This is a genomic window from Candidatus Omnitrophota bacterium, assembly GCA_023227985.1.
Lineage (GTDB): Bacteria > Omnitrophota > Gorgyraeia > Gygaellales > Profunditerraquicolaceae > JALOCB01.
On sequence record JALOCB010000001.1, the window covers coordinates 57,672 to 109,564 of the forward strand.

A 51,893-nucleotide genomic window follows, 5' to 3' on the forward strand; every position below is an offset into this window, starting at 1 on the left:
GTGATGGCAGCCATGCGGGCCTCGGTATAACGCATAGCCGCGGCGCCATCCCCGTCGACCGAACCGAAATTCCCCTGGCCTTCAACCAAAGGATAACGCAGGGAAAAATCCTGCGCCATTCTGACCAGCGTATCATAAACCGCGGTATCCCCGTGAGGGTGGTATTTACCCAGGACCTCCCCGACGATACGGGCGCATTTTTTATACGTCTTGGAGTGATCGAGATTCAACTCCTGCATCGCGAAAAGCACCCTGCGATGCACCGGCTTCAAACCGTCTCGCACATCGGGAAGCGCGCGGCCGACAATAACGCTCATTGAATAATTTAAATACGCGTCCTTTACTTCGGACTCGATAGAAACAGGATTTACTTTTTCATTGCGTGTATACATTTTATATATCCAGGTTTTTTACCAGATGAGCGTTGTCTTCGATAAATTTCCGGCGTGGCTCCACCTGGTCCCCCATTAAAACCGTAAACATCTCATCGGCCTCCACGGCGTCTTCCAGGGTAACTTTTAACATGGTTCTTTTCTCGGGATCCATAGTGGTTTCCCAAAGCTGGATGGGGTTCATTTCACCCAAACCCTTGTACCTCTGGATATGCATACCTTTGGTGGCGTTGTTCTTGATAAATCCCAAGACTTCCCTAAGAGACGAAAAATCATGCTGCTCCTTCTCGTGCTTCACCCGGTAAACAGCTTTGGCTTTCTTGGCCACTTCCGTACTCGCGCCCTCTTTAACCTGATGCGGAGCCTCGGTAAGCAAAGTCGTAATGTCCAGCCCGATCTTCTCAATTTTTAGCAAAAGCGCTTCAATATCCGGGGATTCAAAAAGTTCCAAGACGTCAGATTCAATTTCCTTACCTTCTTTTTCCACCAATTTCGCTAATTCCTCATCCGAATAGACAAATTGGTCCTTACCATCCACTTTTACCCTGTAAATAGGCAGTTTTTTGGTCTTTTGGTGTCTAAAATTGAGATATTTTGCAAAGTCCACTCCCTTTTTGCCAAGATTTTTCCCCAGTTTTTCAAGTTCTACCAATAAACCCAGAAGTTCGCAAAACTGGCGATCAGTAAAAACCTGCTTGTCCTTCAGCCGCTCAAAAATCGCGTCTTCCCTGCCCAAGTCCAGCAATAAATCATTCATGTGTTGTTCGGTCGGAATGTACTCTTCGCGGGTACCTCGCTTAATTTTAAACAAAGGCGGCTGAGCGATATAAATATGGCCGTCTTCCAGAAGCTTAGGGAAATAACGGTATATTAAAGTCAGCAGCAAGGTGCGGATATGAGAACCATCCACATCGGCGTCAGCCATTAAAACTAATTTATGGTAACGCAGTTTAGCGATATCAAATTCCTCGCCTACCCCGGTCCCCAGCGCGGTAATGATCGTTCGGATCTCTTCGTTTGACAGAATTTTGTCCAGCCGGGCTTTTTCCACGTTTAATATTTTACCTTTGATCGGCAGGATCGCCTGGAATCTGCGGTCGCGCCCCTGCTTGGCGGATCCGCCGGCTGAGTCGCCTTCCACAATATAAAGCTCGCACAAAGCCGGGTCTTTTTCCGAGCAATCCGCCAGTTTCCCCGGTAAGCCCCCGGAATCCAGTGCTCCCTTTCTGCGCGTCAATTCCCTGGCCTTGCGCGCGGCCTCGCGGGCGCGGGAAGCCAAAAGGACCTTTTCCACTATTTTATTCGCAACCGGGGGGTTTTCTTCGAAGAAGCCGGTAAGGGCGTCGAACACCGTTGAAGCGGTCAAGCCTTCTACTTCGGAATTACCTAATTTGGTCTTAGTCTGCCCTTCGTACTGCGGATTGGGTATCTTTACCGATATTACCGCGGTCAGGCCTTCGCGCGTATCGTCCCCGGAAATAGAGATATCGTCTTTTAAAAGGTTTTTGCTTTTGGCGTACTGGTTGACCGCCCGGGTCAAAGCCGACTTAAAACCGGAAAGATGCGTTCCTCCCTCGATGGTATTGATATTATTGGCAAAGGAATAAAGGCTTTCGGAATAACCGTCGTTATACTGCAGGGCGGCCTCAAGGTAGATCCCCTCTTTTTCTTTCTCGAAATAAACCACCTTATTGTGCAAAGGGGCTTTATTTTTATTAAGGTGCTCCACGAAAGAAACGATCCCCCCGGAAAATTTAAATACCGTTTCTTTTTCCTGGCGCTCGTCTTTTAAATTTATCTCCAGCCCTTTATTCAAAAAGGCCAACTCGCGCAAACGGGTAGCCAGGATGTCGTAAGAGAAATCTATGGACTTGAATATCTCCTTGTCCGGCTTAAAAGTAACCTTTGTCCCGGTATTCTTGGATTTCCCGATAACCGTCAGCTTGGATACGGTATTGCCGCGTTCATAGCGCTGATGGTATATCTTTTCGTCGCGTTTTACCTCCACCTCCAGCCATTCAGAAAGGGCGTTAACCACGCTTACGCCCACCCCGTGCAATCCGCCGGATACTTTATACGACTGGTGATCGAATTTACCGCCGGCGTGCAGCACGGTAAGGGCGACTTCTACCGCCGGCTTCTTTTCCGTTCTATGCATATCCACCGGGATCCCCCGGCCGTTATCCGCGATGCTGACGCTATTGTCGGCGCGGATCATAACATCGATCTTGGAACAATGCCCTCCCAGCGCTTCGTCGACCGAGTTATCCACTACTTCATAAACCATATGATGCAGCCCGCGGGTATAGGTATCCCCGATGTACATAGCCGGCCTTTTTCTTACCGCTTCCAGCCCTTCCAACACCTGGATTGCGCCGGCGTCATAGGTCTTCATCTTACCCGCTGCTTTTGGTTCGCTCATAGGTTTTTTTGTCTTTTTCTCTTTGTCTTTCATATTAAGCCTTTTGAAAATTAAGTAATTGTATCACTAATACTGTTTATTGCAATAAATTTTTAACTCCCTTCGCCGACATCGCCTATTTTAAACCGGACATCCTTTATCCCGGACGGCCCTGCCGCCAACCGGGTTAATATCCTTTTTTTCTGCATATTCAGATAATATGCCCAAACCGGGGAATCCACGGTTATATACAGGATCCCGTTTTTAACCGAACCGAATTTGATATGCTTGAGTTCTTTTTTAGCGAAGCCTCTCTTTAGCAGACCGTCGGGATAAAGAAAACCGGACCCCTGTTTTTTGGCCTTTAAATCCGACAGCAAGGATAAAACAGAGTTTTTTATCGGTTCCATAAAATTATTTTAACTCAACCGCATCGGCAAGACGATATAAACATACCCCTCGCTGCGGACAACCCCCGGTTTTTCGCTTCCTAATATTTCGAAGTCGATTTTTTCGCCGATCAGGTTTTTCAGCACATCAATCAGGTACACGGGATTAAACCCGATCACGATCTCTTTGCCCTGGTATTCTATAGGCACTTCCTCCCTGGATTCGCCCACATCCGGGGTGGACTTTGAAATCACCAATTTTTCCTTGAACACCTCGAATTTAACCGCCTGATAATCCGGCGTGGCCAAAAGCGACGCCCGGCGGATAGCCAATAAAAACTGTTCCCTATTGATCTTTATCTTGTTCTCGCAAGCCGGCGGGATCACCTGCTGATAATCCGGGAATTCCCCTTCAATCAACCTGGAGATGATTACCGCGTCTTTAAAATCAAAAAGAATCTGGTTCGGCCCGATCAAAAGCGACACGTCCCCCATCTCCTTAAGGTTCCTTTGTAATTCCTGTATGGTTTTTAACGGAACAATTATACTCACCTCTTTATTTACCGGCTGGGTAAGCTTACTCTTACTGATTGCCAGGCGTTTCCCATCTGTTGCCACCAAAGTTAGCTGATCTTTGGATATTTTAAAAAGTATCCCATTTAAAATATACCTTGTTTCATCCAAAGAAACCGCGAATCCGGTCTGATTGAGCATATGTTTTAAAAGCGCTTGTTCTATTTTTATCGCTTCCTTATCTTTAAATTCCGGCAGTTTTGGAAATTCCTCTGCCGGCAGTCCAATTATTTTAAATTGACAGGTTTTACTCTCAATAATCACTATATTGTTTTTTTTGGTATTAACCTCTACTTCATTATCAGATAATTCCTTTATAATACTGCTAAATCTCCTGGCAGGAATAGTTATCACCCCCTGTTCCTGGATATCCACAGGGATTACACAGCTTATTCCTATATTAAGATCTGTGGCGGTTAACCTTAAAGTATCTTTCTGCGCTTCCAGTAAAAAGTTTGATAATATAGGTAAGGTTGCTTTTGCGCTGATTATATTTTGTATAGTATCAATCCCTCTGGACAGAACATCCTTACTCACTTTAAACCGCATTCGTGCCTCCTATTATTATTATTATATTAAATTTAAATATCGTATTATCAGTAATAAGGTTTCGTTTCTGTTAAAATCTATTTATCTTATTAACCCAATTAAACTTAACTAAAAATTTACCTCTTAATAACCGGTTAATTTATTGTTGGATAACCTGTATAATCTTATCTACTTTAGTTTTTAATGCGGCATTAAGCTTTAATTCCTCTTTTATTTTGTTATATGAATGTAAAACAGTAGTATGATCCTTCCCCCCAAAATTAACCCCTATTTCCGGAAAAGACAAATCAGTAAGCTCTCTGCTTAAAAACATTGCAATCTGCCGAGGCAGGACGATCATTTTATTCCGGCGTTTTAATTTCAGGTCCTGGATAGTTACCCCGCACTCTTCAGCCACACAGCGTTGGATAAAATCCACTGTGGTTAGTTTTTTGGGTTCTTTTATCAAGTCTTTAAGCACTTCTTTGGCCAATTCAAGGGTAATGTTTTTTTCTTCCAGCAGTGAATATGCGATAATCCTGATCAAAGCCCCTTCTAACTCGCGGATATTGGTTTTAATCAGTTGGGCGATGAAAAAAATAACATCATCCGGGACAGTAACCGGTTCGCGCTCAATTTTCTTTTTTAAAATAGCTACGCGGGTTTCCAGGTCCGGTGGCTGGATATCAGTGGTCAATCCCCAGCTAAAACGCGAAACCAGCCTTTCCTGCAGGTTGGCGATTTCCTTTGGCGGCCGGTCGGAAGAGATAATGATCTGTTTATGCGCGTCGTACAAGGAATTAAAGGTGTGGAAAAATTCTTCTTGCGTGGATTCTTTACCGGCGATGAAATGGATATCGTCCAGAACCAGGATGTCGGTGTTCCGGTATTTTTGTCGGAAGGCCGGCGTGGAATGGTGCTGAATAGCGTCTATTAATTCATTGGTGAATTTTTCCGAAGGCATATAACATATCTTTAAATTCGGGAAAGCGTTTTTAAGGTGATGACAGATGGCCTGCATAAGATGGGTTTTCCCCAGCCCCACCCCGCCGTAAATGAACAAAGGGTTGTAATTTTTCCCGGGCATTTCGGCGACCGCTTTTGAATACGCGTGAGAATGGCGGTTGGACGGGCCGAGAATAAAATTGTCGAATGTATACCGCGGATTTAAATTCAGGTTCGCGTCCGGTTCCAACATCTTTGCTTTTGGCTGCTCCTGGTGGTGCTTGACTGTCCTGTCTTTTGCTTGAGCTCCCGCAGCGACATCTAAAACTAATTCGACAGGCCCTTTGAAAACATTTTCCACCGCCTCAAGGAGCAACGACCGGTAGTGCTTTTCCACCCAATCGCGGAAAAAGGTATCCGGCGCCTCCAGGACAAAAGTCCCATTCCGGCCTTCTTTCGGCTTCAAAGGCATAACCCAGGTCTGGAAAACCGTATCTCCGACCTTAGCCTTTAAATAACCGCTTATCTTCTCCCAGCTTGTTTTTAGGTCTGGCATGTTTAATTAACCCTATCCACAGTTTATTAACAGATTGGATAACTTTGTGGAAAATCTCTTCCGGCGGTTAAAACGCTCGAAGATCACAAAAACCCTTATGTATTATACAATATTTTTTTTCGCAGTCAATATAAATAACGTTTCAGGCGATGAAGAATTCCTTGACCGGTAAAATGTTTCGTGATAAAATCCCCCTTCGTTCAAAACACTAAGTGTTGACTTGGGTTTTATTTGTGTTATAATTAAAAACACTCTAACAAAAGGACAGTGAGAAATGAAAAAACACATCAAGACGCGATCCAATATAGTGGCGAAACGCAGCCAGGGTTTTCTTAGCAAAGCGGCTACAAAGGCCGGAAGAAAGGTCCTGGCTCGTCGGAGACGAAAAGGAAGAAAAGTGCTTTGTCTTTAATCTTGCGAAGACTGGTAATAGCCCTTCTGAATTTTTATCAACAATATATAAGCCGTATGCTGCCTTTATCCTGCCGCTATTGGCCGACCTGCTCGGAATACGCAAAACAGGCTGTGGGCAAATACGGTTTACTACGGGGTGGGTTAAAGGCCGCGGCCAGGTTATTGCGCTGCCATCCTTTATCGGGTAAATCCGGTTTTGATCCGCTTAACTAAATTATGGAAAAACGATTGATTTTAGCGTTAGCGTTGTCTTTTGTGGTATTATTCGGCTGGTCTGCCTTTGTGGGTAAACCCAGCCAAAAAGCCGGGATTTCACCTGTTGTCCGGATCGCTGGTCAAAATAACGAACCCTCCCTTGTGTCCCCGGAAAATCCACCTCCAGCTCTGAAAGAGGAAAATATTGAATTTGGACAATTTGAATATCAAAATAACAACAGTAAAGTGATTTTTAGCGAACCATCTGCAACAATTAAAGAAATTACCTTTAACAAATATAATAACTATAAATTATCCTTGAAAGCCGGGTTATCAATAGGTGATCCTAAATGGGAATTTATTAGACAAAGCGTTGGGAATAATGAAGTTACATATGCATATTCCGATAAAGAAAAAACAATTGTTAAACGCTTTATTTTTGATAACACTAAGTATTCCACAACATTAGAGATTAATGTCCAAAATAAAACCAAGGCGAATTTAAGTATTCAAATCCCCATAACCTTGGGAGTGCTAAATATCGCGGCCAACGCACAACTTAATCCGCAGGATGTTATTGTCAGCACGAAAGAAAAAAACTTTTATCCTAATATAAAACGCGCTAAAACATTTAACAATTTAAAATTCATAGGGTTACGTGAAAAATACTTTTGCGCGATAATTCAACCGCTGGATATGGATTACAGCGGAGGCCTTGTTAAAATTAATCCCAATGAGACCGAAGTTAGGGTATTATCATCAGTATACCAAATTGCTTCAGGACAGACTATTGATTTAAAATTTAACGCATTTTTGGGGCCGCAAGATCTAAAGATCATTGGAAGTAATAATAAAGACTGGCAGGCTATCATTTATTACGGCACATTTGATGTCATTGCGCAAGTAATGCTTAAAATGTTGGAATTCTTGTTTGGTCTGGTCCATAATTGGGGATGGGCTATAATTATTTTGAGCTTTATAATTTATATCATATTGTATCCATTGACCTTGCAACAGATGCGCTCAATGAAGGTAATGCAGGCAATCCAGCCGCAGATGGAAGAATTAAAAAAGCAATATAAGGATAATCCGCAGAGATTAAACAAGGAAATGATAGAATTGTATCGTACGAATAAAGTTAATCCTTTAGGCGGATGTTTGCCGCTTATTCTGCAGATACCGATTTTCTTTGCTTTGTACCAGGTTTTAACACGGTCAATTGCTTTAAAGGGGGCGCATTTTTTGTGGATCCGGGATCTGGCGGCACCAGATAGATTATTTATATTACCTAATTCTTTGCCACTTTTGGGGAATGAGATTAATATCTTGCCTTTATTGATGGCTGGAATAATGTTTTTCCAACAAAAATCATCAATGTCCAAAATGGGAGGAGCTGGAGCAGAACAACAAAAGATATTATTGATAATTATGCCGGTAATGTTCGGGTTTTTGTTTTATCGTATGCCATCAGGGTTAGTTCTGTATTGGTCGATCAATAGCGTTTTTACCCTGATCTACCAGTTAAAAACGGTTAAAGCAAAATGAATAAAGTAACCAAGCTGGAAATAGAGGGCAAGACGGTTGAAGGGGCGGTTAAAGCGGGCCTAAAGGAATTAAACGCAAGCCGGGATCAGGTTAAGATTGAGATTCTTTGCGAAGAAGAAAAAGGGCTTTTTGGCATGCCCGGAGCAAAAATGGCTAAAATCCGAGTTACCTTGGTAAATAATAATCCTTGACAAGAAAAAGAAAATTCGGATAATATTGTTATAAGGGAAATGGATATAGAAAGAGCACATAGTTACGCGTGAAACGTCGCCTAAACCATTAAAACACAATGGGAAAAGTAATAGCGGTATGTAATCAGAAAGGTGGAACTGCTAAAACCACCACCGCGATCAATATTTCTACTTATCTGGCATTATTAGGCAAAAAAGTCTTAGTTATAGACCTTGATCCACAGGCTAATTGCACCAGCGGTTTGGGGGTTGATCGTCACGGCATAAAAAAAAGCACCTACCATGTTCTTTTGGAAGAAGCAGGGGTCCAGGAGATATTACAGAAGACAATGGTAGAGAATTTATTTCTGGCGCCATCCAGTCTGGATCTTACTGGCGCGGAAGTAGAGCTAGTTGGCGCCATGGGTAGGGAATATCGCCTAAAAAGGGGCTTGGTAGAAGAGAGAAATAATTTTGATTTCGTGATCATTGATTCACCGCCATCCTTGGGGCTGTTAACCATAAACGCCCTGTCTGCAGCTGATTCTGTACTGATTCCCGTTCAATGCGAATATTATGCGCTTGAAGGTTTAGCGCAATTAATGAATACTATTACCTTGGTCAAGAATAATCTGAACCAGAATTTGGTAGTAGAAGGAATCGTCTTGACAATGGCGGATTTCCGCACGAATCTTAGCCGGGAAGTTATCCGGGAAGTAAAGAATAGTTTCAAAGAAAAAGTTTATGAATCGATTATTCCCCGCAGTATCCGGTTGAGCGAGGCCCCGAGCTATGGCAAGCCAATCGCCCTCTATGATAAAAATAATCTGGGAGCTGTGAAATACGAAGAGTTGGCGAAGGAAATAGCCGGAATTAAAATAATCTCTAACATCGAAGAAACGCCACAGGATATTAATACAACCCCATCCATTTAAAGGAGCGGTTTAATGGAAAGAAAAGCCTTGGGTAAAGGGATAAGCGCGTTAATCCCGGCAACAGAGGAAGTTCAGAGCAAGAAGATTGCGTTCTTGGATTTGGCAAAAGTAAAACCGAATCCATTGCAGCCCAGAGAAGATTTTGATCCGGAAAGCATGGCTGAACTGGTCCAGTCAATCAAAGAAAAAGGATTGTTGCAACCGATCCTGGTCCGGCCCAAAGGTGACAATTATGAACTAATAGCTGGCGAACGCAGGCTTCGTGCTGCTAACCTATTGAATTTAAAAGAGATACCGGCGATAATCAAAGATGTTGAAGACAGGGATTCGTTGGAATTAGCGCTGATAGAAAATATTCAAAGACAGGAACTCAATCCTATTGAAGAGGCGCGCGCTTATCAGTATTTAATTGAAAAGTTCCGGCTTACGCAAGAAGAGGTCGGGGACGTTTTAGGTAAATCCCGGGTGACCATTACCAATTCTTTGCGGTTATTGAAATTGCCGGGAGAGATCCAGGAAGAAGTAAGGAGCGGCCGGATCTCATATGCTCATGGCCGGGCGCTGTTGGAAATAGAAGACGCAAATATGCAGAGAAAACTAGTTAGGGATATAATATCTAAGTCCCTGTCCGTCAGAGAGTTAGAGAGCATAATCAAGACTCGACGCCCTTTGGCTGGACGAGTCAGGATTGGCGCAAGAAGTAAAAATATCGACCCGCAAGTAGTGATAATGGAAGAGCAATTACAGCAGGCGTTGGCTACAAAGGTAAGGGTCGTAAAAAATAAGAAACGGGGACATATCGTGGTTGAATTTTATTCGCAGGAAGACTTGGAGAGGATCGTTAGCAAGATGAGAGGAGAAACTAAGCTATGAACCAGGCGGTTTTAATTTTGATCAAACCCGACGGCCTTAAAAAATCTTTGACCGGCAATATCCTGACCCGGCTTTCCGAAACAAAGCTGGAGATAGTTGCCGCAAAAATGGTCAGGGTCTCCCGGGGTTTGGCTGAGGAGCATTACAGGCATCTTAAGGACAAGCCTTTTTTCGACGAACTGATCAAGTATCTGCGCGGCGAGCTGCACGACCGGAAAAAGGTCATGGCGCTTGTTTATTGGGGCAAGGACGCAATACAAAAATGCCGGGAATTGGCCGGGGCGACGAATCCCGAACAAGCTGACCCAACCTCGATCCGCGGAGCCTACGGCCGAATATTGACCTCCGGGCTTTTTGAAAACGTGATTCATGTTTCTTCCGACTCGGACGAGGCGTCGCGGGAGATTAAACTGTGGTTCCTCCCGGAGGAAGTGATCGTCGATCTTTACCCGACCAGGGATACGGTTATAAAAGATTTCAAACAAGCGATCTGGGCTTGAAGAAAGAGGCAGCGATGCTTAAAAGCATGACCGGTTTCGGCGCCGCAGAAATCGCGGTTCCGGGTTTTGGAACGATAAATGTGGAGTTGCGCAGCACCAACCATAAGTTTTTCGAAATGGTCTTTCATTCCCCCGACGGGTTCATCTGTTTCGAGGACAAGATAAAGAAAGAGATAGAAACCAGGATCAAGCGCGGCAGGGTTATCTGCGTATTAAGCGTTTTCGGCAAGGCCAGCCCGCGCGTTTCGATGAATAAAGAGCTTTTGCGCAGGTACGTTGCGGCGATAAAGGATATTTCCAAGCTTTACCGGATCTCTGACGGGATGAATATAAATACACTGGTTGGCTTGCCGGGAGTTTTATCGCTGACCGAGGAGAAGATCCCGGTGGCAAGGTTTTGGCCGCATTTAGGTAAAGCCGTGGCGATGGCCTTATCCGAACTTAGCGCCACGCGCAGCAAAGAAGGCCGGGCGCTGTTCGGGCATCTTGACGCTAACTCCAAAGGCTTGTCCGCTAATTTAAAATTTATCCGGTCCAGGTTCGCCAAGATAATCCTGGAAAAAAGCCGGAAGATCAAGATAGACGCGGAGCGCGCCGCTTTTCTGAAAGACGCGGATATTGCCGAGGAAATCGACCGGCTGGATTTTCATATAAAGAGCTTTAAGGGTAAGCTAAATCTTTCCTGCGCAATAGGTAAAGAACTCGATTTTATCTGTCAGGAGATGCAGCGCGAGGCTAATACCATGGGAGCGAAAGCCTGTGACATGCAGATCTCCGGCAGGGTGGTTCAGATGAAAAGCCAGATCGAAAAACTGCGCGAACAGGCGCAGAATATAGAATGAAAGCCGGGTTAAAAAAAGAGGCAAAGGGCGCAAGGGTATTTGTTATCTCCGGGCCTTCAGGGTCGGGGAAGACCACGCTGGCCCGGAGGATACTGGCGGACAAAAGATTCAAAAATAAGCTGGCGAGGTCGGTTTCATTCACTACCCGGCCTAAAAGATCCGGCGAGGTTAACGGCAAGGATTATTTTTTCATCAGCGCGGAAGAATTCAAAAAAAACCTGCGGCAGAAAAAAATCCTTGAATGGACCAGATATTTAGGGTATTATTACGGAACAGCCAGACGGGCTGTGGATGATCAGATCGGCCGGGGAAAAGGGGTTGTGCTTTGCCTGGATCTTAAAGGCGCGGCAAGGGTTAAAAAGCTTTATCCGGGGCAAGCAGTGACTATATTTGTCATGCCGCCTTCTATGGAAGAGCTGGCCGGCAGGATACATAAAAGATGCAGCCAGACCCAAGAAGAGGAGATCCGCAAGAGGTTAAGCCGGGCAAAAGAAGAAATAAGGGCCTTTCGCCGGTATGATTATTCGCTGGTAAACCGGGATCTAACTAAAGCGGTCAAGCAGCTCAAGGGCATTATTATTAAAAATTTTAACAGCGTTATCAGGAGGCCGAATTAATGGAATATGTTGCCTTGGAAAAATTATTGGACAAGAGCGGAGGGTCTTTATATAAATTAGTTGTCCTGGCGTCCAAAAGGGCGCTGGATCTTGCCGAAGGAAAACCGCGGCTTGTGGAAAATGTAAGCCCGAATACCAAACCGTCGATAATCGCCTTGCAGGAGATCTCCGACGGCATGGTCAAGGTTAAGGGTTAGTCCGGTATGCCCAATGGTTAAAAAGAAAGAGGTCATTTTAGGGGTTACCGCCAGCGTCGCCATCTACAAGGCTTGTGAGATCACCCGGCGTTTAAGGGATCAAGGATTTTCGGTCAGCGTGGTAATGACCAAAGAGGCCCGGGATTTCATAAGCCCTTTATTATTTGCGAGCCTTTCAGCGAATAAGGTATACGGCGATATGGGGTATGATCCGCAGGCCTGGGAGATAGAACATGTTTCCCTGGCGGATAAGGCGGACCTGGTATTGGTCGCCCCGGCTACCGCGAATATTATCGCTAAGGCCGCCTGCGGAATATGTGACGACCTTTTGACCTGTTTGATATCGGCGACAAAAGCGCCGGTTCTCTTTTGCCCGGCGATGAACGAGGGAATGTTTTTGAATAAGATAACCCAGGCTAATATCAAGAAGCTGGAATCCCTGGGGTATGGATTTGTGCAGCCGCGAAAAGGCGGTCTTGCTTGCGGCAAGGTGGGCGTCGGCTGCCTGGCTGAGGTTGAGACGATTGTTAAAGAGGCAGTGAAGATTTTATAGATCCGGCGACGTAGCCAAGTGGCAAGGCAACTGTCTGCAAAACAGTTATTCAGCGGTTCGAATCCGCTCGTCGCCTTAATTCTCGAGAAGAGTGTAGCTGTAATCGTTCCGGATGCGAACGACGGGCAAGTGGTGGAATGGCATACACGACAGACTTAAAATCTGTTGGCCGTAAGGTCGTGAGGGTTCAACTCCCTCCTTGCCCACTTTGCCTGGGAAGATATTTCGGGCTCATAGCTCAGCCCCGAAACGCAGCGTAAAAATCTATTAGCGCTTCGGGATTGCGGATGTGGAGACAGAAAAGGAAGTCATCCGCCATTGGTTTATAAGGTGTTCGCTATGAGCGAACGCTATTAAAAAATTTCGGGCTCATAGCTCAGTTGGTTAGAGCGTTGCGTTGACATCGCAAAGGTCTGAGGTTCAAGTCCTCATGGGCCCATTTTTAATTTTTATTAAAGAATATGGATCTGAACATATTACGGCATTCCTGCTCGCACGTGATGGCTGAGGCGGTAAAGGAGCTTTGGCCGGAAACGAAGCTGACTATCGGTCCGGCTATCGAAGACGGGTTTTACTACGACTTCGATAAAAAAGAGCCTTTTACCGACGATGATCTGGCCAGGATCGAAACGAAGATGGCCGAGATCGTCAAGCGGGATGAGAAATTCACCCGTCAGGAGTTAAGCAAGGTCGAAGCTGCGGAGGTATTTAAAAAGCCGGGTGAAAGCTATAAACTGGAATTGATCCGGGATATAGCCGATGAAAAGGTCTCTATCTATAGAACCGGGGAGGATTTCGTCGATCTTTGCCGCGGCCCGCATATAGATTCCACCGGACAGATCAAGGCGTTCAAATTATTGTCCGTTGCCGGGGCGTACTGGCACGGCATTGAGACAAATCCCATGCTCCAGAGGATATACGGGACTTGTTTCGAGAGCAAAAAAGAATTAGACGCGTATTTGAAGGATCTTGAGGAAAGAAAACTGCGCGACCACCGCAAGGTCGGCCCCGCATTAGAGCTCTTTGATATTTATCAGGAAGAAGCGGGGCCCGGCCTGGTGTTTTATCATCCCAAGGGCGCGCTTTTAAGAAAGATCATCGAGGATTTTGAGAAGGACGCGCACTTGAAGCGCGGTTACCAGCTGGTGGTCACTCCGCATATAATGCAGGCGGAATTATGGAAAACCTCCGGGCATTATGATTACTACAAAGAGAACATGTACACCTTTAAGATCGAAGAGAAGGAATTCGTCTTGAAGCCGATGAACTGCCCGGGGCATATACTGATCTATAAATCCAAAACCCGCAGTTATAGGGATCTGCCGATAAGGCTGTTTGAGTTGGGAACGGTTTACCGCCATGAAAAGGCCGGGGTGATGCATGGTTTGCTCAGGGTGCGTGGTTTCACCCAGGACGACGCGCATATATTCTGTCTGCCTACGCAATTAAAAGCAGAGATAAAAGACGTTGTGGAGTTTGTATTTAGCACAATGAAGCTTTTCGGGTTTAACAACCTGGGTATTGAGCTTAGCACCAGGCCGGCTAAGTCCATCGGTTCGGATGGAGACTGGGAATTAGCTACCGATGCCCTGGAGAATTCCCTGAAAGATCTGGGCTTGGCTTACGAGATCAACGAAGGAGACGGCGCATTCTACGGCCCGAAGATAGATATAAAATTAAAAGACGCATTAAAACGTTCATGGCAGTGCGCGACAGTGCAATGCGATTTCGCCCTGCCCAAAAGATTTGATCTGGCTTATGTTGACACCGACGGTTCATTAAAGCAGCCGATCATGCTCCACCGTGTTCTTTTAGGAAGCCTGGAGAGGTTTACCGCCTGCCTCACCGAGCAATATATGGGGGATTTCCCGTTGTGGCTGGCTCCGGTCCAGGTAGGGATAATACCGGTGCGCGAAGAATCCAACGCCTATGGCTTAAAAGTCAAAAAAACCCTGGAAGACGCCGGGATACGGGTAGAAATGGATAACCGCAGCGAGACCCTGAATAAGAGGATCCGGCAGGCGGAGATCGATAAGATCCCTTATGTCCTGGTCCTCGGTGAACGTGAAGAAAAAGCGGGGGCTGTTAATGTGCGCAAAAGGCATGTTAAAGAACAGGCCGGAATGGGGCTCGAAGAATTTGTCGAAAAGTTAAAGAACGAGATCAGGGAAAAAGTAGTATAATATAAACGGGGCAACCGGAGCTACGGTCATTACCGGCAATCCGGCTAAACCCCAAAAATGAGGAGGTGGTAGAGATAAAAAAATATATCCGTATCAACGAGAAGATCCGCGTCCCCGAAGTCCGTTTAGTCGGTCCGGAAAGCAATCAGTTGGGAGTGGTTTCTACGGATAAGGCCCGGGAGCTATCCGCTCAATATGAATTAGACCTGGTAGAGGTGGCGCCGCAGGCGAATCCGCCTGTATGCCGGATCATGGATTTCAGTAAATTCAAGTACGACCAGGAAAAGAAGGAGCGCGAGGCCAAGAAGCACCAGAAACAGAGCCGCATAAAAGAGATCCGTCTTCACCCTAATATCGACGAACATGACTATCTGGTAAAAATGAGGCAGGCCCAAAGTTTCCTGAAGAAAAAAGACAGGGTTAAGATCGACCTTTTCTTTAAAGGCAGGCAGATAGAGCATTCGGATTTAGGCAGAAAGATTTTAGATAGATTTATAATCGACACCCAGGCCGAGGGGCTGGTAGAGAAAGAGCCGACCCTGGAAGGCAAAATACTGTCGCTGGTCCTGGCGCCGAAAAAGGGCAAGGAATAAAAACAACCCGGTAAGAAAATAAAAAAGAGGATAAAATGCCAAAGTTAAAAACAAAAAAAGGCGTGGCCAAAAGGTTTAGGACCACCAAAAAAGGAAAGATCAAATTCAATGCCGGCGGCAAGAGCCACCTGCAGACAAATAAAAGCGCCAAGCGCGTGCGCAATCTGCGCAAGTCGAGGAAAGTGGTGAATAAGAAAGAGCTCAAGTATCTTAAGAAGATGCTGCCCTACGGATAAATCCCCGCAGGGTTAAGATGTTGTATTTGAAAAGGAGAAAGTGAAATGGCAAAAGCAAAACACAGCGCAGCTACCAAGAAAAGGAAGAAAAGGGTATTAAAACAAACTAAGGGGTTCTGGGGCGATAGGAGCAAGCAGTTCCAGCAGGCCCGCAGGGCGCTTATGCACGCCTTGGTTTACAGCTATAGGGACCGTAAAGCGCGTAAAAGGGATTTCCGCAAGCTTTGGATCGCCCGGATCAACGCGGCATGCAGGGCTGAAGGCATCACTTACAATAGATTCATCAACGGCCTTAAGAAATCCAATATCGAGTTGGACCGTAAGATCCTGGCTGAACTGGCGGTTACAGAGAACAAGGCCTTTAAGAAGCTGATCGAAAAAACCAAAGGTTAATCCCGGTTTGATGTTAGAGGAAGGCGGATATGTACGTTATAATAATCGGTTGCGGCAGGGTTGGGGCGGAATTGGCCAAACTCCTGGCGAACGAAGGCCATAACGTAGTTATAATCGACAAAAGCTCAAAGTCTTTTGACCGGCTGGGCAATACCTTTAACGGCCTGTCCCTGGTCGGCAATGGTTTTGACCTGGCGCTCTTAAGACAGGCAGGGGTTGAGAAAGCCGACGCCTTCTGTTGCGTGACCAATGGGGATAATACCAACCTTATCTCCGCCCAGGTGGCGAAAAAGATATTCAAGGTGCCCAAGGTCATTGCCCGGATATATGACCCGCGCCGGGCGAACATATTCAAGGCGCTGGGGTTGGATATATTGGGCGGGACAACTCTTTTCGCTTCGATGATCCGCGACAAGATCGTGGAAAGCCGGTTTTCCAGCTATCTGATCGAGACCAAAGATCTGGGGGTCCTGGAGCTTGAGGTCAAAAAAGAACTTGCCGGCAAAACCGTGCTGGATGTGAACGTCCCTCAGGAGCTTATGGTGGTGGCGTTGAAGCGGTTGGATGCGACCATCATTCCCGAATCAAAAACAGTATTAAAGGCTAAAGATATAATAATGGCTGTGGTTAAGGTGTCCAGCCTGAAAAAGATAAAAGCGCATTTTGGTATATAAGCTCGGGTAAAAGGCCATGTATATAATAATCGTAGGCGCAGGCAAGGTCGGGTATTTCTTGGGGAAAAGGCTTTGCGCCAGCAAACATACGGTCAGTATTGTTGATAAGGACAAGGATATCTGCGAGCATGTCGCTAAAGAGTTGAATGCGCTGGTGGTAAACGGCGACGGCTGTGATCCTGATATACTGGAAGAGGCCGGGGCGAAGCGTGCGGATGTGGTGGCTGCGGTGACCGGCGAAGACGAAGATAACCTTATAATATGCCAGCTGGCAAAAGAGCTGTTCAAGGCCAAACGCACTGTCGGCCGGGTGAATAACCCGGATAACGAACGGGTGTTTTCCGAGTTGGAGATCGACGTACCGGTGGATTCGACCATGATCATCGGCAAGATCATTGAAGAGGAGGTTTCTTTCTCCGACGTGGTCAAGCTGATGAGTTTTGCCAGAGGGAAGCTGGCGATCGTCCGGGTAGACCTGTCCAAAGATTCCCCGGTGATCAATAAGCCGCTTAAAGAAGTGCTTCTGCCCAAGGATTCGGTCCTGGTTTCTATTTTGCGCGGCGAAGAGGTGATTGTCCCCCGAGGCGACACTGTTTTTTCTGAAGGCGATGATATTATCGCCATGACCCTGGTCGGCGGCGAGTCGCAGTTGATAAATCTATTGCTGGGCAAGCTATAAAAAAATGAAAGCAAGGAATATCCGGAACATGATTGTAGGCGTTGCCACGGAGATATCCTATGCCTTAGGTATTATTCTCGCCGGTTTTTTTGTCTCTTTAATCCTCTCGTTCAAGATATGATCCCCAGGCCGGACATAGAAGATGTCAAAGCGATAGGCTATTATCTCGGCAAGATAATTCTTTCTTTGTCCGCGACAATGGTTGTGCCGTTATTATTGGGTATCTTGCTGGGGGAATTCAGCCCGGCGATGGATTTTATGGTCGGTATAGAAGCATCCCTTATTCTAGGACTTTTTCTGACCAAAATATGTTTCACCGAAAATGACCTTAATTGGATGCAGGGGATGATCGTGGTGTCGCTCTCCTGGGTGGTGGCAATGGTCCTGGCGGCGATCCCGTTGTATCTGAGCGGCCACTGGTTGTCTTTTATGGACGCCTGCTTTGATACTATGTCCGGCCTGACTACCACCGGGCTGGCCCTGGTTCAGGATATGGACCATCTTTCATACAGCCATAATTTGTGGCGGCATTTGATTATGTTCATCGGCGGACAGGGGATCGTTATTGTAGCGGTTTCTTTATTCGTCAAAGGATTTTCCGGCGCCCTTAAGATGTATGTAGGCGAAGCCCGCGATGAAAAGATACTGCCTAATGTCATTCATGGCAGCAGGTTCATTTGGCTGGTCAGCGTTGTTTTCCTTGTCTTAGGAACTATCGCTTTGGGGGTGACCGGCATAGTGAACGGGCTGAAGCCGTTCAACGCGTTTTTTCACGGCGCCTGCATTTTTATGACCGCTTTTGATACCGGTGGTTTTGCCCCGCAGTCGCAAAGCGTTCTTTATTACCATAGCCTCGCGTATGAAATGATCACGGTTATCATCATTGTCCTGGGGGCGCTCAATTTCAAATTGCATTATCACGTTTGGAATGGTAATTTTAAGGAGATGGTTAAGAACATTGAAAGCCGGACTTTTTTTGTATCCATCTTGATAACGTTCTCGATCACTGCTGTCGGCCTGCATCAGACGGGTATTTATCCCCAAGCCCTGGTATTATTCCGAAAAGGGTTTTACCAGCTTATCTCCGGGCATGCCGGCACGGGGTTCCAGACCATATATGCCCAGCAGTTCCTGTCCGATTGGAATAACCTGGCATTGGCGGGGATGATTTGCGCCATGGCTTTGGGAGGCGCCGCCTGTTCCACTACCGGAGCGATCAAGATGATCCGGGTGGGTATAATCTATAAAGCTTTACGCCAGGATATTAAAAGGATAATCCTGCCTGAACGGGTGGTGATAGTCCAGAAATTCCATCATATCCGCGAGAGGTTCCTGAATGATAAGATGGTCAGGGCGGCTTTGATGATCACTTTGGCCTATCTGGCGCTTTATGCGGCAGGAGCGATCATCGGGATGTTATGCGGCTTTTCTTTTCTGGAGTCTTTGTTCGAATCCACATCCGCAGCGGCCAATGTCGGTCTTTCCTGCGGGATAACTCAGGCGGGTATGCCGGCGGCGCTGAAAGTGACATACATGATGCAGATGTGGGCGGGCAGGCTGGAATTCATGTCTGTTTTGACCCTGGCCGGATTTATCGTGGCTGCGGTGAGAGGGAAATAATGCCGGGATCGAAAAAGAAAGTATTTTTTTTGATTTTCGTTTTAGGGGCGTTAATTTTTTATAAAAGCGCGTATGCCCAAGTCGTTTCCAGCGCGGACTTGATCCGCCGGGCCAAGGAATACGACGGTAAATCCGTAGTTTATCAAGGCGAGGTGATAGGCGATAAAATGTCCCGCGGTAAATTTGTCTGGATAAACGTGCACGACGGCGATAATGCGCTTGGCGTGTGGGCCTCGGAGGAATTGGCCGGGAATATCCGGGTGACCGGGGCGTATAAACATAGAGGGGATATTATCCGGGTTTCCGGTATATTCAACCGCAGTTGCCAGAAGCACGGCGGCGACCTGGATATACACGCGCAAGCGATAGATAAAGTCTCTGACGGGATCAAGGTAAAAGAAAAAATAAGCGTTGTTAAAGCCAGGCTGGTCCTTATCCTGGCGGGGCTATCGGGGTTGATATGGATATTGATTCGGTTAAAACAGCGTTAGAACAGGATATAGGCTCGGCGGGTTCGGCTGAGGCGTTGGAGGAACTGCGGTTGAAGTACCTGGGCAGGAAAGGTCTCATCCCGCAGTTGACCTCAACTATTCCGGGTTTGCCTGTTCAGGAGCGCGGTTCTTTCGGCAAACAGGTGAATGAGTTGAAAAACCGGATAATGGCGCTTCTGGAAGAAAAGCAAATATCCTTGGGGCAACCGGCCGGCCAGGCGCAAACATCCGGCGTGGATATAAGCCTGCCGGGGATCTGCCAGGGCCTGGGCCGCCGGCATCCGTTGACCTTGATCGTTACCGAGATCTGCGATATGTTCAAAAAGATGGGCTTTGCCGTGGTCGAAGGCCCGGAGATCGAGAGCGAGTATAATAATTTCACCGGATTGAATATACCGATGGAACATCCTTCGCGCGAGGCCTTTGATACTTTTTATCTGAGTGTCCCGGCGGGCAGTGAAGGAAAATACCTTTTGCGCAGCCAGACCTCCACGGTTCAGGTGAGGGCTATGAAAGGCAGCAAGCCGCCGCTGGCGATTATCGCCCCGGGCAGGGTCTTCCGTCCGGACGCGGTTGACGCGTCACATTCCTTTATGTTCAACCAGATCGAGGGCCTTATGGTCGATGAGGGCATTACCTTCGCCGACCTGAAAGGGGCGCTGGAGTTTTTCGCCAAAGGCATTTTCGGGCAGGGTATAAAGATGCGCTTCCGGCCTCATTTCTTCCCGTTTACCGAACCTTCGGCGGAGGTGGATATTTCCTGCATTATCTGTAAAGGCAAGGGATGCTCTGTCTGCGGAAGAAAGGGGTGGTTGGAGATACTGGGTTCGGGCATGGTCCATCCCAATGTATTTAAGAATGTGGGGTATGACCCGGATAAGTACACTGGTTTTGCTTTCGGCATGGGCGTGGAGCGCATAGCCATGCTTAAATACGGGATAAACGATATCAGGCTGTTTTTTGAGAACGATCTTCGTTTTCTTAAACAATTCTAAATATGAAAGTAACGTATAACTGGTTAAAAGAATTCGTAGATATAAAGATGCCGGCGCAGGAATTGGCGGATAGGCTGACCATGTCCGGGCTTGAGGTTAAGTCCGTCGAGGAAAAAGCCGGCGATTTTGTTTTCGAGATTGAGATCACCTCTAACCGTCCGGATTGGCTCAGCGTTATCGGCGTGGCCAGGGAAGTTGCGGCTTTAACCGGGAAAAAGACAAAGACCGGGCAAATGAAATCCGTTAAGATCGAAACCGGATGCGCTGATAAATTCGGGATCGAAATAGAGGATAGGAACGATTGCCCGTTTTATACCGCCAGGGTCATCCGCAACGTAAAAGCCGGGCCTTCTCCTGAGTGGCTCAGGGCCCGCTTGGAATCCTTGGGGGTGCGCAGCGTGAACAACGTTGTGGACATCACTAATTATGTTTTATTCGAGACAGGCGAGCCCCTGCACGCGTTCGATCTGGATAAATTGAGCGGCCGGGAGATCGTGGTTCGCCGAGCATCTAAGGGAGAAAAGCTGGTCACCATCGACGGCCAGGAAAGGGAATTAAGCCCGGATATACTGGTGATCGCCGATAAGAAAAAAACCGTAGCTATTGCCGGTGTTATGGGAGGCAAGGATACAGAGGTGACCGAAAATACCCGGAATGTATTATTAGAGGCTGCGATATTCGAACCTGTTTTGATCAGGCGCGGCAGGCAGAAATTAGGAATGACCAGCGACGCGGCATACAGGTTTGAACGCGGCATTGACCCTGCCGGACCGGCGGCGGCTTCGTTAAGGGCCGCGAAACTGATCGGGGAACTTTGCGCAGGCGATCTGTCTTGCGCAGCAAGTTCAGGCGTCAGCCGCATGAACGTGGCTAAAGTGTGTTTGACCGCGGCCGGCATAAAGAGGAGCCTCGGCGTCGAGATCCCCCAGGCGAGAGTAAATAATATCCTGGCTGGCCTGGGGTTTGAGATAAAAGGCAAGAAAAAAGGCTGTCTGCAAGTCAAGGTCCCTTCGTGGCGGTTGGATGTCAAAGAGGAAGTCGATCTGATCGAGGAGATTTCCCGGATCTACGGTTTTGAGAACATCCCGTCGACATTGGCCAAGGTGGGTTTGAAAAATCAGGAAACAGCCGCACAGGACCATATCAGCCAAAGCAAAGATATACTTTCCGGGCTGGGGCTGAATGAAGTAGTAACTTACAGCCTGATCGACAGAAAGAGCCTGGATGGTTTTTGGGAAGGCGATGATTCTTTGATAGCGGTTTGCAACCCCTTGAGCATCGAGCAGGAGGTAATGCGGCCTGTGCTTATGCCCAGCCTTGTCCGCTGCGTTTCGCATAACCTTAAGCAGAAACAGGAATACGTGAATATATTCGAGATTGCCCGGGTCTACCGTCTGGATGGGAAACGGATACAGGAGGAGTACCGTTTGGGGATCTGTTTGTGCGGGTCAAAGCTGGTTTGGTTCGATAAAGGCAGGGTCCAGGATGAAGCCGGATTCTTGCATTTAAAAGGGGCGGTTGAAACCCTGCTCAAACGCCTGAATGTGCTTGGGCAGGATCTCAGGTTTATTGCCCGGGGCGCATACGCGTTCCGGGTCTTTGCCGGGGATGTCGATATAGGAAGCCTTTGCAGGTTGGATAGAAAGCGTCTTGACCGAATGGAAATAAAGAACAAAGAGGTGTTCGGCGCCGAGATCGACCTGCCCAAGGTTTTTTCTTTGATCAGCCCGGCTAAGAAATTCAGCGCTTTGCCGAAATTCCCGTTCGCGGTCAGGGATATAAGCATGATCCTGGCCGAAGCGCTGCCGGCGGAAAAAATAATAAAAGCTATACTTGCCCAAGGGCGGGATCTTATCAAAGAGGCGGAGGTTGTAGACCGCTACAAAGGTAAGCCCATCGATCCCGGGTATAAAGGCCTAACCATATCCTGCCGGTATGCTTCAGATGACCGGACCCTGACTGAGGCAGAGATTGCCCCGGTACACGAAGCCGTAATATCCCGTCTTAAAGAAGAGTTTGGCGCCCGCCTGCGCTGAACTTGACGTATCCGCGGTTGTGTGTTATACTTTTCTCGTCAGGAAAAGATCTTTTATATCCCTGCCGTGTACGTTGAAGACTTGATGATTGGTGAACCAACACCAAGATACCGGGAGCTTATGCTTCTTGACGCTAAGGCGTAAAAGAGAGGGTTCCCACCTGTACCTAAAAGGTTCAGCCCATCATATTCAACGGCACAGCGCGGGGATATTTTTTTAGGGACGGTTCTCAAGGACAGGCAAAAGTGCCCCCTAAGGGGGGCATTTCTAAGCGTCAAAGAGAATCGTCCCTTTCTTTTTCTTTTCCCTTGAGCCGGCAATCAAACCGTGATAAAATTTAACTAAATCCGGCGTTTCTTTCAGGGTGATGAACAGCCGGTTCTTATTTGAGAACCACCGGGGGGGCTATGATCATATCAGAGTTAAAACCTTTTGCGGAAATAGAAGATAGCTTAAAAGCCCATAAGAAAATATTTATTGTCGGATGCGGCGATTGCGCCACTGCCTGTGCCTCAGGCGGCGAAGCTCAATGCAAGCAGATCAAAGAACAATTAGAGGCTAAAGGTAAGAGCGTTTTGGGTTTTTGCCTGCCTGAATCCGCCTGTGTTGCCGCCAAATTGAAAAGTGAACTGGCCAGGAATATGCAGGTTTTACGCCAGGCTGACGCTGTGCTGGTTTTGGCTTGCGGCCTAGGCGCGCAGTCGGTCAAGGATAACGACAGGCTGGAACTGGCGGTATTGCCGGGATGTAATACTTTATTCGGCGCGGTTATGGACAGCCAGGGTAATTTCAGCGAGAAATGTTCGATGTGCGGCGCTTGCGTTCTGGGGCTGACCGAAGGGATCTGCCCGGTGACGCTCTGCGCAAAAGGCCTGCTTAACGGACCCTGCGGCGGGATGAATAAAGGCAAATGCGAATTAGACCCCCAGCGGGATTGTGCCTGGGTCCTGATCTGGCGCCAGATGGGGAAAAAGCAGAATTTAGGGCAGATGAAGAAGATCGCCCCCCCGCGGGACTGTTCAAAATCCACTAAGCCCCGCAGGCTGGCGATGAATACCCCGGTTTAAGAAGATGGCCGACTTAAGATTGACAAAGGACAGTATTCGTAATAAAATCTTACTTAGGATAAAAAGAGAGAAGGAGGAAAACCGGAACAAAAAAAGCGAGATCATAAAAGAAAAGCTTTTTCGAACCCGAGTTTTTAAAGAGGCAAAGATCGTGATGTTCTATATGTCATTAGGTGGAGAAGTCAATACGGCGGATATGATAAGAGAGGCGCAAGGGCTGGGCAAGACGGTCGCGGTTCCCGTTTGCGGGAAAAATAGAATGATGAAGCCTTGTTTATTAAAAGAAAAGGGCGGGTTGCTGAAAGGCCCTTACGGTATATTGGAGCCGGTCCGGAAAGAGCCGGTCCCTTTGAAGAAGATAGACCTTGTTATTGTGCCGGGGCTGGCCTTTGATAAAAAGGGAAAGCGGCTTGGCCGGGGCAAGGCATACTACGACCGTTTCTTGAGAAGGCTTCCATCAAGGGCTCCGTCCATAGGCCTGGCGTTCGATTTCCAAGTTCTTCCCTTTATCCCCACCACCACCACCGACGTAGACGTCAAAAAACTTATCTTCGCCTGAAAAACAGGAAAAACGCGTAAAATAACAACAGGGGCAGTTTGTCTTGCAAGGCACAACTGTTTCAACTCCCGGTTCTGCGCCGGGTATAGTCGGAGGGAGATAGATGCTTAATCTAATTATTTTCATCGCGGTAGCCTTGATCTCCACCATTATCGGTTATTCGATGCGCCGATATATGGCGGAAAAGAAGATCCAGGACGCCGAGGCAAAGGCAAAGTTCATTGAAGAACAGGCGAAAAAAGAGGCGGAAGACCGCCGACGTTCGGCGGAATTAGAGGCGAAAGACCTGCTTTACAAGATGCGGCAGGATTTCGAGCAGCAGACCAAGGACCGCAGGCAGGAGATCGTTAATCTGGAGAAAAGGCTTACCCAGAAGGAAGAGAATATCGACCGCAGGCTTGACCTTTTGGAAAAGAAAGAAAAAGATATTGAGCTTCGCCAGGAAGGCCTGAAGAAGCAGGAAGAGGGTTTAAAGGCGAAAGAAAGCCAGCTGCATGGTTTGATCGCCGAAGAGAAGGAAAGGCTGCAAAAGATAGCCTCTCTTTCCGTAGAAGAGGCAAGGCAGATCCTTTTAAGCAGGTTGAATGAAGAGCTTAACGCCGAAAAGGCGGTATTGATCAAGAAGCAGGAAGAGGAACTGCGCGGCATAGCTGACAAAAAAGCCGCGGAGATAATCAGCCTTTCCATACAGCGTTGCGCCGTAGAACATACAGTGGAGTCGACGGTAAGCGTGGTTAATCTTCCCAGCGATGAGATGAAGGGCCGGGTCATCGGCCGGGAAGGAAGGAATATCCGGGCGCTGGAAATGGCCACCGGGGTGGATGTGATTATTGACGATACCCCTGAGGCGGTGACCCTTTCCTGTTTTGATCCTGTCCGCAGGGAGATCGCGCGCTTGAGCCTGGAGAAGCTTTTGGGGGACGGCAGGATCCATCCTGGGCGCATTGAGGAGGTAGTGGAGAAGACCAAAAAGGAAATGGATGAGAAAATCCGCGAAGAAGGGGAGCGCGCGGCTTTTGACTCCGGGGTGGACGGCCTGCATCCGGAGCTGGTAAGGCTTTTAGGCAGGCTAAAGCACCGTACCAGTTTCGGCCAGAATGCGCTGCAGCATTCCAAAGAAGTTTCTTATTTGCTGGGAGTGATGGCTTCGGAACTGGGATTGAATTTCAAGCTGGCCCGCAGGATCGGACTTTTGCACGATATAGGCAAAGCCGTGGATCATCAGGTGGAAGGTACCCACGCCAAGCTGGGCGCTGACCTGGCCAAGAAATACAATGAATCTCCGGAAGTGATCCATGCCATCGAGGCGCACCATGAAGAGGCGGAACCGAAGAGCTTCTTCGCTGTCCTGGCTGTGGCCGCTGACGCGATAAGCGCCGCCCGGCCGGGGGCCAGAAGGGAAACGCTGGAGACATATATAAAACGGTTGGAGAAGTTAGAGTCTATCGCCAACCTTTTTAAAGGCGTGGATAAATCTTACGCGATCCAGGCTGGCCGCGAGATACGGGTCATAGTGCAGCCGGAGAAGATCGCCGACGGCGAAGCGATCAATCTCGCGCGGGATATTCGCAAACGTATCGAGGAAGGGATGGAATACCCCGGGCAGATCAAAGTCACGGTTATCCGCGAGACCCGGGCTATAGAGTACGCTAAATAAAAGAATGAAGATATTATTCATAGGAGACGTGGTAGGTAAACCCGGTCGGGATGCGGTCAAGCGGCTCGTCCCGGAATTGAAGAAAGAGTTGGGCCTGGATTTTGTCATCGCCAACGCCGAGAACTCTTCCGGCGGGTCGGGGATCACCGGCAAGACCTCCGAGGAATTATTCGCCAGCCAGGTCGATGTTTTGACTTCCGGGGACCACATCTGGAAGAAACGCGAGATCGTAGGACTTATCGCTGTTGAAAAACGCATATTAAGGCCGGTTAATTATCCTAAAGGCTCCCCGGGTGCGGGCTGGGGTATTTTTGAAACGGCAAACGGGAAAAAGGTCGGGGTGGTTTGTGTCCTGGGTCGGGTTTTTCTGGAGCCCGTTGACTGCCCTTTTAGAGCCTGTGACCAGGCAATAGAGTGCGTTAAAAAAGAAACCAATATAATAATAGTGGACATCCACGCCGAGGCGACCTCTGAAAAAGTCGCCCTAGGCTGGTATTTGACCGGGAAGGTCTCTGCGGTTTTGGGCACGCATACGCATATCCAGACCGCTGATGAAAAGATCCTTCAGCCGGGCACCGCCTATATTACCGATGCCGGGATGACCGGGCCGTATGATTCGGTTATCGGAAGAAGGATAGAGGACGTTCTGCACCGGTTCATTACTTCCCTGCCGGTAAAGTTCGAGGTGGCGGAGGATAACATCCAGCTCCACGGGGTTATCCTGGATATAGACGATAATAGCGGCAGGGCCGGGGACATTGAAAGGATCCAGCGGAAAATGCCTGCTGTATGACAAATGCCCGAATCCTATAAAACTAAAAGATCTTTCGGTAAGTTATATTTTGCCGCGGCCGCGGTATTTTTCTGCGCTTTTTCCGTATACGCCGGGCTTTGGGCGTATGCCGCAGAAGGCGAACTTGAATATACGGTCGACCTCAACGCTAATGCCATCCCTTTACCCGGAATATTCTCCCCGAATATAGACTTGAGCGGCAGAGGAAGTCATTCCGATCCCGTCTGGCCGCAATCCCTGGCAGCTCCGGAAGCGCTGGACGCCTGGGAAAAAAGTATCGGCTGGAAAGGCATATACCGCCTGCAGTATAATCTTTGGGAGATCAGCCGGCATGCCAAAGATAAGCAGCTTCAGGATAAGCTTCTGGCGAATTATGAATCGGTGATCAAAAGGATAAGCGATGCCGGGGGGACGGTTATCCTGGATATATTCAGCACGCCTTCCGGCCAGGGCAAAGTTTTAGACAAGAAAAGCTCGCCGGTAAATCTTAAAGCATTTAAGGAAGTTGTTAAAGGATATATCCGCGAGCTCAGCTGCAATAAGAAATACAATGTTTGGTATGAGGTTTGGAGCGCTCCTGACCTGGATAATTTCTTCCTGGGAAGCCAGCAGGAATACCTTAAACTTTACCGGGCAGTGGCTGAGGCCGTTAAGGAACTTGAGGATGAGACCAAGATACATATACTCGTGGGAGGCCCCTCGACCAGCTGGTGGTTCAGGAACCCGGAGGGGAATAATATCCTCATCCCGGAGAAAAGCCTTATTTACGGGCTGATAAAGTTCTGCTATACGTATAAGCTGCCCCTGAACTTTATTACCTGGCATGCTTATTCCACCGATCCTTACACCGAAAAAAGGCTTACCGCGTATAATAAAGAATTCATTGTTTTGATCCGAGAATGGCTTTCATATTTTAATTTTCCGCAGGATATCCCGCTCTTGGTAGACGAGTGGAATTATGACAGCGGGGCGAACGTCCTTCCTGAAAGGAAAGAGAAGGCGAATATCTGCGCCAGTTTTATCCCCGGCAGGATCAAGAATATGTATCAGGCGGGGATAGACGGCCAGGTTTTTTTCTCGCTCGAAGATTTTCAGGGCAATAAAGAAGGCGTGGTCCGCAATGTTGGCGTTTTCTGGTTCAAAAGCGGCTCTCCCGGGTATCAAGGCGGGCCGAAGCCGATATTCGCGGTTTTCAAAATGCTGGCGTCTTTATACAAAGATCTCCTACAGCCGCAGGCGAGGTTAAATGACGAGTTTGTCGGCGCGATCGCTACCAAAGGCCAGGACGAATCGGCGGTGCTGATCTATAATTATATCGATACGGACATATTCCGTAATTACCTGTCCCGGGAGATCGCCCTTTTGAAAGACGCCGAAAGAGAGGCGCTTTTAGGGATAGCTAAATCCGAACGCGCGGCAAAGATCATGCGCCGGGAATTAAACCCGGCAGATTTGCGTCTGAGCGCTAAAGTGCAGGCGATATTGCGTAAAGCCCAGGAGATAAACGATACCGCCGAGAAGCTTAAGGTATCCCCGCGCCCCCTCAAATTGGCGATCAAGGGCCTGAAAGGGGAATATTTGTATTCCCGGGTCACCTTGGATTCCCGGAATCTTTCCGCGGCGGAGTTAAAGCCGGATGAGGAGAAAATCATAGTGGCAACGGATGGAATTTACCGGGAAACCTTAACCCTGGAACCTTATTCGGTCAGTATGGTGATTTTGAAACCAAAACCGCCTGAGCCGGGACCTATTTCGCAACCGCAGCCGAGTATAGAAGAGACTCAGGCGCAGACCCAGAAAGGCCAGACAGCGCAGACCGAGCCCAAGAAAGTGATCAAGGAAGAACCGCAGGCATTGGCCTCGCAACCGGAAAAGCCCATACCTCAGGAGCCGGCGGTTAACAATACTGCGGCTGTTGTAGAAGTGCCTGAGACTAAATCCCCGGACGCGGTTGTTAAGCCGGGTAACGGCGGGACCGTGGTGAATAATACCCAGGCGCAGGAAGTTATCCCGCAACCAGTCCAGAATACTACGGTAATCCAGGATAAATAAGAGAAGGTTAGTTATGGCGGACAAATCACCCGACCTGTTCGATCCGCAGGCAGCGCCAGCGCAGAAGCGGCGGGTATATACGGTCAGCGAGGTTACCCAGGGCATCAAATTGCTCTTTGAGGATTATTTCGGGCAAGTCTGGGTAGAAGGCGAGGTTTCCAATCTGCGGCCTTCTTCAGCCGGGCACCTTTATTTTTCCCTGAAGGACGAGTCCGCGGTGCTTTCCGCGGTTATATTTAACCGGGCCGCAAGGGATATTAAATTCAAGATCGAAGACGGTCAGAAGATGGTTTGTTTCGGCAACATCGATGTTTATGCCCCCCGCGGGCAATACCAGCTGATCATCGAGAAGATAGAGCCCAAAGGCGTAGGAAGCCTGCAGTTGGCCCTGGAGCAGTTAAAAGAAAAACTGGAAAAAGAAGGGTTATTCGCCCCGGCGCGAAAAAAACAAATACCTTATCTTCCGGCCAGGGTAGGGGTAGTGACCTCGCTCACCGGCGCGGCGATAAAAGATATCCTTAAAGTGCTTGACCGCAGATTCCGGGATATACATATTATTCTCAGCCCGGTAAGGGTCCAGGGGGACGGCGCAAAAGAGGATATCGCTTTGGCGATCGAGGATTTTAATGTCAGGAACGCGGGACTTTCCAGGGATGAACAGGTCGAGGTTTTAATCGTGGGTCGCGGCGGAGGAAGCATTGAAGACCTCTGGCCGTTCAATGAGGAGATCGTTGCCCGGGCGATATATAATTCCAAGATACCGGTAATATCCGCGGTAGGCCATGAGCGGGACTGGACTATCGCCGACCTGGTTTGCGATTTGCGGGCGGCTACGCCGTCGCAGGCGGCGGAATTGGTCATCCCGGAAAAAGAAAAGCTGCGCCGGGAACTGGACGGCCTGATATCCGGGCTTAAGAAAGGGCTTGAGGATACCGCGCTGGATTTCGCGCAAAAGGAAGATGACCTTATACGCCGTCTCTCTATAGCCATGGGGCATAACTGGCAGATAAATCACAACCGTTTGGACGCGGTATCAAATAAACTGGCGATTTTTAATCCGGCGACCCTGATACCGGAGTATAAGACCAGGATCGCTGATCTGGCCAGGCAGATCTATGTGCGCATGGGCCATTTCTTGAGATTGAAAGATTCCCGGTTCACCGGAATAGCCGAGAATCTCGCCAGCCTTAATCCATTGAATATCCTGGCCAGAGGCTACAGCGTGACCTTCAAGGATCCCGACGGACGGGTGATAAAGGATGCGGGGCAGGTAAATAAAGACGATATGATCAGAACCAAGGTATATAAAGGAGAGATCATCAGCAGGGTAACGCGGGTAAATTGTTCTTAGCGCACAACGATAATTTTGCAGGAGGTCTTATGCCGGAAATAAAATTCGAAGAGGCTTTGAAAAAGCTGGAAAAGATAGTTGACGAGCTGGAAAACGGCGAGCTTTCCCTGGATGATGCATTGAAAAAATACCAGGAAGGCCTGGAGCTTTCCCGGCAGTGCTCGCAGCGGTTGGACAGCGCTAAAAAGAAGATCGACATACTGGTTAAGAACAAAAAAGGCGAATTCGAGCTAAAAGGCCTGGATGAAGCCGAAATAAAAGAATAAAACAAAATGTTACTGGAAAAAATAAACTCGCCGCAGGACCTGAAGCAGTTTTCCACGGAAGAACTGATTGTTCTGGCCGCGGAAATACGGAGCAGGATCATTGAAGTTGTTTCCAAGACAGGAGGCCATATCGCTTCCAGCCTGGGAGCCGTGGATCTGACTATAGCCTTGCATTATTGCCTGAACAGCCCGAAAGACAAGATCGTTTTTGACGTGGGTCATCAGGCATACGCGCACAAGATCCTTACCGGCAGGAACAAGGATTTTGACAGCCTGCGGCAGTTCTCCGGGTTAAGCGGCTTTCCCTGCAAAGATGAATCCAGTCATGACACTTTCACCTGCGGGCATAGCTCTAATGCCGTGTCTTTGGCTTTGGGCCTGGCTTGCGCCAGGGATTGCCTGCAGCCGCAGGATTATTTTCGGGTAGCCGCGGTAATCGGCGACGGTTCCTTAAGCGGCGGGCTTTGCTTTGAGGGGTTAAATAACGCCGGGCACCTCAAAAAAGACATCTTGGTCATCCTGAATACCAATGAATTGAGCATCGCTCCTAATGTGGGGGCGATCAGCACCTATTTAAATAAACTGATCTCGCTGCCGGTATATAACCGTTTCAGGGGTTCCCTGGATAATTTTATCAAATCCCGGGTTCCCAAGGGCAGCAGGCTGTTAAAGATCGCCAACAGGTTTGAAGAGAACCTGAAAGGTTTTTTTGTCCCTGGGATGTTATTTGAGGAGTTGGGGTTTCGCTATTTCGGGCCGTTAGACGGCCATAACCTGGCGGTTTTGATCCCTTGCTTGAAGAATATCATGGGGATAAAAGGCCCGAGGCTGGTGCATGTGATCACCCGCAAAGGCAAAGGTTACCCGCCTGCGGAACAGGACCCGGTAAAATTCCATGGTGTCGGAAGGTTCGATATTCCCACAGGCAAGGCTATCTGTAAAAAAGACAGCCCTGCCAAGACTTATACGCAGGTTTTCGGGGCAAAGCTGGTTGAGATGGCGCAAAAAGACCCGAAGATTGTGGCTATAACCGCGGCTATGCCTGAAGGGACCGGTCTGGATAAATTCCGTGGATCTTTTCCGCAGCGTTTCTTTGATGTAGGTATAGCCGAGGGTCACGCGCTTTGTTTTGCCGCGGGTTTTGCCGCCGGCGGTTTTAAACCGGTGGTGGCTGTTTATTCCACATTCCTGCAGCGGGCTTACGATCAGATCATTGAAGACATCGCCTTGCAGAACCTTCCGGTGGTCCTGGCAGTTGACCGCGCCGGGATTGTAGGCGAAGACGGCGTGACCCATCAGGGCATATTCGATATTTCTTTTTTGAAGAATATCCCTAATTTTATAGTAATGGCTCCCAAAGACGCGGGGGAATTAGAAGGGATGCTGGAATTAAGTTTAACCTTGAATAAGCCGGTAGCTATCCGGTATCCCCGGGCAATAGCCGGCGCTTCGGATGTGGGGTGCTCTCCTATTAAACTCGGCGAGCCGGAGATATTAAGGACCGGCCAGGATTTTACGATAATCGCCCTGGGGAGCATGGTTGGCCCAACGCTTGCCGCGGCTGATATTTTAAGTAAGCAGGGATTTACGGGAACTGTGGTTAACGCCAGGTTTGTAAAACCTTTGGACGAAAATATCTTGAATAAGATCAGCCAACAGGCTAAAATAATTCTTACAGTGGAAGAGGGTATAATTGACGGAGGTTTCGGCAGCCGGGTCAGCGAGATATTGTCCCGGCCGGTAGTCAGGCTGGGATTATCCGATGAATTCATCCCGCACGGACGCAGGGAACTGTTGCTGGAGAAGGCCGGGTTAACCGCCGCAGGGATCAGCGCCAGTATACGGGGGCATCTTAAATAAAATGCGTAAGATAATCATTGATGCGGAGAAATGCAAGGGTTGTTTGCTTTGTATCGGTGCCTGCCCTAAAGGGTTTCTTGTCCCTTCGGGGAAGCTAAACCGCAGGGGCGACGTTTTTGTGGAATGCAAGAACGAACAGGAATGCCTGGCTTGCGGATTATGCGCGTTGATCTGCCCGGATTGCTGCATTGAGGTGTCTAAAGAATGAAGACAGATAAAAAAATATTAATGACCGGCAACGAGGCTATCGCCGAAGGCGCTATCCGGGCCGGATGTTTGTTTTACGCGGGTTATCCGATCACTCCGCAGAATGAGCTTACCGCTTACATGGCCAGGCATATGCCGGAAAATGGCAGGGTATTCATCCAGGCGGAATCAGAATTGGCTGCGATAAATATGATCTTTGGCGCATCCGCCACCGGGGTAAGGGCAATGACTTCGTCTTCCAGCCCGGGGATAAGCCTGAAGCAGGAAGGGATATCTTATCTCGCCGGGGCGGAACTGCCGGCGGTTATCGTGAATATGATGCGCGGAGGGCCGGGATTAGGCAATATTTCCCCATCCCAGGCGGATTATTTCCAGGCGACCAAGGGCGGCGGCCACGGCGATTATCATCTTATTGTGCTTGCTCCGGCTGCGGTGGAAGAGGCATATGAATTGATGTTTACCGCCTTTGACCTGGCGGATGAATATCGCGGCCCGGTGATGATCCTGGGCGACGGTATGCTCGGCCAGATGATGGAACCGATGCGGATGAAAGAACATAAGATCAATAATATAGCCAAGCCCTGGGCGCTTACCGGCTGTTCCGGCCGCAAACCGAATATCATAAGGTCGCTATACATTAAGGACGGGATCCTGGAAGAAGTTAATCTCAGGCTGCAGAAAAAATACCAACAGATCAAGGCAAAAGAGCAGCGTTGGGAAGAAGAGTTATTGGATGACGCCAAATTGATTCTGGTCTCTTATGGCGGGATGTCCAGGATCTGCCGCAGCGCGGTCAAGAATTTACGGGATAAAGGGACCAAGGCCGGGCTGCTTAGGCCGATAAGCCTTTGGCCGTTCCCGGATAAGGCCTTTGAAAAGGCGATCCGTCCGGGAGTGAAATTCCTGGTGGTGGAAATGTCGTACGGCCAGATGGTCGAAGATGTGCGCCTGGCAGTGAACGGCAAGGCCGAAGTGGCATTTATCGGCCGCTCCGGAGGCGGGATACTCTCCGAAGAGCAGATAATAAAGAAGGCCCAAGAGGTATTGAAGATAAAATGAAAAAAGTATTCAGTTATCCCAGATCGCTGCGCAACATATCCACTCATTACTGCCCAGGATGCGGGCATGGCATTGCCCATCGCCTGGTGGCGGAAGTCATAGATGAGCTGGATATCCGGGAAAAGATCATCGCCATAGCGCCTGTAGGATGCGCGGTCATCGCCTATGATTACTGGGATTTTGATTGTTCCGAGGCGGCTCACGGCCGGGCGCTGGCAGTAGCCACGGCCATGAAAAGGCTCCGGCCGGATAACATTGTTTTTACCTATCAGGGTGACGGGGATCTGGCCGCTATCGGGACAAATGAAACGATCCACGCGGCTAACCGCGGAGAAAACCTAACAGTGATATTCATCAATAACGCGGTTTACGGGATGACCGGAGGCCAGATGGCTCCGACCACGCTTTTAGGGCAGAAGACCGCTACTTCTCCTTTTGGGAGAAGGCCGGAGTTTGAAGGATATCCGTTAAAGATCTCGGAGCTGCTGGCGCAATTAACCGGGGTGAAATACGTGGAGCGCGTTTCCGTATTTTCCAGCCAGGAAGTGATAAAGGCGCGGCAGGCGGTAAAGACCGCTTTTCAGAACCAGGTTAACAATGTAGGGTTTTCCCTTGTGGAGATACTGTCTCCCTGCCCGACTTATTGGGGGATGCCTCCGAAAAAAGCGATGCAGTGGATCAGGGAAGAAATGGTCAAGGAATTTCCGTTAGGCAGGCTAAAATGACAGAAAAGATAATAATCGCCGGTTTTGGCGGCCAGGGGATCATGCTTATGGGAAAAGTCCTGGCAGAGGCCGCGATGCTCGAAGGGAAGAATGTTACCTGGCTGCCGGCTTACGGGGCTGAAGTGCGCGGCGGCACAGCTAATTGCATGGTGGTTGTTTCCGATGAGCCGATAGGCTCGCCTTTTATCGGCCGCGCGGACAGCCTGATAATCATGAATGGGCCTTCTCTTGCCCGTTTTCAAGGGAGATTAAAGGATAAAGGGCTTATAGTAATTAACAGCTCTTTGGCTCAGGCCGGGCCGGATACCAGGGGAGTTGTAGCCGGGCAACCTTTTTCAGAAATAGCCGTAAAATTAGGCGGTATAAAGGTGGCGAATATAGCCGCGTTAGGTTTTTTTGCGGCTAAGACAAAACTTATCAGCATCAAAAGCCTTAACCAGGTTATTATAGATATGACCCCGCAAGACAAGAAAGATCTTGGCGCTTTAAACCTGGCCGCGTTGTCCGCCGGAGCAAGATTGGCAGAGTAAATCCGGAACCCTATATAAAAAAAAGAAAGAGGAAAAATAAATGGTTCGAGTAAGATTTGCGCCCAGCCCTACCGGGAATTTGCATATTGGCGGAGCGCGCACCGCGCTTTTTAACTGGCTTTACGCCTGCTCCCAGAGCGGAGAGATGATCCTTAGGATCGAGGATACGGATACGCTGCGCTCTAAAAAAGAATACATCGATGAGATATTAGGCAGCCTTAAATGGCTGGGGTTTAATTGGGGCCAGGTATATTATCAGAGCCAGAGGTTCGATATCTACAGGGAATACGCCCAAAAACTTTTAAGTTCGGGCAAGGCCTATATCGAGAAAAATGAAGCCGGTAAAGAGGCGATAATTTATAAAGTGACCGGGGAAAAGGTAAAGATAAAAGACCTGATCCACGGGGAAATAGAGTTCGATACCGCAGTCATCAAAGACCAGGTCCTGATAAAATCCGACGGGACACCCACGTATAATTTTGCCTGCGTGGTCGACGACGCTTTAATGGAGATAACCCATATTATCCGCGGTGACGATCATATTTCCAACACCCCGAAACAACTGCTTATTTATGAGGCGCTGGGTTTTAACCTGCCGCAGTTCGCGCATCTGCCTCTGATCTTGGCTAAAGGCGGTGGAAGGATGTCCAAACGAAAAGGGGCGACCGCCATATCCGAGTATCGGCAGGCAGGGTATCTGCCGCAGGCCATGGTTAACTTCCTTATGCTTTTAGGCTGGGCCCCCGGAGAGAACCGGGAGATCATCGATATAAAAGAAGCTATAAAGCTCTTTGACATAAAACACGTAAACAAGACCGCTGCGGTAATGGATATGGATAAGCTCGATTGGATAAACAACCAGTATCTTAAGAACGAAGATACCGCTAAGCTGGCAGAAGAGGTTATCCCGCTTTTGATCGAGAAGGGTTTGATCGGTAAAGATAATATCGACCGGGAATATACCCGGGAAGTCCTGCGATTATTCCAGTCCAGGCTTACCGTGCTGCAGGATTTTGTGGATCGGGCGGACTCTTTCTTTGTCAACGAGGTTATCTTCGATCAGGAGGCAAAAGAGAAGTTTTTGTCACAGGACCTCTCCCGGGAATTCGGCTTGTTCACGCAGAGGCTGAGCAGTTTGGAAAAGTTCGAGATCCCTGAGATCGAAGAATGTTTCCGGAAGGCAGTCGCGGAATTGGGCATTCAATCCAAAGCGCTTATCCATCCTGTCCGTGTCGCGCTTACCGGCAAGACAGTCGGCCCCGGACTTTTCGAAGTGATTTATTGTTTAGGTAAAGGCCGTGCGGTTGAAAGATTGAGTAAATTTATAAAAAAATAAACCGGGGAAACGCGGGGTTCTTAAAACCTTTCTATATGCGTGATCCTTGAATAAACAGTTTTTATAAGCCTCAAAAATCCTTCTTTACAGCTTTCCTGAAAGCGGATATAATTAAACCCTCGGATGTTTACTGCCCTCTAGTGCAACGGCAGCACGACTGACTCTGGATCAGTTAATCGGGGTTCGAATCCCTGGGGGGCAAATAAAACAATTCTACATTTCCGTGATAAAGAAAACAACGCCATTCTTTGCGGTTTCGATAATTCTTTGCCTGATCCCCGGATTTTTTAAAGTTGCGGCGGCAAATGAAATAAGTCGGCCTCCAGGCGCCGGGGGACTAAATGTGATCCTGGTTATTATTGATGATCTAAGGGCCGATCATTTAGGATGTTATGGCTATCCTAAGCAGACCTCGCCGGCAATTGATGCGATAGCCCGGGATTCCTGCGTTTTTGAAAAAGCGTTCAGTCAGTCGGGTTATACCCTCCCCAGTACAATATCTATTTTAACCTCACTTTATCCTTCGTCCCACGGGATGTTTTATGTTTTTAAAGATGAGTTGTCCCCGGGGATAAAAACGATAGCGGAAATATTCGGAACTTACGGCTATAAGACCGCATGGTTTTCTCAATTAAAAACGCCGCATCTGGATATAAACGTCGGATTTGGCCGCGGGTTTCAGGATAAGGTTGAATTGGGCGCGGATTTTAGCGGCGGCCCGGAGCTTTTTTCCTGGCTTGAAAAGAACAGGTCGAATAATTTCTTTCTGGCAATAGATTCAAGGGCGGTACATGATTTTTACCGTTCCTTTCCGGAGCATGAAGGGGAAGTAAAAAAAGATTTTTATTTCAAATTGATCCGCCTGGCGAAATCCCCCGGAAACGCTTTTTTTGGCCCCGAAGTGGTTTCAGCGCATAAAGAACTGTTCAGGGGGAACTATAATCCGGATAAGCTCAGTAAAATGTTGGAATTAGTGGACCCGGAGAAAAGAAATAGTTTAGACCAATTCAAATGCTCTTTACTTATTCCTTGGTTGCAAAAAAAAGGACGCAGCGATCCTGAGGGCTGGATCTCTGTTTATGATGAAAGAATCCGGGCTGTTGATAACGAGCTGATAAAACCGCTGGAAGTAAAATTAAAAACATTGGGGTTGTGTGGGAAAACCGTGTTGATTATCACTGCAGACCATGGAGAGGAATTCGCAGAGCATGGTAAATATGGACATTCCAGCCTTTGGGATACGAATATTCATGTGCCGCTGATAATTAAAATTCCCGGAGGTCCGGGGGGCAAAAGGATTGAGGATCTGGCAGAAACCATTGATATTATGCCGACAGTCTTGGAATTAGCCGGAATAGCGGTCCCCTCTCAAGCCCGAGGGGTGAGTTTAGTAAATCTGATGAGAGGGGGCTCGGTTGGCGCGCCTCGCGAATATATTTTTTCCGAATTGCCCAAAAAGAAAACAATCCGTTCAAAAAAATGGAAGTTGACCGAGGGGGGCACAAGGCGGAGATTGTTCGACCTTTCTCGCGATCCCGGCGAGCAAATCGATGTCCTTAACAGGAACAGGGCGATTGCCGCTAAGATGCAAACGCGGCTAAAGCAATGGGAAGCGTCCTTGCCCGACTATCAAGATCAAGAATATCCTTTTGATCCCGGGATAGGCAGGGAGATGCAGGAAAGGATAAGAAAAACAGGGTATTGGTAGGTTATCTGAAAATAACCTGTGTGTTACGCGGAAGTTTGATATTTTTGAGTATTAATGTATAATAACATATTGTTTTTTATCTTTAAAGGAACATATGGATCCCGTAAAATCTATAACCAATTTTATTCGTGAGATAATCGATAGCGATCTGGCCCTGGGAAATAACAGCGGCGGTGTGCATACTCGTTTCCCCCCGGAGCCCAATGGCTATCTGCATATAGGCCATGCTAAAAGTATTTGTCTGAACTTCGGCATTGCCCGCGATTATAAAGGGCTGTGTAACCTGCGGTTTGACGATACCAACCCTGAAACCGAGGATGTCGAATACGTCAATTCCATCCAAGAAGACGTGAAATGGCTGGGATTTGATTGGGATAGCCGGATTTATTACGCCTCCGACTATTTCGATAGAATATACGAATACGCGCTCCAGCTTATTAGAAAAGGCAAGGCCTTTGTCTGCGATCAGTCCCTGGAAGATATGCGGCGATTTCGAGGCACTATCGTTCAACCCGGCAAGGACAGCCCTTTCCGCGGGCGCAGCGTCGAAGAGAACCTGGACCTGTTTGCCAGGATGAGGGCAGGCGAGTTCGCCGAGGGGGCCAGGGTTCTGCGCGGAAAGATCGATATGTCCCACCCTAACCTATTGATGCGCGACCCGGTGTTCTACCGCATTAGAAAAGAGACGCACCACCGGACAGGGAATAAATGGCCTGTATACCCGACATATGATTTTACCCATGGGATCTGCGATTCAATAGAAGGGATAACCCATTCTATCTGTACCCTGGAATTCGAAGTGCACCGTCCGTTATATGATTGGATACTGCGAGAATTAGGTATCCACCATCCGAGGCAAGTAGAATTCGCCCGGCTTAATCTCGGGCACACTCTTTTGAGCAAGCGCAAGCTCCTGGAGATGGTGGAGAAGAAATATGTTTCCGGTTGGGATGATCCGCGGATGCCTACCATATCGGGCTTGCGCAGAAGAGGTTATACCCCGGGATCCATAAGAAGATTCTGCGACCAGATCGGCGTGGCCAAGGCGGACAGCATAGTAGATATGGTGGTGTTGGAAAACAGTATCCGCGAAGAGCTGAATAAAATCGCGCCGCGGGTCATGGCGGTGCTGCGGCCGTTAAAGGTGGTCATTGACAATTATCCCGGTGATCGGGCAGAAGAGTTGGATGTTATCAATAATCCCGAGGATCCGTCCATGGGCACAAGAAAAGTCCCGTTCTCAAGGGAGCTTTATATAGAACAGGATGATTTTCGCGAGGATCCGCCGAAGCAATTTTACCGCTTGGCTCCGGGGCGCGAGGTGCGGCTGCGCTGCGGTTATTTTATAAAATGTGTCGGCTTGCAAAAAGACGAAAAAACAGGTACAATACAGGAAATCCACTGCACCTATGATCCGTTGACCCGCGGAGGCGATTCCCCTGACGGCCGCAAGGTAAAAGCGACGATCCATTGGGTATCCTGCAAACATGCCATAAAGACGCAGGTGCGGTTATACGGTGTTCTTTTTACAAATAGGGACCCTTCCGATGTCCCGGAAGGCGTGGATTTTACGGTTAATCTTAATCTCAATTCTGTTGAGGCCCTGGACGGCTGTATGGTCGAACCGAGTTTGAAAGACGCGGCCGCGGCAAATAGATATCAGTTTGAGAGGTTAGGATATTTTGTTGTGGATACAAAAGACAGCGTTCCCGGGAAGCCGGTATTTAACCGGATTGTTACCCTGCGCGACACTTGGGCTAAGATAGAGAAGAAGCTGTAGATAGATCGGCGTAAATTACTATGCGACACCCAATCCTATCGGATGGATTGGGGGTGCAATTCTTTGCGAGGATGGCGGAATTGGCAGACGCGACAGTTTGAGGGGCTGTTGGTTGCATAAACTGTGAGGGTTCAACTCCCTCTCCTCGCACCAATAAAAAAGGGGAACCCCTGTTTTTTAACAAACAGGGGTTCCCCTTTTAATTCTTACTTATTTGCGTTTATCCCTGATGAAATTGCTTTTTCCTACGGTTTTGGCGTAGCCTTTCAGTTCGGCGCCTATCTCGCCGATCTGGGCGACATGGTCTATTTTACGAAACTCGTTTGTTACTACTCCGATTGATACGGACATTAACGGTATCTTGTTTTCGCTGCCCTGCCTGTCCTTGGCTAATATATAACCGTTGTTTCGGTCCGTCTCATTATAAAAAGACGGGATGGTTTTATCGAAGGATTCGATTATGGCAGAACAAAGGGTGTCGGCTTTGTCCAGGGTGGTGACTACCACAAAATCATCGCCGCCTATATGGCCGATAAAATCTTCCGCCTGGCCGGTCTCGCGGGTTGAGCGGATCAGGATACGGGCGACTTCTCGGATCACATCATCCCCGTGCTCGAATCCGTAAGTATCGTTATAAGCCTTGAATTTATCCAAGTCCACGTAACAGACCGCGAAAGGTAATTTGCTTTCCAGCCGGTGGGAGAGCTCGTTCAGGATAGAGACATTACCCGGCAATCTGCTTAAGGGGTTTGCTTCCAGGTCGCGTTCAGTGCGCCGGACAACCATACGTATCCTGGCCAGTAATTCTTTGGGCTCAAATGGCTTTACTATATAATCGTCCGCTCCGGAATCTATTCCGTCGATCTTGTCGGTGATCTCTCCTTTACCGGTGACCATGATCACCGGAAGATGCCTGAGCAATATATCTTTTTTTATCCTGGCGCAAAGCTCCAACCCGGTCATTTTCGGCATTTTATAATCCAACAAGGCCAGGTCGAAAGTTTTGTTCTGTATCGCCTTGAGCCCTTCCTCGCCGTTATTCGCTTCGTAAACCTCGTATTTCTCGTCTTCCAGGGTTATCCGCAGCACATCCCGGATATCCGGGTCGTCATCAACGATAAGTATTTTTATGGCCATAAGTTTTTAGATAGTTTAGAATGCGTTAGGCAGGGTGAAGCTGAAAGTCGATCCTTCTCCGACCTTGCTTTTTACCCATATTTTTCCTTTGTGCGCCTCGATTATATTTCTTACAAGAGCCAGGCCCAGCCCGGTCCCTTTTATATCCTGGTTAAGGGTGCTGTCCACCCGGTAAAATTCCTCGAATATAGTTTCCAGCGCGTTTTCGGGTATTCCGCATCCCGTATCGGAAACGTCCACCTGTACCTGTTTGCCCGAATCGATGACCCGGACAGTGATTTTTCCTTTGGGCGTGTATTTTATAGCGTTGTTGATCAGGTTTATGAATACCCGCTTGATCTGTTCTTTATCGACCAGCACTTCCGGCAGGTCCGGCGCCAATTCGCTGGAGAAAGAGATCTCTTTCTCCTTCAAAAGCACCGACAACATGTCCGAGATCTCCTCAAGGATTGCCTTTAATCCCTGCGGGACAAGTTTCATTGACGCTTTGCCGGATTCGATGCGGGAAATATCCAGCAGGTCGTTCACGAACTGCACCAGTTCGTCAGAATGCTTGTTGATTTTGTCCAGCCGCTTATGCACTTCTTCCGGCACGACCCCCAGTTTTCCCGCCAGAAGTATGGAGGCATAGCCTTTGATGGAAGTAAGTGGGGTGCGTAATTCATGGGATACGCTGGAGACAAAGTCGCTCTTTCTTTTGCTGATCTTTTTTACCTCTTCCAAAGCCAGGCTTAGTTCCCGGGTCCTTTCTTCCACCCGGTTCTCCAGTTCCTGATGGGCGTGCCAGGTTTTCTCGAAAAGCCTGGCATTTTCCAGGGCCTGGCCGAGTTGATTGGCCAGAATGGTGATCAGCTCCTCGTCGCCGATAGTGATCATAGGGTTTTTATCCGAGCCTACAAAGAGGAATCCCTGGTTGCCTTCTTTGGGAAGTATCGGCGAGATCACAAAGGAACGCGTTTTGAATATCGCCTTCAGGCGTTCTTTTTCATTGTTCTCCAGGAGCATGCTTATGGAAGAAAGCGTTTTTTCATTCCGAACGCTTTCCCAATAAGTGTTTTTGTTCGCTTCCACCTGGGATTTTATCCCCGCGCAGGACTCTTCGTTATAACCGACATTTAAGCGCAAAGAGAATATTCTTTCTTTGGCGTCCCATAAAAAAGCCAGGGCTTTCTCGAAGCCGATCTCTTCCAGGTCTCCGATCTCGATCTTTTGGAAGATCTGTTCTTCGTCGAACGTTGAACTGATGGTCCGGGAGAACCTTTGCAGGGTATACAGGCCGGTCAGTTTCTTGTCCAGTTCTTCCTGGGTCTTGTTCAGTTCGATATCCGTGCGCACGACAAGCTTGGCCTGCTCGTCCATTTCGTCCAAAGAGCGTTTCAGGTTATTGACGGATTCCTGGAGTTGGTTTATCTTATGGGATTTTAAAAGCAGGACGAAGAACAGCGCGATCGCGGATATCAGGCTCATCAGGCCGAGCAGATTGAACAGGTTCTCTCCGTTAATGTAGGATATCATTATCCCTCAAGGATCAAGACGGAAATCGTCTGGTTGTGCAGATAAGACTGCCCCCGGTAGCCCAGGGCCGTTAAAGGCGCTAATTGGCATCCTGAATACAGCCCGATAATGGGCGTATTAGGCGCCAGGCTTTCCCGGATGATCTCTAGCTCCCTGTTTGTGTCCCTTCGCAGTAGATTGTACCTTGAAAAAGAGCTAAATGCAATAGCCAGCTGCGAGGTCTTTGTCTTGCTAAACTTCAGCATCGGGTTGGATACGTTATTAACCGCTTCGGCGACAGCCGCATAAGCAGCCTTCAGGCAAGTTTCTTTGGTGCTGATCATCAGACGGATCATGCTTCCTTCGGGGATATTGCCCTGGCATATGAGCGATCCGTCGTCCGTCACGTTATGAACATTGCGTAATATATATTCTGTCTCACCGGGCGCGAATACGCCGATCGGGTAAGAAATGGAGAGGGTTTTTATCTCTTTCTTAAGCCGGTTCAGGTCGCAGGCCAGGTATTCTTCATAGAGTTTTACCGCCGGTTGTCCGTCGATCTTTTTTATGATATTTGCCTCAGCCGCGCTTACGCTATGCGGTTTGCCTAACGGTTTCCACCCGTGCTTCATCCCTGCTCCGCAGGAGATCCTGCCGCCCAAAACTATCCCGGCACAGCCGTCAGTGACGATCGACTGGTTAAAATACAAAGACGTCCTTATGGGGTGGAAATGATCGGAGGGAAAGACCCCCCAGCAGGGAAAGCTGCGCCCCAGGTGGTCCTGCAGGCCGGATATGATGTTCGGGCCGTCTTCGACCAGCCGGTCAAAAAACAATAACCCCAGGCCGCGGGTGTTATTCTTTAATCCGCAGAGAAGTTTATCGCCGATCTCTTCGCCGGCTTCGCGCGGAGGCTTTGTTTTTATGCCTTTTACGCACCCGTGGCTGAGAAGCGCGCCTTCCGGAAGGCTGAGCAGCAGCAATACCGCGCCGTGTTTGAATATTCCTTGATTACAGATGACCGCCGGCCCGGTTAATCCGACTATCGGGACTCCGCCGAGCATATTGTTGATCGTTTTGAGGAAATTTGCCGAGGAAAATTCCGGGGAGGTGAATAACAGGGCCAGGTCGATCTTATTCTTGGCCGGTTTATTGGCTTTGGCCAAGCGGGAGATCTCTTCCGCGGCCGTCGCAGCGTTCTTGCCGGAGCTTATTCCTATACCTATATCTAACATATATTGAGTATATAATACCCCCGGAATGAGGTCAACAAATTTAATTGACCTGCGAGGGAATTATGTTATATTAATTAGTACTAAAACGGCCCCATCGTCTAGCCTGGTCCAGGACGGATGGTTCTCAGCCATTAAACACCGGTTCAAATCCGGTTGGGGCTACCAAATTTTCCCTTTATTTAATGGAGTTGACCTTGAAGAACAGAAAAACTCCCGGCCAGATCGCAGTCATCATCACTCTCTTTATCGCGGTTATAATACTCTTATCCGTTGTTATCATAAATATCGGCAAGGTCAGCGACGCCAAGGTTAACAGCTCTCAGATATCCGATCGGGGCGCTTTAAGCCTATGTTCTCAATTAGGCATGTATGTGGGATTGCTCAACAACAAAGTTGATCAACGGACACAACTTCCCCAGTGGCTTACCGGAGGGAATTGCGCCCCTAATTGGGGGTTGATCCTTATTTCCATCGCAGTCATTGCCGGGGCTATTGCGGCCCCTGGCGTAGGTGGAGCGGCTGTAATGGCTGCTTTGGTCGTCAGCGGGGTTTATATGCAACTGGCGGATATCAACGCCATCCAGGCCAGGGCGTTTTCAGACGCCGCGTATTTGATGTCGTCGTATACCGGTTTCAGGGAATCGGCTATTCAGTCTATGCTGACGTCTATTCAAACGGATTCTCAGGCGGTGAAAAAAACAGCTGAGTATACGCTTACCGATGATAGTACCGGGCAACAATATGTTTTTGACAAGGATAACCCGGGATGGTGGGCGATTGATCAGGCGTTAAAGAATAACAAGCGCGTAGGCAGGTTCAATGCCTGGTATTGGAGTAAACGTTTCCCCGAGGTGTCGGAAGCGGGCAAGCTCACGCCGCTTATCAATGACTTTATTAAGGCGATAACAGATAATACAAAGATAGAAGAGTGGGACCCGGACAAATGGCAGATCAAGAAAATTTCTCTAAAGGTGGATGCTGCGACCACTGCCTCGGAGAGAAAATGGATAATTAAGGATGGCGTGGTAAGAGTGGTTGGGCCGGTAGCGCTGAATGACTGGCTCGCTGAAAGTATGCCTAATTGGTTTAAGGATTTTGTTTATTTGGATGAAGGCGGTTTTCTTATCGCTGACTTGGGGTTTAAGGGACTTACCCAAAGGATATTGAATACCGTGTGTTTTGATGAAACATGCAGCGAGGATAATCCCGCAATAACCTATGCCGAGAGAACAATAATAAAAATACCGGGATGGGAATGGTTCGGGATCATTGATACGCAGTATAATTATGAACAGCTTTACCAAGTGAATGACGATATTTACGGGTTCCTTACCAGGTCTATGGAATTATTGAATATACCGGTTTCTTACCGGGTAACCGGGATAACCAATTGGCTGCCGGTTTTTTATGACCTGAAATCCGCGCATGCCGCGGATGACCGTCAGGATATGTATGGAAGATTGCTCTGGGATATTCAAAAAATAGATGAATGGATCCAGCAACTATCGGCTATTGATGAGACAATCGTTCCGCTTATTCCTGAGAAAAATGGCGATTGCGCGACAGGAGCAGGCAGCGTTACAAATGACTGTGAGCCCGATCTGGAGTGTGACGATACCAGCTGTTGGTGTGTAAATTCTAATGATTGCGCCTGGGAAGGTATTTATTGCAGCTGCAGCCCGGGGATATATTCAGAACTTTGCGGCCATGGTGATTTGTATGGGAACAAGCCGTCTCCTTGCCCGCCGTCTCATTCTTTTCGCTGCGAATGCGGTTGCGGTAATGACGCCTCGACTGATGACCAGATTAATCGGGCGTGTAGATTTCAGGGCGATCTGAATTGGGCCCCGGCTAAAAACAGCGAGACCGAGGTGCGTCAGGCGATAGAAATACTCACGAACTTAAATACGGCCTTGAGGGCTATCGTTGAAGCGATGAAAGAGGTGGGAGAGGCGACCAGGCTTATCTTAGCGTCCAGTCCGCTTAAAGAAGAGGCGGTTTACGGCTGGGTGGATGAATATAATAAATATCATTTGGTCAGGGCTAAGGTCGCCGGTTATCCTGCTTATGAGAATTTTCCTTCTATTTCGGAAAACGATCAGGAGCTTTATGGGCTTTTAAAATGCTGGACTATCCAGGGTCAGACTGCAGGTGAGGTCAAGACTGCGGTTTCCAGCTATACCAGCGATGTGCCTACCGGCTGGTGGGATGTGAAAGTACGGAAGAATCCCGCTGCCGATGAATTCGGCAAAGACAAATTGGGCGCGATCATAACGGAGATACACGGTAACACTGGAGGACAGGTGGTGAGCTGTAAGGCCGATCTGGATGATTTATTGGCTAATTACGCCATAAGCAGCGCCACTACCGGACATTATGGCGCCGCTAAAGAAGAGATCTATATAAAGAAAGCTGTTCCGTAATGGCACGTTTGGTTTTTTTATCCGCGCTTTTTTTTTAACCTTCTGTTCTTTTAGCCACGCAGCAGTCGATATCCTTGTTTTTGCCCCCCATCCTGACGACGAAACTCTGGCCTGCGGACAGTTGATAAGCCGGGCGGTAGGAAATAATCAAAAAGCAAAAGTAGTTTTTATTACTAACGGCGACGCTTCTGCGGAGACCGCTAGTTTTTTCTTGGGTAAAGCCGCATCTGAACTTGAAGCAGAGGATTATCTTGCCTTAGGCCGGGCGCGTCAACAGGAAGCTGCCCGGGCGTCGGCAAAGCTGGGGTTACCTCCGAATGATCTGATATTTTTAAGCTATCCGGACAATGGCTTGGCAAGCCTGTGGCTCCAGAACGCGGGGGAGAGATACGAATCGGAATACACCGGGGAAGACAGGTCAGTTTACGCGTTAACCTATTCCCGGGCCATAAAGGGGTATACCCGCGCTAACCTGATCAGGGATATTAAAGATATAATCAAAGAGCTCAAACCGCGGGATGTCTATGCTCCTTCTCCGCTGGACAGGCACAAAGACCACGTTGCCTGCGCCGACTTCTTAAATAAAGCCCTTGATGAATTGCGCAGCGATCAAAAAAACAAATTTATCCCTCCCCAGGTTTTTTATTATTCTATCCATTTGCCCGGCCGTCAGGCCGGGCCTGCTTTAAATCCGGATTTGTCTCTGACGCAGGGCAGCCATTCTGTAAAAACGGCTAAATCACAAGCGATACAAGAATATCATTCGCAACTTTCTTCCCCCACCGTAAAGAGAATTGCTGCGCGATCCCTTGAGAATAAAGAATACTTTTACCGGGTCCCTGATTCCCCGGGGGCTTATCTTGGTTCGGTATATCGGCAGTGGGCTGATGCAGCAGGCGAGATGAAAAGAAGGGGATATAACCTTAATATGGGCGTGATTGCCGATGTGGCCGGGGATATAAACGACCAAAGGATAGATCTGGTAAGAAAACAAAAGATTTTTTCGGATGATTCAACAGAGGTTTCCCGGTTGGTCAATAGGATCGCGCAAGCCTTGGATGACTTTGGGGTAATCCCTGTGGTAAAACATTTTCCAGGGTTGGGAAGCGTGTACCGTGATACCCATAAATGGCTGCCTAAGGTTAATTCTTCTCGTCGAGACATTTATAATAAAGACCTGCTCCCGTATAAAGACCTGATCCGGTCCGGGAGGCATTTTATGGTTATGACCAGCCATGCCGTATATCCCTGCCTGGATGATAAACCCGCGTCGCTATCTTATAAGATCCAAAGCGTTATTTTAAGAAAGGAACTGGGTTTTCAGGGGTTGATAATCTCGGATGAGTTAGGGATGCAGGCTTTGGGGGAATACGCTATTCAGCGGGGTATCCCTGCTCCCCATATCGGAGAGCTCGCTGTTTTATCTTTTGCCGCCGGAACGGATATGGCTATAATTTACCCGGAACCGGAAAGGGCGGATGAGATCATCCTTTCGGTGATCCTGGCGGTAAAACAAGCGGTAAAAGAAGGCCGGCTGAGCCGGAAAGCGCTCGATGAATCGGTAAGCAGGATCTTAAAAGAAAAAGAGGGGGTTTTCGATAAAGATCTGGAGGGGTTGTTGAATGTTATGACCATTGATGAAAAGATCTGCCAGAAACTCATCATCGATATTTACGCTGATCCGGCGATAGCACTCAAATACGCGATAGGCGGAATACACGCGCGGGATCATAAGATAATCCCTGAGATCCAGTCCAAGGCCCAAATACCGGTTTTTATTTTTGGGCAGTATGAAGGCGGGGGTATAATCGAGGCCGGGCTTATTCCTTATGTTGAAACCGGCTATCTTATAGGCCGCGAATTCGCCCGGGCCGTCAAATCGCGCGTATCCCGGAACAGGGATAATTATAAGCAAGAAGAGGCTGTTGATCAGCTTCAGGAGCCGGTCTTTGATTTTAGCCGGTTGGGTGAGGAAGAACGCGCGAAGATCATAAATATACTCGCCGCTTCTGTGGATGGGCATATCAGATTTTATGAACATCTGCGGGATAAAAAGGGTTTTCCGCTGCCTAATCCGGAACACCTCTCCCCCGTAAGTATGGATAATGAAAATCATCTTTTAGGCGTTAAATTCAGGGATTTTTCCGGAGTCCCGGTAAAATGGCTGCGGAATTTTCCAGACCGAAACACCGCTGTCTGCGCTTATTGGGTCTTTAAGAAGACTTTTGAAGAATGGGCAAAAGAAGAAAAAGCGAGGGGTAATGATGGGGGAGGGTCTTGGGATGAAAAGATGCTTTCCCGGCTTAACCGGTTTAAAGTCATGCTCCTGGAGATCAAATGAAGCTTAACGCTGACGCGAAGATCGTTTGTCTTATATTAATTTTGGCTGTTGTATTTGCGGTTTGGGCCAAACCGCACCGCGAAGGCGACGGCGTTTCTTATTACATGATGGTTAGTTCATTGGCCCAAGACGGAGATCTTATCCTGGACAGCCGCGATGAGGCCAGGTGGAATAAAGAGAATTTTGAAGGTATCCCTGTTGGGGTGTATGTCCGGTTCGACGACAAAGGGTATATGCGTTATGCCAAACCCGCGTTATATCCATTGTTTGCCGCCCCGTTCCTTTTTGTCATAGGCAGGTATGGTTTGGTGGTTTTGAACGGATTACTTCTTGGTATGATCGTGGTTTTTTCTTATTTGGGCTTACGCCGGTATATCCGGCGATTGGATGCTTTTTTGCTCGCTTCCGGGTTCTTCGCCTTTAGTTTTATCCCGGCGTATATAAGCTGGATGACCCCGGATATCCTTTTGTTCTTTGCCTGCAGTTTATGTGTTTATTTGTTATCGACGGATAAACCAATAGCCTGCGCTTTGATAATCGGTTTGATCGGAGCGGAAAAACCGGCGTTCTTGAGCATGCTTGTCCCTTTGACCGCGTTTGTTGCCTTTGGCAGAAAGCCCGGACAGATTGTTAAAACGTTAACAACCTGTTTTTTGGGAGCGATCCTGTCTTTGCTGTTGAATTTTTGTTTCCTTAAAACTTTTTACGCTTACAGCGACCCTAAATACATGGTATCCGGCGGAATGGTGCCGCATACGCTGGAAGAATTGCACAGCCGGCTGGTGCTTGCCCCTGCGGAACTCTTGGATATGCGTTTTAACAACTGGCCGCTTTTTATCAAGAATGTCATTAACTTCTTCGTCGGAAGATTCAGCGGGATGTTTTGGTATGGTTTTCCTGCCCTGGTCTGCGTAGTTATTTATTTGTGGCGCAGGAAAAAGCTGGCAGCGGAAGAAAAAGCTCAGAATGACAGTATTCTGTCCGCGGCGGTTTTGTTAATGGCAATACTGTTGTTTTTTCGGCCTTTGAATTATTTCGGGGGATTGGGTTTTTGGGGAACCCGGTATTTTTATATCTTTCCGGCATTGCTCTTGCCTGCGGCTTTTAAGGGAATGAAGAGACCGTGGTTGGTTTTTCTGTTTTTTCTACCGGCGTTCTGGATCAGTTCCCAGGTTTTGAACAGCTCTTTGTCTATAAAGGCCTGGGGCAGCAGTGTGTGGCGGGAAAGAAATGTGTTGTCTTTCAGTGTTCATACTTGCAAGGAGCCGTTAAGATACGCTCCGTTAGAAATAAACACGATCGAAAACCTTATGGTATACAATCGGGCCTTTCCGGAAGAATTGACCTTCTATGCTCCTTTGGGGGTTAAGAAAGATCCCAAGGGTTTGTTTATTTTCGAAAGGGGGCAGGAAATGGTTTTTCTTGCACGGAATGAATGCGCTGCGTTGGCATTAGAGACTACTGCCGGCGAGTTTATCTTGCGCCCGGTCTTGACCCTGCGCGATAAATCGGGACAAAAACGAAAAGCGTTTTTCTATTTTAAGCCCAGTCAAGGCCTGGGATTGATAAAAGCCGGCCCTTTTTAACCTTAACGTTTCCTCCCTGCTGTATCCTTTCTGATATAAAACACCAGATCTTGAGTATAAAAACAGGGAAATTTTTTGTTCTGACGAGAAAAATATCTTATCGGCCGCCGAAGCAAAAAAGAATTCAGCAAAGGTTTCCGGATAGAAAGTCCGGCAGCTTTCCGATAATCCGCCAGGATAACGGGTTTTATTGCCGGATCGTAATCCTTGAACCTGCCCAGCAATATTGATCCCGGTTTATATTTTCTCAACACCTGCTCAATGAGCTCCGTCGTTGGTATTCTTTTGACAGTCAATACCGCTGTTTCAGGAGGCACAAGGAGATTTCCCTTAAAAGCGTAAATAGGCAGGTCGGTGAATATCCAGCGGTTAGCTTTTTGGGTTCCCGCTATTAAATCCAGGACTTTACGCTCTTCGCCTTTGCCGGAGAGATCCAGCAAAAAACCGGCATCGAGCAATTTAAGCGGCGCCATTGCCGCGGTCAGGATTATCAGTAGTAATGCCGGAAAATAAAAAAGTGATTTTCTATCGCGGATCTTGCGCAATGATCTTGTAAAGAAAATTGCCGCCAGCCAGCATATGGGTATGGAAATAAGCAGGTAGTAATGATCCCAGACCGGCCGGTGCAGGGTGAAAAACAACAGCGTCATTCCCAACCATAGCCCGGGCAATAAGATCTGCCCGGATTTTTTAGCGCGCAGATTAGTTAACAGCCCGAATATTGCCAAAAGGGTTAGATCAAAGTCTTGGATCAGCGACCTGATAATGACCGAAAAGTCGGCGCCGGGGATGTTTATCTGGGCTATATGGGGCTTAAAGAGCTGTTCGGTGAACAGCCTTAACTCAGGATAAAAATAAGCGATAATGACCAGCGAGTAGATCAATGTAACGCCTGAAAACCAGAATATCCCCGGCAATAAAACCCGGTCCGAAGTTTTTTTGTCCTGGTTTTTCCGTAATATTATCTCCAGCAGAATAATGGGGACCATAAATACTGTAAAAAACTTGGTCAAAAGAGAGAAAGCCATAAAGCCCGCGGATAAGGCAAGTTCGGTTTTGCGCCCTGAACAGGCGTACGCGGTTGCGCAGTAAAGGGAAAGCACAGCCAGGGCCAGGCTGGGGATCCCGATCATCACCGAGATGCTTAAGAGCGGAAATCCCGAGGATAAGATCAGAAAAAGGCACGCGATCCGGGCGGTTAATATGTCTATTCTTATCCGTATATTCTGGTAGAGCCCCCAGAGCAAGAGTATAGAAAACAACAGCACTAAAAGCCGTCCGGAATAAACGCTTGAGCCGAAAAGCCCGAACCAGGAGGATAAAAGCGCGGTGAAAAGCGGCGGCTGGTCGCTCCATATCTGTTTGTAAAGATCGAATCCTTCGCGGACAAGCCGGGCTTTTATTAGGTTCGTCCCTTCGTCAGGATTGAATTCAAAGGCGCCCTGCATGGAGGAATGCAGCAAAAATCCCAGGCCGAATATCCCGGCTATAAGCAGGATCAAAAAGCAAAAATTCTTTATATTAGACAGGCGCATATTTAAATATTATACGGTTAGCTTCTGCCAGGATCTTTATTACCGTGGCTAAATTCCCGCCGGTAGCCCGGCCTGAACTGCGCGGGTAATGGGTGACAGGCAACTGAATGAAAGAATACCCGCTGTTTTTCAGGCGGTACAGGATCTCGAAATTTATCACGCCTCCTGAAGATAACAGGGGCAAGTTTTTTAATAAACCGGTTTTAAATAATTTAAAGCCGCAGTTTATATCTTTGATGAAAATACTCCGCAAAAAAAGATTCGCCAGCCGGTTCCCGGCAGCCCCGAGCAGCCGGCGGTAGCCGTTGTCATTTCTTCGCCTGCGCCAGCCAAGAAGGAAATCCCGGCCGTATCTTTTATCCCACATCTCTTTGAGGTCGCCTATGTCGAATTGGCCGTCGGAATCGAAGATAAGCAGCCATTTCTTAGTTGCCGTGCGTATTCCCCGGCGCAAGGCCCAGCCATAACCGTTATTCCGGCTGTTGTTTATAATTTTGATCCGGGGCTCCTTTTCAGCCAAGCCGCTGATGATCTCCGCGCTTTTATCTGTACTGCCGTCATTAATCGCGAGCACCTCTAAATCATCAGTTAGCCCCCCCAGAAAAGGCAGCATATCCCGAATTAAACGTTCTATGCCCGCGGCTTCATTATATATAGGGAGAACGAC

49 protein-coding genes, 6 tRNA genes and 1 other RNA gene (1 of these 56 only partly in view) are annotated in these 51,893 nt (G+C 48.2%); 46 read left to right on the forward strand and 10 right to left on the reverse strand.

What is annotated here, in order from left to right; all coding sequences use genetic code 11:
* The 5 genes from gyrA to dnaA all read right to left on the reverse strand — a co-directional run.
* Positions 1-392: the 5' portion of a DNA gyrase subunit A gene (gyrA, locus tag M0R35_00275; GenBank protein MCK9594103.1), read on the reverse strand. It extends 2,044 nt beyond the left edge of the window; only the first 392 of its 2,436 coding nucleotides appear in the window; its start codon is at positions 390-392; the stop codon falls past the left edge of the window.
* A gap of 1 nt (position 393) precedes the next feature.
* Complete coding sequence (gene gyrB / locus M0R35_00280; GenBank protein ID MCK9594104.1) at positions 394-2,814, reverse strand: DNA topoisomerase (ATP-hydrolyzing) subunit B; 2,421 nt, start codon at positions 2,812-2,814, stop codon at positions 394-396.
* Positions 2,815-2,906: 92 nt separating this feature from the next.
* Positions 2,907-3,203 carry a DUF721 domain-containing protein gene (locus M0R35_00285; protein ID MCK9594105.1) on the reverse strand — a complete coding sequence of 99 codons (297 nt, stop codon included), beginning with the start codon at positions 3,201-3,203 and terminating at the stop codon, positions 2,907-2,909.
* A gap of 9 nt (positions 3,204-3,212) precedes the next feature.
* The gene (dnaN, locus tag M0R35_00290) at positions 3,213-4,304 is read right to left on the reverse strand and encodes a DNA polymerase III subunit beta (protein ID MCK9594106.1); all 1,092 of its coding nucleotides are present in this window, start codon (positions 4,302-4,304) and stop codon (positions 3,213-3,215) included.
* Between the two features lie 139 nt (positions 4,305-4,443).
* The gene (gene dnaA, locus M0R35_00295) at positions 4,444-5,784 is read right to left on the reverse strand and encodes a chromosomal replication initiator protein DnaA (GenBank protein ID MCK9594107.1); all 1,341 of its coding nucleotides are present in this window, start codon (positions 5,782-5,784) and stop codon (positions 4,444-4,446) included.
* 274 nt (positions 5,785-6,058) lie between these two features.
* Here dnaA and rpmH point away from each other — a divergent pair, with 274 nt between their 5' ends.
* The 42 genes from rpmH (at position 6,059) to M0R35_00505 (ending at position 39,628) form a co-directional block, all read left to right on the forward strand.
* On the forward strand, positions 6,059-6,196 hold the full coding sequence (gene rpmH, locus M0R35_00300; GenBank protein MCK9594108.1) for a 50S ribosomal protein L34: 138 nt from the start codon (positions 6,059-6,061) through the stop codon (positions 6,194-6,196).
* A gap of 2 nt (positions 6,197-6,198) precedes the next feature.
* Positions 6,199-6,411, forward strand: a complete 213-nt coding sequence (gene yidD, locus M0R35_00305) for a membrane protein insertion efficiency factor YidD (protein ID MCK9594109.1) — start codon at positions 6,199-6,201, stop codon at positions 6,409-6,411.
* Between the two features lie 3 nt (positions 6,412-6,414).
* A complete protein-coding gene (gene yidC, locus M0R35_00310) occupies positions 6,415-7,938 on the forward strand; it encodes a membrane protein insertase YidC (GenBank protein ID MCK9594110.1) in 1,524 nt (507 codons plus the stop codon).
* The gene (locus M0R35_00315; GenBank protein ID MCK9594111.1) at positions 7,935-8,129 is read left to right on the forward strand and encodes a Jag N-terminal domain-containing protein; all 195 of its coding nucleotides are present in this window, start codon (positions 7,935-7,937) and stop codon (positions 8,127-8,129) included. The genes yidC and M0R35_00315 overlap by 4 nt, the downstream gene beginning before the upstream one ends.
* Before the next feature lie 98 nt (positions 8,130-8,227).
* Positions 8,228-9,043, forward strand: a complete 816-nt coding sequence (locus tag M0R35_00320; protein ID MCK9594112.1) for an AAA family ATPase — start codon at positions 8,228-8,230, stop codon at positions 9,041-9,043.
* Between the two features lie 12 nt (positions 9,044-9,055).
* Entirely contained in the window at positions 9,056-9,916 is an 861-nt protein-coding gene (locus M0R35_00325; protein MCK9594113.1) for a ParB/RepB/Spo0J family partition protein, read from the forward strand.
* Positions 9,913-10,416: a nucleoside-diphosphate kinase gene (locus M0R35_00330; GenBank protein MCK9594114.1), complete on the forward strand. Its 504-nt coding sequence runs from the start codon at positions 9,913-9,915 to the stop codon at positions 10,414-10,416. Before M0R35_00325 ends, M0R35_00330 begins: the two co-directional genes overlap by 4 nt.
* A gap of 14 nt (positions 10,417-10,430) precedes the next feature.
* Positions 10,431-11,258, forward strand: a complete 828-nt coding sequence (locus M0R35_00335) for a YicC family protein (GenBank protein ID MCK9594115.1) — start codon at positions 10,431-10,433, stop codon at positions 11,256-11,258.
* Positions 11,255-11,875: a guanylate kinase gene (gene gmk, locus M0R35_00340; GenBank protein ID MCK9594116.1), complete on the forward strand. Its 621-nt coding sequence runs from the start codon at positions 11,255-11,257 to the stop codon at positions 11,873-11,875. Before M0R35_00335 ends, gmk begins: the two co-directional genes overlap by 4 nt.
* Entirely contained in the window at positions 11,875-12,072 is a 198-nt protein-coding gene (rpoZ, locus tag M0R35_00345; GenBank protein ID MCK9594117.1) for a DNA-directed RNA polymerase subunit omega, read from the forward strand. The genes gmk and rpoZ overlap by 1 nt, the downstream gene beginning before the upstream one ends.
* A gap of 13 nt (positions 12,073-12,085) precedes the next feature.
* Entirely contained in the window at positions 12,086-12,625 is a 540-nt protein-coding gene (locus M0R35_00350) for a hypothetical protein (protein MCK9594118.1), read from the forward strand.
* Between the two features lie 4 nt (positions 12,626-12,629).
* Positions 12,630-12,701 (forward strand) — tRNA-Cys (locus tag M0R35_00355).
* A gap of 47 nt (positions 12,702-12,748) precedes the next feature.
* Positions 12,749-12,831 (forward strand) — tRNA-Leu (locus M0R35_00360).
* Between the two features lie 159 nt (positions 12,832-12,990).
* Positions 12,991-13,064: transfer RNA gene (locus tag M0R35_00365), tRNA-Val, on the forward strand.
* 22 nt (positions 13,065-13,086) lie between these two features.
* Positions 13,087-14,808, forward strand: a complete 1,722-nt coding sequence (thrS, locus tag M0R35_00370; GenBank protein MCK9594119.1) for a threonine--tRNA ligase — start codon at positions 13,087-13,089, stop codon at positions 14,806-14,808.
* 65 nt (positions 14,809-14,873) lie between these two features.
* A complete protein-coding gene (gene infC / locus M0R35_00375) occupies positions 14,874-15,401 on the forward strand; it encodes a translation initiation factor IF-3 (GenBank protein ID MCK9594120.1) in 528 nt (175 codons plus the stop codon).
* A 35-nt stretch (positions 15,402-15,436) separates the two neighbouring features.
* Positions 15,437-15,637, forward strand: coding sequence for a 50S ribosomal protein L35 (gene rpmI / locus M0R35_00380; GenBank protein ID MCK9594121.1), 201 nt, complete (start codon positions 15,437-15,439; stop codon positions 15,635-15,637).
* A gap of 45 nt (positions 15,638-15,682) precedes the next feature.
* Entirely contained in the window at positions 15,683-16,030 is a 348-nt protein-coding gene (rplT, locus tag M0R35_00385; GenBank protein MCK9594122.1) for a 50S ribosomal protein L20, read from the forward strand.
* Positions 16,031-16,059: 29 nt separating this feature from the next.
* The gene (locus tag M0R35_00390) at positions 16,060-16,704 is read left to right on the forward strand and encodes a TrkA family potassium uptake protein (GenBank protein MCK9594123.1); all 645 of its coding nucleotides are present in this window, start codon (positions 16,060-16,062) and stop codon (positions 16,702-16,704) included.
* Between the two features lie 16 nt (positions 16,705-16,720).
* Positions 16,721-17,383 (forward strand): NAD-binding protein, encoded by a 663-nt coding sequence (locus tag M0R35_00395; GenBank protein ID MCK9594124.1) that lies wholly within the window; start codon positions 16,721-16,723, stop codon positions 17,381-17,383.
* A 117-nt stretch (positions 17,384-17,500) separates the two neighbouring features.
* A complete protein-coding gene (locus M0R35_00400; protein ID MCK9594125.1) occupies positions 17,501-19,003 on the forward strand; it encodes a TrkH family potassium uptake protein in 1,503 nt (500 codons plus the stop codon).
* Entirely contained in the window at positions 19,003-19,494 is a 492-nt protein-coding gene (locus M0R35_00405; protein ID MCK9594126.1) for a DNA-binding protein, read from the forward strand. Before M0R35_00400 ends, M0R35_00405 begins: the two co-directional genes overlap by 1 nt.
* On the forward strand, positions 19,464-20,489 hold the full coding sequence (pheS, locus tag M0R35_00410; GenBank protein ID MCK9594127.1) for a phenylalanine--tRNA ligase subunit alpha: 1,026 nt from the start codon (positions 19,464-19,466) through the stop codon (positions 20,487-20,489). Before M0R35_00405 ends, pheS begins: the two co-directional genes overlap by 31 nt.
* Before the next feature lie 2 nt (positions 20,490-20,491).
* A complete protein-coding gene (gene pheT / locus M0R35_00415; GenBank protein ID MCK9594128.1) occupies positions 20,492-22,525 on the forward strand; it encodes a phenylalanine--tRNA ligase subunit beta in 2,034 nt (677 codons plus the stop codon).
* Positions 22,526-22,580: 55 nt separating this feature from the next.
* Positions 22,581-22,738: non-coding RNA, 6S RNA (gene ssrS, locus M0R35_00420), on the forward strand.
* A gap of 194 nt (positions 22,739-22,932) precedes the next feature.
* Complete coding sequence (locus tag M0R35_00425; GenBank protein ID MCK9594129.1) at positions 22,933-23,592, forward strand: methylenetetrahydrofolate reductase C-terminal domain-containing protein; 660 nt, start codon at positions 22,933-22,935, stop codon at positions 23,590-23,592.
* A 4-nt stretch (positions 23,593-23,596) separates the two neighbouring features.
* Positions 23,597-24,151, forward strand: a complete 555-nt coding sequence (locus tag M0R35_00430) for a 5-formyltetrahydrofolate cyclo-ligase (protein MCK9594130.1) — start codon at positions 23,597-23,599, stop codon at positions 24,149-24,151.
* 103 nt (positions 24,152-24,254) lie between these two features.
* On the forward strand, positions 24,255-25,808 hold the full coding sequence (gene rny / locus M0R35_00435) for a ribonuclease Y (protein ID MCK9594131.1): 1,554 nt from the start codon (positions 24,255-24,257) through the stop codon (positions 25,806-25,808).
* A 4-nt stretch (positions 25,809-25,812) separates the two neighbouring features.
* Entirely contained in the window at positions 25,813-26,601 is a 789-nt protein-coding gene (locus tag M0R35_00440) for a TIGR00282 family metallophosphoesterase (GenBank protein MCK9594132.1), read from the forward strand.
* Positions 26,602-26,604: 3 nt separating this feature from the next.
* The gene (locus M0R35_00445) at positions 26,605-28,653 is read left to right on the forward strand and encodes a hypothetical protein (protein ID MCK9594133.1); all 2,049 of its coding nucleotides are present in this window, start codon (positions 26,605-26,607) and stop codon (positions 28,651-28,653) included.
* 13 nt (positions 28,654-28,666) lie between these two features.
* Entirely contained in the window at positions 28,667-30,004 is a 1,338-nt protein-coding gene (gene xseA, locus M0R35_00450; GenBank protein MCK9594134.1) for an exodeoxyribonuclease VII large subunit, read from the forward strand.
* A gap of 29 nt (positions 30,005-30,033) precedes the next feature.
* Positions 30,034-30,270 carry an exodeoxyribonuclease VII small subunit gene (xseB, locus tag M0R35_00455; protein MCK9594135.1) on the forward strand — a complete coding sequence of 79 codons (237 nt, stop codon included), beginning with the start codon at positions 30,034-30,036 and terminating at the stop codon, positions 30,268-30,270.
* Between the two features lie 6 nt (positions 30,271-30,276).
* Positions 30,277-32,130, forward strand: coding sequence for a 1-deoxy-D-xylulose-5-phosphate synthase (gene dxs / locus M0R35_00460; protein MCK9594136.1), 1,854 nt, complete (start codon positions 30,277-30,279; stop codon positions 32,128-32,130).
* A gap of 1 nt (position 32,131) precedes the next feature.
* Entirely contained in the window at positions 32,132-32,338 is a 207-nt protein-coding gene (locus tag M0R35_00465) for a 4Fe-4S binding protein (protein MCK9594137.1), read from the forward strand.
* A complete protein-coding gene (locus M0R35_00470) occupies positions 32,335-33,396 on the forward strand; it encodes a 3-methyl-2-oxobutanoate dehydrogenase subunit VorB (protein ID MCK9594138.1) in 1,062 nt (353 codons plus the stop codon). Before M0R35_00465 ends, M0R35_00470 begins: the two co-directional genes overlap by 4 nt.
* The gene (locus M0R35_00475) at positions 33,393-34,121 is read left to right on the forward strand and encodes a thiamine pyrophosphate-dependent enzyme (protein ID MCK9594139.1); all 729 of its coding nucleotides are present in this window, start codon (positions 33,393-33,395) and stop codon (positions 34,119-34,121) included. The genes M0R35_00470 and M0R35_00475 overlap by 4 nt, the downstream gene beginning before the upstream one ends.
* Entirely contained in the window at positions 34,118-34,651 is a 534-nt protein-coding gene (locus M0R35_00480; GenBank protein MCK9594140.1) for a 2-oxoacid:acceptor oxidoreductase family protein, read from the forward strand. Before M0R35_00475 ends, M0R35_00480 begins: the two co-directional genes overlap by 4 nt.
* Positions 34,652-34,691: 40 nt before the next feature.
* Entirely contained in the window at positions 34,692-35,987 is a 1,296-nt protein-coding gene (gene gltX / locus M0R35_00485) for a glutamate--tRNA ligase (GenBank protein ID MCK9594141.1), read from the forward strand.
* Between the two features lie 131 nt (positions 35,988-36,118).
* A tRNA-Gln gene (locus M0R35_00490) sits at positions 36,119-36,189 on the forward strand.
* Positions 36,190-36,330: 141 nt separating this feature from the next.
* Positions 36,331-37,695, forward strand: coding sequence for a sulfatase-like hydrolase/transferase (locus M0R35_00495; GenBank protein ID MCK9594142.1), 1,365 nt, complete (start codon positions 36,331-36,333; stop codon positions 37,693-37,695).
* A gap of 94 nt (positions 37,696-37,789) precedes the next feature.
* Complete coding sequence (locus M0R35_00500) at positions 37,790-39,475, forward strand: glutamine--tRNA ligase/YqeY domain fusion protein (protein MCK9594143.1); 1,686 nt, start codon at positions 37,790-37,792, stop codon at positions 39,473-39,475.
* Positions 39,476-39,540: 65 nt separating this feature from the next.
* Positions 39,541-39,628, forward strand: a tRNA-Leu gene (locus tag M0R35_00505).
* A gap of 57 nt (positions 39,629-39,685) precedes the next feature.
* On the opposite strand, the gene M0R35_00510 is transcribed toward M0R35_00505, so the two are convergent.
* The 3 genes from M0R35_00510 to M0R35_00520 are packed head-to-tail and all read right to left on the reverse strand — an operon-like array spanning position 39,686 to position 43,341.
* The gene (locus M0R35_00510) at positions 39,686-40,612 is read right to left on the reverse strand and encodes a response regulator (protein ID MCK9594144.1); all 927 of its coding nucleotides are present in this window, start codon (positions 40,610-40,612) and stop codon (positions 39,686-39,688) included.
* A 15-nt stretch (positions 40,613-40,627) separates the two neighbouring features.
* Positions 40,628-42,127: a HAMP domain-containing histidine kinase gene (locus M0R35_00515; GenBank protein MCK9594145.1), complete on the reverse strand. Its 1,500-nt coding sequence runs from the start codon at positions 42,125-42,127 to the stop codon at positions 40,628-40,630.
* Positions 42,127-43,341: an FIST C-terminal domain-containing protein gene (locus M0R35_00520; protein ID MCK9594146.1), complete on the reverse strand. Its 1,215-nt coding sequence runs from the start codon at positions 43,339-43,341 to the stop codon at positions 42,127-42,129. The genes M0R35_00515 and M0R35_00520 overlap by 1 nt, the downstream gene beginning before the upstream one ends.
* An 87-nt stretch (positions 43,342-43,428) precedes the next feature.
* Here M0R35_00520 and M0R35_00525 point away from each other — a divergent pair.
* The 4 genes from M0R35_00525 to M0R35_00540 all read left to right on the forward strand — a co-directional run bounded on the left by M0R35_00525 (position 43,429) and on the right by M0R35_00540 (position 49,691).
* Positions 43,429-43,506, forward strand: a tRNA-Glu gene (locus M0R35_00525).
* Positions 43,507-43,535: 29 nt separating this feature from the next.
* The gene (locus M0R35_00530; protein ID MCK9594147.1) at positions 43,536-45,764 is read left to right on the forward strand and encodes a hypothetical protein; all 2,229 of its coding nucleotides are present in this window, start codon (positions 43,536-43,538) and stop codon (positions 45,762-45,764) included.
* Positions 45,765-45,885: 121 nt separating this feature from the next.
* On the forward strand, positions 45,886-48,105 hold the full coding sequence (locus M0R35_00535) for a PIG-L family deacetylase (protein MCK9594148.1): 2,220 nt from the start codon (positions 45,886-45,888) through the stop codon (positions 48,103-48,105).
* Complete coding sequence (locus tag M0R35_00540) at positions 48,102-49,691, forward strand: hypothetical protein (protein ID MCK9594149.1); 1,590 nt, start codon at positions 48,102-48,104, stop codon at positions 49,689-49,691. The genes M0R35_00535 and M0R35_00540 overlap by 4 nt, the downstream gene beginning before the upstream one ends.
* Before the next feature lie 2 nt (positions 49,692-49,693).
* On the opposite strand, the gene M0R35_00545 is transcribed toward M0R35_00540, so the two are convergent.
* Positions 49,694-51,226 (reverse strand): glycosyltransferase family 39 protein, encoded by a 1,533-nt coding sequence (locus M0R35_00545; protein ID MCK9594150.1) that lies wholly within the window; start codon positions 51,224-51,226, stop codon positions 49,694-49,696.
* Positions 51,213-51,893: glycosyltransferase family 2 protein (locus M0R35_00550; protein ID MCK9594151.1), on the reverse strand; the 681-nt coding region annotated here is incomplete at its 5' end. The genes M0R35_00545 and M0R35_00550, both read right to left, overlap by 14 nt.

Bases quoted from the DNA above. Each gene is read 5' to 3' on its own strand.
- gyrB (MCK9594104.1), bottom strand. From the start codon at position 2,814: ATGAGCGAACCAAAAGCAGCGGGTAAGATGAAGACCTATGACGCCGGC.
- M0R35_00285 (MCK9594105.1), bottom strand. From the start codon at position 3,203: ATGGAACCGATAAAAAACTCTGTTTTATCCTTGCTGTCGGATTTAAAG.
- dnaN (MCK9594106.1), bottom strand. From the start codon at position 4,304: ATGCGGTTTAAAGTGAGTAAGGATGTTCTGTCCAGAGGGATTGATACT.
- dnaA (MCK9594107.1), bottom strand. From the start codon at position 5,784: ATGCCAGACCTAAAAACAAGCTGGGAGAAGATAAGCGGTTATTTAAAG.
- rpmH (MCK9594108.1), top strand. From the start codon at position 6,059: ATGAAAAAACACATCAAGACGCGATCCAATATAGTGGCGAAACGCAGC.
- yidC (MCK9594110.1), top strand. From the start codon at position 6,415: ATGGAAAAACGATTGATTTTAGCGTTAGCGTTGTCTTTTGTGGTATTA.
- M0R35_00315 (MCK9594111.1), top strand. From the start codon at position 7,935: ATGAATAAAGTAACCAAGCTGGAAATAGAGGGCAAGACGGTTGAAGGG.
- M0R35_00320 (MCK9594112.1), top strand. From the start codon at position 8,228: ATGGGAAAAGTAATAGCGGTATGTAATCAGAAAGGTGGAACTGCTAAA.
- M0R35_00325 (MCK9594113.1), top strand. From the start codon at position 9,056: ATGGAAAGAAAAGCCTTGGGTAAAGGGATAAGCGCGTTAATCCCGGCA.
- M0R35_00330 (MCK9594114.1), top strand. From the start codon at position 9,913: ATGAACCAGGCGGTTTTAATTTTGATCAAACCCGACGGCCTTAAAAAA.
- M0R35_00335 (MCK9594115.1), top strand. From the start codon at position 10,431: ATGCTTAAAAGCATGACCGGTTTCGGCGCCGCAGAAATCGCGGTTCCG.
- gmk (MCK9594116.1), top strand. From the start codon at position 11,255: ATGAAAGCCGGGTTAAAAAAAGAGGCAAAGGGCGCAAGGGTATTTGTT.
- rpoZ (MCK9594117.1), top strand. From the start codon at position 11,875: ATGGAATATGTTGCCTTGGAAAAATTATTGGACAAGAGCGGAGGGTCT.
- M0R35_00350 (MCK9594118.1), top strand. From the start codon at position 12,086: ATGGTTAAAAAGAAAGAGGTCATTTTAGGGGTTACCGCCAGCGTCGCC.
- thrS (MCK9594119.1), top strand. From the start codon at position 13,087: ATGGATCTGAACATATTACGGCATTCCTGCTCGCACGTGATGGCTGAG.
- rpmI (MCK9594121.1), top strand. From the start codon at position 15,437: ATGCCAAAGTTAAAAACAAAAAAAGGCGTGGCCAAAAGGTTTAGGACC.
- rplT (MCK9594122.1), top strand. From the start codon at position 15,683: ATGGCAAAAGCAAAACACAGCGCAGCTACCAAGAAAAGGAAGAAAAGG.
- M0R35_00390 (MCK9594123.1), top strand. From the start codon at position 16,060: ATGTACGTTATAATAATCGGTTGCGGCAGGGTTGGGGCGGAATTGGCC.
- M0R35_00395 (MCK9594124.1), top strand. From the start codon at position 16,721: ATGTATATAATAATCGTAGGCGCAGGCAAGGTCGGGTATTTCTTGGGG.
- M0R35_00400 (MCK9594125.1), top strand. From the start codon at position 17,501: ATGATCCCCAGGCCGGACATAGAAGATGTCAAAGCGATAGGCTATTAT.
- M0R35_00405 (MCK9594126.1), top strand. From the start codon at position 19,003: ATGCCGGGATCGAAAAAGAAAGTATTTTTTTTGATTTTCGTTTTAGGG.
- pheS (MCK9594127.1), top strand. From the start codon at position 19,464: ATGGATATTGATTCGGTTAAAACAGCGTTAGAACAGGATATAGGCTCG.
- pheT (MCK9594128.1), top strand. From the start codon at position 20,492: ATGAAAGTAACGTATAACTGGTTAAAAGAATTCGTAGATATAAAGATG.
- M0R35_00425 (MCK9594129.1), top strand. From the start codon at position 22,933: ATGATCATATCAGAGTTAAAACCTTTTGCGGAAATAGAAGATAGCTTA.
- M0R35_00430 (MCK9594130.1), top strand. From the start codon at position 23,597: ATGGCCGACTTAAGATTGACAAAGGACAGTATTCGTAATAAAATCTTA.
- rny (MCK9594131.1), top strand. From the start codon at position 24,255: ATGCTTAATCTAATTATTTTCATCGCGGTAGCCTTGATCTCCACCATT.
- M0R35_00440 (MCK9594132.1), top strand. From the start codon at position 25,813: ATGAAGATATTATTCATAGGAGACGTGGTAGGTAAACCCGGTCGGGAT.
- M0R35_00445 (MCK9594133.1), top strand. From the start codon at position 26,605: ATGCCCGAATCCTATAAAACTAAAAGATCTTTCGGTAAGTTATATTTT.
- xseA (MCK9594134.1), top strand. From the start codon at position 28,667: ATGGCGGACAAATCACCCGACCTGTTCGATCCGCAGGCAGCGCCAGCG.
- xseB (MCK9594135.1), top strand. From the start codon at position 30,034: ATGCCGGAAATAAAATTCGAAGAGGCTTTGAAAAAGCTGGAAAAGATA.
- dxs (MCK9594136.1), top strand. From the start codon at position 30,277: ATGTTACTGGAAAAAATAAACTCGCCGCAGGACCTGAAGCAGTTTTCC.
- M0R35_00465 (MCK9594137.1), top strand. From the start codon at position 32,132: ATGCGTAAGATAATCATTGATGCGGAGAAATGCAAGGGTTGTTTGCTT.
- M0R35_00470 (MCK9594138.1), top strand. From the start codon at position 32,335: ATGAAGACAGATAAAAAAATATTAATGACCGGCAACGAGGCTATCGCC.
- M0R35_00475 (MCK9594139.1), top strand. From the start codon at position 33,393: ATGAAAAAAGTATTCAGTTATCCCAGATCGCTGCGCAACATATCCACT.
- M0R35_00480 (MCK9594140.1), top strand. From the start codon at position 34,118: ATGACAGAAAAGATAATAATCGCCGGTTTTGGCGGCCAGGGGATCATG.
- gltX (MCK9594141.1), top strand. From the start codon at position 34,692: ATGGTTCGAGTAAGATTTGCGCCCAGCCCTACCGGGAATTTGCATATT.
- M0R35_00500 (MCK9594143.1), top strand. From the start codon at position 37,790: ATGGATCCCGTAAAATCTATAACCAATTTTATTCGTGAGATAATCGAT.
- M0R35_00510 (MCK9594144.1), bottom strand. From the start codon at position 40,612: ATGGCCATAAAAATACTTATCGTTGATGACGACCCGGATATCCGGGAT.
- M0R35_00515 (MCK9594145.1), bottom strand. From the start codon at position 42,127: ATGATATCCTACATTAACGGAGAGAACCTGTTCAATCTGCTCGGCCTG.
- M0R35_00520 (MCK9594146.1), bottom strand. From the start codon at position 43,341: ATGTTAGATATAGGTATAGGAATAAGCTCCGGCAAGAACGCTGCGACG.
- M0R35_00540 (MCK9594149.1), top strand. From the start codon at position 48,102: ATGAAGCTTAACGCTGACGCGAAGATCGTTTGTCTTATATTAATTTTG.
- M0R35_00545 (MCK9594150.1), bottom strand. From the start codon at position 51,226: ATGCGCCTGTCTAATATAAAGAATTTTTGCTTTTTGATCCTGCTTATA.